The organism is Paenibacillus sp. FSL F4-0243 (assembly GCF_037963295.1).
GTDB lineage: Bacteria > Bacillota > Bacilli > Paenibacillales > Paenibacillaceae > Paenibacillus_AQ.
This window is the reverse complement of sequence record NZ_CP150151.1, coordinates 4,321,629-4,378,901: the sequence shown is the minus strand read 5'-3', so window position 1 is coordinate 4,378,901 and position 57,273 is coordinate 4,321,629. Positions and strand designations below refer to the sequence as shown.

Annotated in this window: 66 protein-coding genes (2 of these 66 running past the window's edge); 63 read left to right on the top strand and 3 right to left on the bottom strand. The window is 43.6% G+C overall.

The window, feature by feature from the left end:
* From NSS87_RS19520 to NSS87_RS19480, 9 genes are all read left to right on the top strand, one after another.
* Positions 1-75, top strand: the end of a protein-coding gene (locus tag NSS87_RS19520; RefSeq protein ID WP_339242159.1) for a carboxypeptidase M32. Its footprint begins 1,443 nt before the window's first position; the window shows 75 of its 1,518 coding nt (coding positions 1,444-1,518); its start codon lies off the left edge, out of view; it ends in the stop codon at positions 73-75.
* Between the two features lie 56 nt (positions 76-131).
* Entirely contained in the window at positions 132-779 is a 648-nt protein-coding gene (locus NSS87_RS19515; RefSeq protein ID WP_042189474.1) for a hemolysin III family protein, read from the top strand.
* A 149-nt stretch (positions 780-928) separates the two neighbouring features.
* Positions 929-1,285, top strand: a complete 357-nt coding sequence (gene ylxM / locus NSS87_RS19510) for a YlxM family DNA-binding protein (protein WP_036688609.1) — start codon at positions 929-931, stop codon at positions 1,283-1,285.
* Positions 1,286-1,305: 20 nt separating this feature from the next.
* Complete coding sequence (ffh, locus tag NSS87_RS19505; protein ID WP_042189471.1) at positions 1,306-2,691, top strand: signal recognition particle protein; 1,386 nt, start codon at positions 1,306-1,308, stop codon at positions 2,689-2,691.
* A gap of 47 nt (positions 2,692-2,738) precedes the next feature.
* Positions 2,739-3,011, top strand: a complete 273-nt coding sequence (gene rpsP / locus NSS87_RS19500) for a 30S ribosomal protein S16 (RefSeq protein WP_036688604.1) — start codon at positions 2,739-2,741, stop codon at positions 3,009-3,011.
* A 22-nt stretch (positions 3,012-3,033) separates the two neighbouring features.
* Positions 3,034-3,264 carry a KH domain-containing protein gene (locus NSS87_RS19495; RefSeq protein WP_042128982.1) on the top strand — a complete coding sequence of 77 codons (231 nt, stop codon included), beginning with the start codon at positions 3,034-3,036 and terminating at the stop codon, positions 3,262-3,264.
* A 92-nt stretch (positions 3,265-3,356) separates the two neighbouring features.
* The gene (gene rimM / locus NSS87_RS19490) at positions 3,357-3,881 is read left to right on the top strand and encodes a ribosome maturation factor RimM (RefSeq protein WP_076299254.1); all 525 of its coding nucleotides are present in this window, start codon (positions 3,357-3,359) and stop codon (positions 3,879-3,881) included.
* Positions 3,881-4,663, top strand: coding sequence for a tRNA (guanosine(37)-N1)-methyltransferase TrmD (trmD, locus tag NSS87_RS19485; RefSeq protein ID WP_042194150.1), 783 nt, complete (start codon positions 3,881-3,883; stop codon positions 4,661-4,663). The genes rimM and trmD overlap by 1 nt, the downstream gene beginning before the upstream one ends.
* 221 nt (positions 4,664-4,884) lie before the next feature.
* On the top strand, positions 4,885-5,019 hold the full coding sequence (locus tag NSS87_RS19480; RefSeq protein ID WP_256716277.1) for a hypothetical protein: 135 nt from the start codon (positions 4,885-4,887) through the stop codon (positions 5,017-5,019).
* Positions 5,020-5,340: 321 nt separating this feature from the next.
* Here NSS87_RS19480 and NSS87_RS19475 read toward each other — a convergent pair whose 3' ends face one another.
* Entirely contained in the window at positions 5,341-5,517 is a 177-nt protein-coding gene (locus tag NSS87_RS19475) for a hypothetical protein (protein WP_156113147.1), read from the bottom strand.
* A gap of 206 nt (positions 5,518-5,723) precedes the next feature.
* On the opposite strand from NSS87_RS19475, the gene NSS87_RS19470 reads away from it, so the two are divergent.
* Positions 5,724-5,951: a hypothetical protein gene (locus NSS87_RS19470; protein ID WP_042189469.1), complete on the top strand. Its 228-nt coding sequence runs from the start codon at positions 5,724-5,726 to the stop codon at positions 5,949-5,951.
* A 57-nt stretch (positions 5,952-6,008) separates the two neighbouring features.
* Here NSS87_RS19470 and NSS87_RS19465 read toward each other — a convergent pair whose 3' ends face one another.
* A complete protein-coding gene (locus tag NSS87_RS19465) occupies positions 6,009-6,959 on the bottom strand; it encodes a hypothetical protein (protein ID WP_042189468.1) in 951 nt (316 codons plus the stop codon).
* 414 nt (positions 6,960-7,373) lie between these two features.
* Between NSS87_RS19465 and NSS87_RS19460 the strand changes: the two genes are divergently transcribed.
* The 11 genes from NSS87_RS19460 (at position 7,374) to NSS87_RS19410 (ending at position 16,748) form a co-directional block, all read left to right on the top strand.
* Positions 7,374-7,664, top strand: a complete 291-nt coding sequence (locus NSS87_RS19460) for a hypothetical protein (protein WP_339242154.1) — start codon at positions 7,374-7,376, stop codon at positions 7,662-7,664.
* 147 nt (positions 7,665-7,811) lie between these two features.
* Entirely contained in the window at positions 7,812-8,156 is a 345-nt protein-coding gene (gene rplS / locus NSS87_RS19455; protein WP_042128973.1) for a 50S ribosomal protein L19, read from the top strand.
* Between the two features lie 296 nt (positions 8,157-8,452).
* A complete protein-coding gene (gene lepB, locus NSS87_RS19450) occupies positions 8,453-9,061 on the top strand; it encodes a signal peptidase I (RefSeq protein ID WP_042189466.1) in 609 nt (202 codons plus the stop codon).
* 29 nt (positions 9,062-9,090) lie between these two features.
* The gene (gene ylqF, locus NSS87_RS19445; RefSeq protein ID WP_042189465.1) at positions 9,091-9,951 is read left to right on the top strand and encodes a ribosome biogenesis GTPase YlqF; all 861 of its coding nucleotides are present in this window, start codon (positions 9,091-9,093) and stop codon (positions 9,949-9,951) included.
* A 265-nt stretch (positions 9,952-10,216) separates the two neighbouring features.
* Positions 10,217-10,828, top strand: a complete 612-nt coding sequence (locus tag NSS87_RS19440; protein ID WP_042189464.1) for a ribonuclease HII — start codon at positions 10,217-10,219, stop codon at positions 10,826-10,828.
* Between the two features lie 72 nt (positions 10,829-10,900).
* Positions 10,901-13,057 carry a DNA ligase gene (locus tag NSS87_RS19435; protein ID WP_339242151.1) on the top strand — a complete coding sequence of 719 codons (2,157 nt, stop codon included), beginning with the start codon at positions 10,901-10,903 and terminating at the stop codon, positions 13,055-13,057.
* On the top strand, positions 13,054-13,362 hold the full coding sequence (locus NSS87_RS19430) for an EscU/YscU/HrcU family type III secretion system export apparatus switch protein (protein WP_042128964.1): 309 nt from the start codon (positions 13,054-13,056) through the stop codon (positions 13,360-13,362). Before NSS87_RS19435 ends, NSS87_RS19430 begins: the two co-directional genes overlap by 4 nt.
* On the top strand, positions 13,359-13,745 hold the full coding sequence (locus NSS87_RS19425) for a YraN family protein (RefSeq protein WP_042189462.1): 387 nt from the start codon (positions 13,359-13,361) through the stop codon (positions 13,743-13,745). The genes NSS87_RS19430 and NSS87_RS19425 overlap by 4 nt, the downstream gene beginning before the upstream one ends.
* Before the next feature lie 153 nt (positions 13,746-13,898).
* Positions 13,899-14,312 (top strand): hypothetical protein, encoded by a 414-nt coding sequence (locus NSS87_RS19420; RefSeq protein WP_156113146.1) that lies wholly within the window; start codon positions 13,899-13,901, stop codon positions 14,310-14,312.
* 38 nt (positions 14,313-14,350) lie between these two features.
* Entirely contained in the window at positions 14,351-14,860 is a 510-nt protein-coding gene (locus NSS87_RS19415) for a phosphoesterase (protein ID WP_339242148.1), read from the top strand.
* A gap of 190 nt (positions 14,861-15,050) precedes the next feature.
* Entirely contained in the window at positions 15,051-16,748 is a 1,698-nt protein-coding gene (locus tag NSS87_RS19410; RefSeq protein ID WP_339242146.1) for a YifB family Mg chelatase-like AAA ATPase, read from the top strand.
* A gap of 230 nt (positions 16,749-16,978) precedes the next feature.
* Here NSS87_RS19410 and NSS87_RS19405 read toward each other — a convergent pair whose 3' ends face one another.
* Positions 16,979-17,407: an organic hydroperoxide resistance protein gene (locus NSS87_RS19405; protein ID WP_042189459.1), complete on the bottom strand. Its 429-nt coding sequence runs from the start codon at positions 17,405-17,407 to the stop codon at positions 16,979-16,981.
* A 143-nt stretch (positions 17,408-17,550) separates the two neighbouring features.
* On the opposite strand from NSS87_RS19405, the gene NSS87_RS19400 reads away from it, so the two are divergent.
* From NSS87_RS19400 to NSS87_RS19195, 42 genes are all read left to right on the top strand, one after another.
* Positions 17,551-18,039, top strand: coding sequence for a MarR family transcriptional regulator (locus tag NSS87_RS19400; protein WP_339242144.1), 489 nt, complete (start codon positions 17,551-17,553; stop codon positions 18,037-18,039).
* A gap of 351 nt (positions 18,040-18,390) precedes the next feature.
* Positions 18,391-19,551: an ADP-forming succinate--CoA ligase subunit beta gene (gene sucC / locus NSS87_RS19395; RefSeq protein WP_042128955.1), complete on the top strand. Its 1,161-nt coding sequence runs from the start codon at positions 18,391-18,393 to the stop codon at positions 19,549-19,551.
* A 62-nt stretch (positions 19,552-19,613) separates the two neighbouring features.
* Positions 19,614-20,543, top strand: coding sequence for a succinate--CoA ligase subunit alpha (gene sucD / locus NSS87_RS19390; RefSeq protein ID WP_042128953.1), 930 nt, complete (start codon positions 19,614-19,616; stop codon positions 20,541-20,543).
* A gap of 221 nt (positions 20,544-20,764) precedes the next feature.
* Complete coding sequence (gene dprA / locus NSS87_RS19385) at positions 20,765-21,883, top strand: DNA-processing protein DprA (RefSeq protein ID WP_339242141.1); 1,119 nt, start codon at positions 20,765-20,767, stop codon at positions 21,881-21,883.
* A 36-nt stretch (positions 21,884-21,919) separates the two neighbouring features.
* Positions 21,920-24,019 (top strand): type I DNA topoisomerase, encoded by a 2,100-nt coding sequence (gene topA / locus NSS87_RS19380; RefSeq protein WP_042189457.1) that lies wholly within the window; start codon positions 21,920-21,922, stop codon positions 24,017-24,019.
* Entirely contained in the window at positions 24,019-25,401 is a 1,383-nt protein-coding gene (gene trmFO, locus NSS87_RS19375) for an FADH(2)-oxidizing methylenetetrahydrofolate--tRNA-(uracil(54)-C(5))-methyltransferase TrmFO (RefSeq protein WP_156113145.1), read from the top strand. Before topA ends, trmFO begins: the two co-directional genes overlap by 1 nt.
* A 129-nt stretch (positions 25,402-25,530) precedes the next feature.
* Entirely contained in the window at positions 25,531-26,073 is a 543-nt protein-coding gene (gene hslV / locus NSS87_RS19370) for an ATP-dependent protease subunit HslV (protein WP_042189455.1), read from the top strand.
* Positions 26,074-26,106: 33 nt separating this feature from the next.
* Positions 26,107-27,507, top strand: coding sequence for an ATP-dependent protease ATPase subunit HslU (hslU, locus tag NSS87_RS19365; protein ID WP_076299246.1), 1,401 nt, complete (start codon positions 26,107-26,109; stop codon positions 27,505-27,507).
* Positions 27,508-27,886: 379 nt separating this feature from the next.
* Complete coding sequence (flgB, locus tag NSS87_RS19360; RefSeq protein WP_076299245.1) at positions 27,887-28,294, top strand: flagellar basal body rod protein FlgB; 408 nt, start codon at positions 27,887-27,889, stop codon at positions 28,292-28,294.
* 6 nt (positions 28,295-28,300) lie between these two features.
* Positions 28,301-28,750 (top strand): flagellar basal body rod protein FlgC, encoded by a 450-nt coding sequence (flgC, locus tag NSS87_RS19355; RefSeq protein WP_042189452.1) that lies wholly within the window; start codon positions 28,301-28,303, stop codon positions 28,748-28,750.
* 92 nt (positions 28,751-28,842) lie between these two features.
* The gene (gene fliE, locus NSS87_RS19350; protein ID WP_042189451.1) at positions 28,843-29,154 is read left to right on the top strand and encodes a flagellar hook-basal body complex protein FliE; all 312 of its coding nucleotides are present in this window, start codon (positions 28,843-28,845) and stop codon (positions 29,152-29,154) included.
* A gap of 35 nt (positions 29,155-29,189) precedes the next feature.
* The gene (fliF, locus tag NSS87_RS19345) at positions 29,190-30,776 is read left to right on the top strand and encodes a flagellar basal-body MS-ring/collar protein FliF (protein ID WP_042189450.1); all 1,587 of its coding nucleotides are present in this window, start codon (positions 29,190-29,192) and stop codon (positions 30,774-30,776) included.
* Between the two features lie 4 nt (positions 30,777-30,780).
* Positions 30,781-31,797 carry a flagellar motor switch protein FliG gene (fliG, locus tag NSS87_RS19340; RefSeq protein WP_042128934.1) on the top strand — a complete coding sequence of 339 codons (1,017 nt, stop codon included), beginning with the start codon at positions 30,781-30,783 and terminating at the stop codon, positions 31,795-31,797.
* A complete protein-coding gene (locus NSS87_RS19335) occupies positions 31,790-32,638 on the top strand; it encodes a FliH/SctL family protein (protein ID WP_339242134.1) in 849 nt (282 codons plus the stop codon). The genes fliG and NSS87_RS19335 overlap by 8 nt, the downstream gene beginning before the upstream one ends.
* Positions 32,619-33,944, top strand: coding sequence for a flagellar protein export ATPase FliI (gene fliI, locus NSS87_RS19330; protein WP_042128931.1), 1,326 nt, complete (start codon positions 32,619-32,621; stop codon positions 33,942-33,944). Before NSS87_RS19335 ends, fliI begins: the two co-directional genes overlap by 20 nt.
* Positions 33,945-33,953: 9 nt before the next feature.
* Positions 33,954-34,397: a flagellar export protein FliJ gene (gene fliJ / locus NSS87_RS19325; protein WP_339242131.1), complete on the top strand. Its 444-nt coding sequence runs from the start codon at positions 33,954-33,956 to the stop codon at positions 34,395-34,397.
* Positions 34,398-34,415: 18 nt separating this feature from the next.
* On the top strand, positions 34,416-35,357 hold the full coding sequence (locus NSS87_RS19320; protein WP_339242129.1) for a kinesin: 942 nt from the start codon (positions 34,416-34,418) through the stop codon (positions 35,355-35,357).
* 25 nt (positions 35,358-35,382) lie between these two features.
* Positions 35,383-36,858 carry a flagellar hook-length control protein FliK gene (locus tag NSS87_RS19315; RefSeq protein WP_339242127.1) on the top strand — a complete coding sequence of 492 codons (1,476 nt, stop codon included), beginning with the start codon at positions 35,383-35,385 and terminating at the stop codon, positions 36,856-36,858.
* Between the two features lie 32 nt (positions 36,859-36,890).
* Positions 36,891-37,388 carry a flagellar hook capping FlgD N-terminal domain-containing protein gene (locus NSS87_RS19310; RefSeq protein ID WP_339242126.1) on the top strand — a complete coding sequence of 166 codons (498 nt, stop codon included), beginning with the start codon at positions 36,891-36,893 and terminating at the stop codon, positions 37,386-37,388.
* Complete coding sequence (locus NSS87_RS19305) at positions 37,385-37,771, top strand: TIGR02530 family flagellar biosynthesis protein (protein WP_076119556.1); 387 nt, start codon at positions 37,385-37,387, stop codon at positions 37,769-37,771. Before NSS87_RS19310 ends, NSS87_RS19305 begins: the two co-directional genes overlap by 4 nt.
* Before the next feature lie 103 nt (positions 37,772-37,874).
* A complete protein-coding gene (flgG, locus tag NSS87_RS19300; RefSeq protein WP_042189446.1) occupies positions 37,875-38,693 on the top strand; it encodes a flagellar basal body rod protein FlgG in 819 nt (272 codons plus the stop codon).
* Between the two features lie 90 nt (positions 38,694-38,783).
* Positions 38,784-39,008 carry a flagellar FlbD family protein gene (locus NSS87_RS19295; protein WP_042128923.1) on the top strand — a complete coding sequence of 75 codons (225 nt, stop codon included), beginning with the start codon at positions 38,784-38,786 and terminating at the stop codon, positions 39,006-39,008.
* A complete protein-coding gene (locus tag NSS87_RS19290; protein WP_042189445.1) occupies positions 39,005-39,472 on the top strand; it encodes a flagellar basal body-associated FliL family protein in 468 nt (155 codons plus the stop codon). Before NSS87_RS19295 ends, NSS87_RS19290 begins: the two co-directional genes overlap by 4 nt.
* Before the next feature lie 39 nt (positions 39,473-39,511).
* A complete protein-coding gene (gene fliM / locus NSS87_RS19285) occupies positions 39,512-40,510 on the top strand; it encodes a flagellar motor switch protein FliM (protein ID WP_042189444.1) in 999 nt (332 codons plus the stop codon).
* Positions 40,500-41,801: a flagellar motor switch phosphatase FliY gene (gene fliY, locus NSS87_RS19280; RefSeq protein ID WP_042189443.1), complete on the top strand. Its 1,302-nt coding sequence runs from the start codon at positions 40,500-40,502 to the stop codon at positions 41,799-41,801. Before fliM ends, fliY begins: the two co-directional genes overlap by 11 nt.
* A gap of 26 nt (positions 41,802-41,827) precedes the next feature.
* Positions 41,828-42,193, top strand: coding sequence for a response regulator (locus tag NSS87_RS19275; protein WP_036688523.1), 366 nt, complete (start codon positions 41,828-41,830; stop codon positions 42,191-42,193).
* A gap of 9 nt (positions 42,194-42,202) precedes the next feature.
* Positions 42,203-42,730, top strand: a complete 528-nt coding sequence (locus NSS87_RS19270; protein WP_042189442.1) for a flagellar biosynthetic protein FliO — start codon at positions 42,203-42,205, stop codon at positions 42,728-42,730.
* On the top strand, positions 42,727-43,491 hold the full coding sequence (gene fliP / locus NSS87_RS19265) for a flagellar type III secretion system pore protein FliP (RefSeq protein WP_042189441.1): 765 nt from the start codon (positions 42,727-42,729) through the stop codon (positions 43,489-43,491). Before NSS87_RS19270 ends, fliP begins: the two co-directional genes overlap by 4 nt.
* Before the next feature lie 21 nt (positions 43,492-43,512).
* Entirely contained in the window at positions 43,513-43,782 is a 270-nt protein-coding gene (gene fliQ, locus NSS87_RS19260; protein ID WP_042189440.1) for a flagellar biosynthesis protein FliQ, read from the top strand.
* A 9-nt stretch (positions 43,783-43,791) separates the two neighbouring features.
* Entirely contained in the window at positions 43,792-44,577 is a 786-nt protein-coding gene (gene fliR / locus NSS87_RS19255) for a flagellar biosynthetic protein FliR (RefSeq protein ID WP_042194135.1), read from the top strand.
* A 22-nt stretch (positions 44,578-44,599) separates the two neighbouring features.
* A complete protein-coding gene (flhB, locus tag NSS87_RS19250) occupies positions 44,600-45,694 on the top strand; it encodes a flagellar biosynthesis protein FlhB (protein ID WP_042189439.1) in 1,095 nt (364 codons plus the stop codon).
* A 17-nt stretch (positions 45,695-45,711) separates the two neighbouring features.
* Positions 45,712-47,745 (top strand): flagellar biosynthesis protein FlhA, encoded by a 2,034-nt coding sequence (gene flhA, locus NSS87_RS19245; RefSeq protein ID WP_042189438.1) that lies wholly within the window; start codon positions 45,712-45,714, stop codon positions 47,743-47,745.
* The gene (flhF, locus tag NSS87_RS19240) at positions 47,742-49,103 is read left to right on the top strand and encodes a flagellar biosynthesis protein FlhF (protein WP_339242120.1); all 1,362 of its coding nucleotides are present in this window, start codon (positions 47,742-47,744) and stop codon (positions 49,101-49,103) included. The genes flhA and flhF overlap by 4 nt, the downstream gene beginning before the upstream one ends.
* Complete coding sequence (locus NSS87_RS19235) at positions 49,100-49,981, top strand: MinD/ParA family protein (RefSeq protein ID WP_076285422.1); 882 nt, start codon at positions 49,100-49,102, stop codon at positions 49,979-49,981. The genes flhF and NSS87_RS19235 overlap by 4 nt, the downstream gene beginning before the upstream one ends.
* A gap of 33 nt (positions 49,982-50,014) precedes the next feature.
* The gene (locus NSS87_RS19230; protein ID WP_339242118.1) at positions 50,015-51,346 is read left to right on the top strand and encodes a chemotaxis response regulator protein-glutamate methylesterase; all 1,332 of its coding nucleotides are present in this window, start codon (positions 50,015-50,017) and stop codon (positions 51,344-51,346) included.
* 34 nt (positions 51,347-51,380) lie between these two features.
* Positions 51,381-53,453, top strand: a complete 2,073-nt coding sequence (locus tag NSS87_RS19225; protein ID WP_042189434.1) for a chemotaxis protein CheA — start codon at positions 51,381-51,383, stop codon at positions 53,451-53,453.
* Positions 53,454-53,480: 27 nt separating this feature from the next.
* On the top strand, positions 53,481-53,942 hold the full coding sequence (locus tag NSS87_RS19220) for a chemotaxis protein CheW (RefSeq protein ID WP_042189433.1): 462 nt from the start codon (positions 53,481-53,483) through the stop codon (positions 53,940-53,942).
* Positions 53,943-53,945: 3 nt separating this feature from the next.
* Positions 53,946-54,572: a chemotaxis protein CheC gene (locus NSS87_RS19215; protein ID WP_042189432.1), complete on the top strand. Its 627-nt coding sequence runs from the start codon at positions 53,946-53,948 to the stop codon at positions 54,570-54,572.
* The gene (locus tag NSS87_RS19210; protein WP_042189431.1) at positions 54,565-55,062 is read left to right on the top strand and encodes a chemotaxis protein CheD; all 498 of its coding nucleotides are present in this window, start codon (positions 54,565-54,567) and stop codon (positions 55,060-55,062) included. The genes NSS87_RS19215 and NSS87_RS19210 overlap by 8 nt, the downstream gene beginning before the upstream one ends.
* Before the next feature lie 2 nt (positions 55,063-55,064).
* On the top strand, positions 55,065-55,475 hold the full coding sequence (locus NSS87_RS19205) for a hypothetical protein (protein ID WP_052404338.1): 411 nt from the start codon (positions 55,065-55,067) through the stop codon (positions 55,473-55,475).
* A 188-nt stretch (positions 55,476-55,663) separates the two neighbouring features.
* The gene (locus NSS87_RS19200) at positions 55,664-56,452 is read left to right on the top strand and encodes a FliA/WhiG family RNA polymerase sigma factor (protein WP_042189430.1); all 789 of its coding nucleotides are present in this window, start codon (positions 55,664-55,666) and stop codon (positions 56,450-56,452) included.
* 28 nt (positions 56,453-56,480) lie between these two features.
* Positions 56,481-57,273, top strand: the 5' portion of a protein-coding gene (locus tag NSS87_RS19195; protein ID WP_042189429.1) for a FapA family protein. The gene runs 611 nt beyond the window's last position; only the first 793 of its 1,404 coding nucleotides appear in the window; its start codon is at positions 56,481-56,483; its stop codon lies beyond the right edge, outside the window.

Sequence of the window (57,273 nt, the reverse complement as noted above, 5' to 3'; positions counted from 1 at the left end):
ACGGGGGAACCACTGAGTCCAGATTATTTAGCTGATTATTTAGAAGCGAAGTATACGGAGATTTACAAACTGTAATCCAGTAGGGTACGCGTGGTATAATAGAAAGAAAGCTTAGACGGAAGGATATGGATATGGCAAATACTCACACCTACAGCCGGAGAGAAGAAGTCGCGAATGCGATTACGCACGGGATTGGAACGGTATTAAGCGTGGCTGCACTTGTTCTGCTTGTTGTTTTTGCAAGTCTGAAAGGAACGACATGGCATGTGGTCAGCTTCTCCATCTATGGAACGACAATGCTGCTTCTGTATCTGAATTCAACACTAGTGCATAGTCTCAAAGAGGGTAAGGCGAAGGATTTGTTCGAATTTTTCGATCATTCCGCTATTTATCTGTTTATTGCTGGCACGTATACCCCCTTTTTGTTAGTCGCCATTCGGGGAACGCTTGGATGGAGTTTGTTCGGAGTTATTTGGGGAATCGCAGTGTTCGGTGTTTTCTTCAAGGCATTTTTTGTTAAAAAGTTTCTGTTCATGTCCACCATATTCTACATCGCAATGGGCTGGCTGATTGTAATCGCTTGGAACCCTCTTTCGGCTGTTGTAGCAGACGGAGGAATGATCCTGCTGATGGCTGGAGGTATACTCTATACATTAGGTACTGTTTTTTATGTATGGAGAGGGTTTCCATACCATCATGCGATTTGGCATGTATTTGTCCTTGCGGGTAGTGTCACACACTTCTTCGCCGTATTGATTTATGTACTGCCGATCCAATAATTTCAAGCGTATTTATTGCGTGAAAAAGGGATTTTTAATAAAGAAAGAGATGACAAGCAAAAATGCTTGACATCTCTCTTTCTTTTAGGTATCATAAGGGACGTTGTGAAGGTGTAAAGTGTTTTTCCTTGACGAAGGGAGTGCCCTTAATGAGTCAGGAGAATAGGCTCGAGAAAACGAATCGTATCAATCTGCTTTTTGCCTTTTATGAACGACTGCTTACAGATAAGCAGCAAACGTTTCTTAAATATTATTTTCACGACGATTTTTCCTTGGGAGAGATTGCCGCTGAATTTGAAATCAGCCGCCAAGCCGTTTATGAACATATTAAACGGGCGGAGCAAGTCCTAGAAAATTATGAAGAAAAACTTGGTTTATTAGTGAAGCATGAGAGTCGTACCAAATATTTAGAAGAACTGCGCAGACTGCCGGAGAATGGGATGCTGCCTGAGCAATATAAACTTCGGTTCGCGGAGATCGTGGATCGCTTGCAGAGGTTAGAGTAGCATGAAGGGAGAAACTGCATATGGCGTTTGAAGGTTTAACCGGAAGATTGCAGAATGTGTTCAGCAAGCTGCGCGGTAAAGGTAAAGTATCCGAAGATGACGTAAACGAAGCTATGCGCGAAGTACGGTTGGCCCTTCTGGAAGCCGACGTTAACTTCAAGGTAGTTAAAGAATTCGTGGCTAAGGTGAAAGAAAAGTCTATTGGAACAGAAGTGATGGACAGCTTTACACCTGGGATGGTCATTATCGACATCGTTAACAAGGAACTAACCGAGCTGATGGGTGGAAGCCAAGCGAAGCTGGCCAAGTCGAACAAGCCACCAACTGTCATTATGATGGCGGGTTTACAAGGGGCGGGTAAGACAACCACTTCGGGTAAGCTGGCGAAGCTGTTACAGAAGGGCAATCATCGTCCATTGCTTGTTGCGGCAGATATTTATCGCCCTGCTGCGATCAAACAACTTCAAGTACTTGGAGAACAAATTAAAGTTCCAGTATTTTCGCTAGGTGACCAGACTAGTCCGGTAGAGATTGCCAGACAAGCTGTGCAACATGCGAAGGATAACGGACTTGATTATGTAATTATTGATACTGCAGGCCGCCTGCACATTGATGAAGAATTGATGGAAGAACTGAAGCAGATTCACAACATTGTAAATCCTGATGAAGTTCTGTTAGTAGTAGATGCAATGACCGGTCAAGACGCCGTGAACGTAGCTGAGAGCTTTAATAAGCAGCTTGAGCTTACAGGGGTTGTATTGACGAAGCTTGACGGCGATAGCCGCGGTGGTGCTGCACTATCCGTCAAAGCCGTAACTGGTTGCCCGATCAAATTCGCTGCGCTAGGTGAGAAGATTGACGCATTGGAGCCGTTCCATCCGGAACGTATGGCTTCGCGGATTTTGGGTATGGGCGACATGTTGTCGCTGATTGAGAAAGCTCAAGCGAACATTGACACTGATAAAGCTAAGGAAATGGAACGTAAGATGCGCAATGCAGAATTTACGTTTGATGATTTCCTTGAGCAAATGGATCAGGTGAAGAAGCTTGGCCCGATCGATCAAATTCTTGACATGCTGCCTGGCATGAACAAAGCCAAGGGCATTAAGGATTTGAAGGTTGACGACAAGCAAATGGGCCGCGTTGAAGCCATAGTTCATTCTATGACTAAGACGGAAAAGCGTCAGCCCGAGATCATCAACCATAACCGCCGCAAGCGTATTGCTGCTGGTAGCGGAACTTCGGTTGCCGAGGTCAACCGCCTCATTAAGCAATTTGATGAGATGCGTAAGATGATGAAGCAATTCTCAGGCATGATGGGCGGAGGCGGCAAAGCCTCTAAGAAGAATGCGATGAAGCAGCTTAAAGGTCTAGGTGGAAAAGGTATGAAGTTCCCTTTTAAATGATCTTGCTGTACTAATATCTCGAAACTATTATAAGGAGGTGATTTTTCGTGGCAGTACGTATTCGTCTGAAAAGAATGGGAGCGCATAAAGCGCCTTTCTATCGTGTAGTGGTTTCCGATTCCCGGTCCCCTCGTGACGGTCGTTTTATCGAGGAAATCGGTTATTATAATCCGATTGAACAACCGGCAGTAGTTAAGATCGATGAGGAAAAAGCTCTTAAATGGCTTCAAACAGGTGCGCAAGCATCTGATACAGTACGCAACTTGCTTTCCAAAGCAGGCGTAATGAAGAAGTTTCATGAGCTTAAGCAACAGAAATAATGACTGATTGCGAGGGTCCTCTATGGAAGAATTAGTTGGAGTAATTGCTAAGGCTTTAGTGGATCATCCAGAAGATGTGACGGTACGAGCGGTGGAGAAGGATCACCTAATTGTCTATGAACTGTCCGTACATCCTGATGATGTTGGGAAGGTCATTGGCAAACAAGGAAGGATCGCTAAGGCGCTCCGTACAGTAGTCACATCTGCAGCAGTCAAGAGCGATAAACGCGTAACTGTAGATATTTTATCTTAAATGATGCGTACAATGAGGGGCTAGGGATAGTATATCCCGGCTCCTTTTTGTTCAAATATAGATTAGATGAAGCTCGTAAAGGAGAGGGTTGTATGACAGAAGAGTTAACCGTAGGCAGACTTGTGAATACGCATGGTATTCGTGGGGAGATTAAAGTGCTATCCCATACCGATTTCCCTGATGTTCGTTTTGCTGCAGGTAAGAAGCTGCAGGTGATCCCTGCAGATGGCAGTTCTAAATTCGAAGTAACTGTAGAGTCCGCTCGTGAGCACAAGGGTATGTTCATCGTTAAGCTCAAAGGGTATACGAACATCAATGAAGTGGAAAAATATAAAGGAAGCCTCCTGAAGGTTCCGAGTAATGATCTGGTGGATCTCCCTGAGAACGAATACTACTTCCACCAAATCGTCGGTTGTGAGGTATACACGGATGAAGATGAAAACAAACCTCTCGGTACGATTACAGAAATCTTACAGCCTGGTGCGAATGACGTATGGGTTGTTAAGCCTGCAAAAGGACAAGACATCCTAATTCCTGTAATCAACGATGTAGTCCTGAATGTGGATATAGAAGCCAAACGAATTGTTGTCCATTTGATGGAAGGGTTATTGCCATGATGAGAATTGATGTGCTTACGCTCTTTCCGGAAATGTGCGAAGGCGTATTCAGCACAAGCATTCTTGGTAAAGCACGTGAAAAAGGAATCGTCTCCTTAAATGCTGTGAACTTCCGTGATTTCTCGGGAAATAAGCATAATAGTGTGGATGATACACCGTATGGCGGTGGCGGGGGTATGGTGCTCAAGCCTGATCCGATTTTTAATGCAGTCGAGCATGTGCTTGGTATTACACCGAACGAGGAAGATCACAATCGATCTGATGAAGTGGGCTCTGTGAAGCCGCGTATCATCCTTATGTGCCCACAAGGAAAAACTTACAATCAGAAGATTGCAGAGGAACTGGCGCAAGAGCAGCACCTAATCTTCATATGTGGGCATTATGAGGGATATGATGAGCGGATTCGTGAGCATCTGGTAACTGATGAACTTTCAATGGGTGATTACGTGCTAACAGGTGGAGAGCTGCCTGCGTTGACGGTTATAGATTCCATAGTCCGGCTTCAGCCAGGAGCACTTGGAAATGAAACCTCTGCGATATCTGACTCGTTCAGCACTGGACTGCTAGAATATCCACACTACACACGTCCTGCCGAGTTTCGCGGCTGGAAGGTACCGGATATTTTGCTGAGTGGTCATCATGCTAACATCGACATATGGCGGAGAGAGCAGGCACTGCTGCGCACGTTGGAACGCAGACCGGACCTGCTTGAGACTGCAGAACTTACATTGAAAGACAAAAAGACACTGGAACGTCTAAGGAATGTGGACAAACCGGAGTGATAATTTAATGAAACAGGTATATTTGACGTCTTTTTAACGTATCTTACGTTGAGGAGGCGTTTTTGTTATGTGTACCTGAGAACAAATAAAATAATAGTTTTCAAAATAATATGAGTATTGGTGCGTTAAAAGCTTCTTTTTAGGGTAATGAATAGAGGTGCCGCACTAATATATGCAGCTGATAACGCAGCAAGCTTAACTATTGAAGGGAATGAACTGAAGTGACTACGAAGACGCATGAAGAATTCAAGCCTAACGTGGACACAATCCACAAGGAAGCGGAGCCGCTCCGCACCGTGAATGATATTATCGATTTTTATACAAATCGCAATGCCCATTCGCCATTTAAAGAGTGAACATATAAGATTGAATGTTAGGGATTGATTGTTAGGCTTAATAAAACCATTAGATACAGTGAATTTTGTGTTCGCTGTCGCTAATGGTTTTATTCTTTTAGAAGGTAACAAAGCTTGAATCCTATTACTCCGGTTAAACTGTAAATAACCACTTTCCAATGAGATCTAGCATCTCAGCGAGAAGTGGTTATTTTTGAAATTATAAGAAAGTATAAGTTTCACGATATACTTTATTCTTATAATTCTCGCACAAACGCTTACCGTCCTTAAAAGGACGCCGTAGGCGTTTTAGCTTGCTATAAAAGTTCGTGGAGGCACATGTTATTCTTTGCGTAAGATTTTGTGTACTCCTGTAAGGAGTGAGTACAGCGCAACACATACGAGAACAGTAACAGCCCATGCGTAGTTGCGAACGGTGTAAGTAAGTGAAGCTAAAATAACGAAAATGGTGATACGCAGTACGCCTTCTTTAATAAACTGTTTTCTTTCAACATTCATGAGATTGGCCTCCTCGAATGGATTGGATATTGCGGACTGCAAGTCGTAGATAGGTCTTACATTATCTATAGCCTTGAGGAATACGAAAGATACAAGGATCGAAAAAAGTAAATATTGACCCAAAGTCCGACCTATGTAAGTTCGCCGTTACCGACCTGTACCCCTACACATAGATTATATCATTACGAACAAGGAGGAGTACACTAGTGGAAGCTTATTATAATTGTTTGCGTTGTAAGGATAGAAGGGTGCGGATTCTGACTAGAGACGGTAGACAGCATGAAGGCGTTATTACAGATGTAGACAGATACAATGTTTACTTAAGAACTGACAATGGTTCTGTGCATACTTCTGCTTTTTGGGGAAATTCTTTTGCCGGAAATCAGATCTTAACTTTAAGTTTATTCACTCTGCTAGCCATCGCATTAATCTAATCATTAGGAACCAAAAACAGACCGCCCGATTATCCCGGACGGTCTGTTTACTGCTGATTACTGTACTGTAATTGCGCCTATATTTGAGCTTAGGGACAATAAGGGACCGCCTCCATTGATATCGGTCTTTCCACCTTCTACACCTTTGATTTGCCCGAGATCACTATTGGCTTCTAAGCTGCATTTCATACCGTCGGCTAAGACAGCACTGAGGCTGCCGACCTCTGTTTTGGCTTTTAGGCTGCTATCATTCTTCATCCCTGCTATATCCATTCGTATGCTGCCAGTATCGGATTCTACAGTGGATTTGCCAGTGATTTTAGCTCTTTCAATATTGATCGCTCCAACGTTGCTGACGATTTGATAATTTCCCTCTAGATTGTGAAGACGAATTTGACCTACGTTATTTGTGATTTTATATTTATTCATGCTGGCGGGGAGCTCTATATTATAGCTTATGCTAAAATCTGAATATCCGTATTTGTCTTGCGCCCATGTCCATAAGTCCTTCTTAGGACTTGATTTGGAATGCGTGGACACCTTCAACGTATCACCACTGACCTCTACTAAAACTTCAGCATCATCCATAATCTTTTGACGGTCAGACGCATGGAGAGAGCTGTTGTGGGCTGAGATCGTTGCATTTACATGGATCAGATCTCCTGTAACAGCTGTAACTTCTATTTCTCCTACTGCATTGTCCATGCTAAGTACGGATGCTGAACCGATCGCTTGCGATACGGAGAGTTCTTTGCTAATGCTGTCTGCTTTAACTTCGTCAACTACCTTAGTTGCTGTTTCCTCAACGGCTTGCTGCACAGTTGCAGCTGCTTTTCCTAGCTCTTGCTTGACAACTTCACCAATGTTCTGGTGCACATCCTCAGAAATACTCTTTTCAACCTCATTTTTGGCAGATTGTCTGCCTGGTAATTCAGTGCAACCCGCCAAAAGTACGATAGATAATACGGCTACTGCTGCTAATACACTATTATTATTCCTTTTCCTCATTGAAAAAACTCCTCCTCATATATGGGTGTATGTGATCTGACATATGTGATTTCGTTATGTACTTCTGTAAGTATAGCTTATGGAATTTATCTGTAAAAACGGCTGGAGGCGGGTTATTATACTGGACCAAAGACTAGGTCTCAAAAGTGTTCACTACACTTCGATTTTTAATTGTGCTAAAATAAATGAAAGATCACTCGCTGAATAAATACGATACGGGTACATATTTAAAAGGACGCGGAAATCCTCATATAGAACCTTCAGCAGCTACTGGAAATCGCTTTTTTCGGATAGAAGTGCATAGGTGTGCTAAGGCTACATTGTATACAGATATAGACCGTTACCTCACTTGCAGAACAGGGCGGTCTTTTTACTTTCTTTCTTTAATAAATCCTGAAGGGTGGAGGGAGCCAAATGAAATATATAGCCATTTTGCTTGCCTTAGTAGTTTTGACAGGCGTATATTTTTTAGTCTGGAAACGGAAAATAAATACTACAAAAAATTATCCGCGTACCACTCAGAGCAATGTAATCTCAATGGATAGTCATCGTAAAGCCAAACAGAGCCCAGGGGAGCAGCCTTGCTCTTCTTGTAAGAAGAAGAATGGAAAGCTAGTCTTCTATGCACAAGATAATGGAACTGTGGTTGGTCTATGTAAAGATTGCCAATCGAAGGCGAAAAAAAGAGATATGCTACCGCTTTAAATAGAAAAAATAAGTTGTATTAGCCCGTCCTTTATGGTATTATTATCTCTGTTGTGTGGAATACGGTGGTCCGCTGCGGATAATGAGGGAGAGCAAAGATCTCTCCGGAAGAGGCAAGAACACCTGTACGGAAGGAGGAAGTCCTTAATGAATATCCTACAAGCTATTACGCAAGAGCAACTTCGTAAAGATATCCCGAGTTTTCGCCCGGGTGACACTTTGAAGGTGCATGTAAAAGTAATCGAGGGAACTCGTGAGCGTATCCAGTTGTTCGAAGGCGTTGTAATCAAACGTCGTGGCGGTGGAATCAGTGAGACTTTTACGGTTCGTAAAATTTCTTACGGTGTTGGTGTGGAAAGAACATTCCCAATCAACTCGCCTAAAATCGAGAAAATCGAAGTGGCTCGTCGTGGTAAAGTGCGTCGTGCTAAACTTTATTATCTTCGTGAACTACGTGGTAAAGCAGCGAGAATTAAAGAAATTCGTCGCTAGAATAGTGACAAAGGAAAGGGGCTTGAATTCAAGCCCCTTTCGTTTTATTATTTTATGAAAATATAAGAAAGCATCAGTTTCACGTTATACATTATTCTTATATTTCTCGTATAAACGTTTACCCGCCTTAAAGGACGCTGAGGGCGTTTTAGCTTGGCATACAATGCGTGCGACATATACGCTTGGGGATCAGCTTCTCCGAAAAGGCCTCCTGAAGGAGTATCTGTGGAGGGGTTTTTGGCAGGAGCTTTTTTGTGTTGTATAGTAAGAGTAGTATTAAGAGAGGACGGTGAACTATGCAGCAGGAACAAAGTGAAACTTTGGAATCAAGCGCGCAGAACCCACGTAAACCTAAAAATGAAGTCTTGGAATGGGTCAAGGCCATTGCGATTGCTTTAGTGTTGGTTTTTCTGATTCGCTGGCTTTTGTTCAAGCCTTTTATTGTAGATGGACCTTCCATGCAGCCTAATTTCCATACTGGTGAACGTGTTATCGTAAATGAGATTTTGTACGATATTAGATCTCCGCAGCGGGGCGAGGTTATAGTATTCCACGTGCCATCTGAGGGTAGAGATTTTATTAAACGTGTAATCGGTGTCGCTGGAGATACTGTGAAAGTAGAAGGGGATGTAGTTACAGTTAACGGGGAAGTTGTTAATGAGACCTATATCCAAGATGCAATTGATGCAAAGCATAGTATCAACGCTCTGTATAATAATAAAGATTTCCCTAATGAAGAGTTCCCAGATGGTACTGTACCTGAAGGACATGTGTTCGTTATGGGGGATAATCGCTCGGATAGTACGGATAGCCGAATGATCGGTTATGTACCTCTGGGGGATATTGTAGGCCGTGCAGATTTAATCTTCTGGCCGATAAAGGATATTTCACTGATTAACCATTAAGTTGACAGAAGTCAAAGGAGGTGACGGCAATGGCCATTCAATGGTTTCCTGGTCATATGACGAAGGCTAGGCGGCAAATCGAGGATAAGCTGAAGCTGATTGATGTTGTAATAGAATTGCTCGATTCCCGTCTGCCGCTTTCCAGCCGCAATCCGATGATTGACGATATTTTGCGGGACAAGCCAAGATTGATTATTTTGAACAAAGCGGATCTGGCAGATCCAGAAATTACACGGAAGTGGCTGGCGTACTTCAAGGCACAAGGGCATGTTGCTTATCCTGTTGATGCATCTACTGGAACAGGTGTAAAGGATATTCCAGAGCAAGTCAAGCTGCTGCTAAAAGAGAAGATTGACCGGCAGATTGCAAAAGGAATGAATCCGCGAGCGATGCGTGCATTGATCGTTGGTATTCCTAACGTCGGTAAATCAACACTCATTAACCGGATGGCTGGTAAGAGTATTGCTGCTACTGGTGACCGACCAGGGGTAACCAAGGGTCAACAGTGGATTAAGACAGGCGGCAACTTGGAGCTTCTGGATACCCCAGGTATTTTATGGCCGAGATTTGAGGACCAAGAAGTAGGTTATCGCCTAGCGGTAACGGGTGCAATAAAGGAAGAAATCCTGAATATTGAGGACATCGCCTTTTATGCAGTGAAATATTTGGTGAAGGACTACGGCTCTAGATTTCAAGAACGCTTTGGCATTGAGAAGCTTCCTGAGGATCTGGAGAATCCAGATGAGATCGTGGCTGTTATGGAAGCCGTGGGTCGTAAACGCGGTTGTCTAATCAGCGGTGGACGTGTAGATCTGGAAAAAGCTTCACGGGCCTTGTTGCATGAGCTACGGGCAGGTAAGCTTGGACGCTTTACGCTGGAAACGCCTTAAATAGTGTGAATTCTGCGTTTAATGGACTAGGTATGGAAGAGCCATCCGAAATTTCGGAGGCTCTTTTTTTATGTTTTGGGTCCTCGACAAAGTGCCTGAGTACACCTCAAGCTAAGCCCCACTTGTTAGGGATATTTTATGGGAATGGATTAAATTGGAACGTCTATTTTAAGATGACCATGTAAGCTTTACTATGATAAGCTGACTTATATAGATCATAGAATAATTCATAATTGGCGGTGACAAATTAGTGAGTTCGTTAGATATGTTGGCCTATGAAAAAGAAGGCTGGGAACAGTCTTATCGCCGAATAGCAGGCGTAGATGAAGTAGGAAGAGGTTGCTTGTTTGGGGACGTCGTCGCAGCAGCGGTGATTTTGCCAGAGGGGCTTATTATTGATGGAGTGAATGATTCCAAAAAACTTACAGCTAAAAAGAGAGATGCTTTATACGAGATTATAATGGAGCAAGCGCTGGCCGTGGGTGTGGGGTATGTAGACTCTACTGTCATTGATGAGATTAATATTAAGCAAGCTTCACGCCTGGCCATGAAAAAGGCGGTTGAGAGTCTAGAGCACACTCCTGACTATATGCTGATCGATGCTGAAAAGGTAGACCTCCCTTTGCCACAACAGGCAATTATTAAAGGAGATGCTAATAGTCAGTCCATTGCAGCAGCTTCAATTATCGCTAAAGTGACACGAGACAGGTTGTGTGAAGGTCTGTGGGAGGAATTATACCCTGATTATGGGATTGCGATACATAAAGGTTACGCGACCAAGCTTCACCGGGAACAAATTACGGCTCTAGGTCCAACACCTATGCATCGGCGCAGTTTTATTGGGCGGATTCTCGCGGAGCAGCAAACGTTATTCTAGAAGCAATGCTTAAAAAAGTAGGATGAATACCGATATAGTAAGAAGAGAGAAAATGGAGGGAGGAGAAACGGTATGAATATCGGAACATTGATCCGTGGATTGCTTGGAGATCAAAAACCGGGTGCGGCGAAGTCTTTAGAGTTAAAAGAAGGGCAAGTTGTTCGTGGTGTTGTCCTCTCTGTATCGGATTCAGGCAAAGAAGCGGTTGTGCAAATCCAAGGTACACCTGTTCGTGCAGAATTAGAAACACCACTACTGCCTGGAGAAACCTTGAATTTACAGGTTGGATCACCCGGAGAAGGCGGATTACCCGTATTGAAGCCGGTCTCCCTCGGTGAAACGGCGTTAGTCACTCCCCAAAGCATGGGTGAGGCTTTGGAGTCGCTAGGATTAGCTGATTCCAAAGCAGGTCGAGAAATCGTACTAGCGATGCAAGCAGGAGGCGTTCCACTTACAAAAGAGACAGCGGCTTTGCTGGATGCGGTAATGAGTGCAAAACCAGCTGGTGTGCCTGCTTCAGAGTGGCTTGATGCAGCTGTCATTTCTGTAAAGCGGGGACTACCCGTTACAGCTGAGAGTGTGAAAGGATTGCAGCAGGCTGTATTTGGCCCACAGCTGCATCAGCTTTTATCAGCACTGGAAGATCAAATTACAATATGGGCAGGACAAATTGCTAATGAAGAAACAATAACCGCAGAATCTAAAGCTGGAATGGGTACAATTACTGGAAAACTCGAACCTTCGGTAACTGCAGGTGCTGGAAGTGGAAATAATATGGGTGTTGTAGAGGGTGACGCTACAGAAGCTGACTCTGTACAATTGGCAGCTAAAGGAAATGGACAAGCTACAACTAAAACTGCTGAAGGCACTATCGCTAGCGGAAGTACCGCTCTTTCGGAAGGAGCAGCTGAAGGTGCTCTGAAACCGGTTGAACAAGGTACGCCAGTCAAGGTGACTCTTAATATAGCTTCTGATAATGAAACGGGGATTGAAACTGGCAAGCCAGTTGTAGTTGATGAGACAGGTGAAGGAGCTCAGATCTCGAAGAGTGGTATTGTTACAGAGCCTATGGCTGGTAAATCAACACCTGCCATGACATCCGGCGCTCTAAATATTGCGTTAAGCGCTCAAGCTGATAGTGCGGTGAATAATCCTATCCGTTCCAGTGAAGTTGAGATTCAAGGTAATGCCTTGAATTTGAATAAGGATGGGGCATTGGATAGTGCTATACAGGCAGATAAGAGTCGGGCTGCCTCGATGGATAAGAGCGGGGCTATGCCGGGTGGCGCGAGTGTGAGCGCCGAAGGAACTGCTGCTGGTGCGGCGCCCCACGCAGCAAGTGGTGCCGCCCTGCTTGCGAAGCTGCAGGGCGTGCTCAACGAGCTGCGCGGCAGCTTGCCGCAGCTCGCCATGCTCCCGCCCGCTGACACGGCGGGAGAAAGTCCTGCCCCCGCGGCTGCTGCGCCGCGCGGGGAGGCCCCGGCTGCGCCGGCTTCGCCGGTGCAGCCGGACACCGCCCCACCCGCGGACGCGGAGTCGTGGGTGGGGCGGGTGCTGAAGCTGCTCGGTGCGGAGCACGAGCAGCAGGCGGTGCGCGGCGGCGCAGTAGCCGCCGCTGAGACGGCCCGCGCGGCGGCAGGTACGGCCGCGCTTGGCAGTGCGGGTGTCGGAGGCGAACAAGCCACCGACACCTTGAAGGGCGTGCTGCTGCAGATCATGAGCAGCAGCGAGGTGCCGCCCGCGGTAAAAGAAGCCGCGAGCGGACTAGTGCAGCAGCTGACAGGACAACAGCTGCTGCTCAATACAGATCGAACGGCTCCTTTCGCGCAAGTAACTTTGTTCTTGCCGCTGCAAGGTCCAGATGGGCAGGAGACAGCTTCCGTTCATATTCAGTCGCGTCGGGGACGCAAGGGTGAATTAGATGCTGCCAATTGCAGGCTCTGGTTTGATTTGGATATGAAGCAGCTCGGCCAGACGCTGGTTGATGTGCAGGTTGTTGATCGAATCGTTAGTCTTAAGCTGCATAATGATCATCCTTGGGTGCTTGAGCTGCTGGAACAACGGCGTGATGACATTAAAACGGCAGTAGAATCTATTGGTTATCAGTTGTCGGGATTAAGAACTGAACCTTTACCAGAACTAAAGCTATCTACAGAACTTGCCAATCCCCATAGTAAGCTTGTTGATTATGTTCCTGATGCTTATAAAGGAGTGGATTACCGTATATGAACGAGAATGAGCCTGTACCTCCAATTTCACAAGGGCTCAAAAAAGCGGTCGCTCTCAAATATAGCCCAGGACAAAGCGAGGCACCTGTCGTTGTTGCCAAAGGACAAGGGGCGATAGCGGATCTGATTCTGCAAAAAGCTAAAGAGAGTGGGGTTGCTGTCCAAGAGGACGCAGCTCTCGTAGAAGTTCTTTCAAAGCTCGATCTAGATCAACAGATTCCATCTGAACTTTATCAGCTAGTGGCTGAAATCCTCAGCTTTGTGTATCAGAGCGACCGTTCCGCCGGTGAACGGAGACCGGAATGAAAGAGCCATACACAAGAGAACGCTACAACCGCAAACAGAAGGGAGCCGCTGCTGAAGACGGGGCTGTGCAGTACTTATCTACTTGTGGGTACAAGATCTTAGAACGAAATTGGCGTTGTCGAACCGGAGAACTTGATATTATTGCGGAGAACGAAGGCTGTATTATTATTGTTGAAGTTCGCAGTCGTAGTGGAGAGCTATATCAAGGGACTCCAGAGGAATCTGTGAATACACGAAAAATACATCAAGTGCGAAATACAGCACAGGTTTATTTGCATATGAAAGGTTATGATGATCGAAGAGTAACTTTTGACGTCATTAGCATTTTACTGAATGAAGATTTAAGCATTGCTTCTTTGGGGCATATACGTGAGGCTTTTTAAGCTGCACCCCATATTCTCACGCCATTCATTATGGGCACTAGCATTCTTATGAAAAAAGTCTTTACATAGCCTCCGCACAGTGGGTCATTTCTCAAAAGAAATGGGTAAACATTAGAGTAACTTTTTAATGTCATCATGAGGAGGGCTGTTTAAGTGAAGAATAAACCTTTTGAAATGCAGGTTAGTTTTGCTTGCCAATATTGCCAGCAGAAGATTGAAGTGAAATTTACCGCAGAGCCAGTATCCGTTGTCTGTTGTGCAAATTGCAATAAGAACTTCACGGTTATGCGGCCCACTATAGCTGAGGAAATATTAATCGATTGGAAAAATGAGGCGCTATTTCAAAAAATCCGTGCTGATAAATCACAAAACAGCAATAGCAGTCTCTTAGCGCTTGTTATAAAAGTCATAGAGCTTCTTACATGGCGTGATAAAGGAAATGGACAGGTGGAAGCGATTAAAGAGATGCGTGGCTGGCTCATTGAGAATGAAGAGACTCCCCCTCTAGCTGAACTGATCCAGAGCGATAATAAAAAACGACCACATAAGCGGCGTGACTGGAGATAATCATACAAACTATGATCAAAAAAGAAAGAAGGGTGAACATGGCTAACGTTTTTTTTACATCCGACCATCATTTTGGACATAAGTTGATTATTGATTTTGAATCCAGACCCTTTATAGATGTGGGGCAAATGAATGAAGCCATGATTGAAAGTTGGAATTCGGTCGTAAATCCGGATGATAAAGTGTTTCATTTGGGAGACTTTTCGTTTCTTAATAAGGAAGCGACACATGCTATTGTGGAGAGGTTACATGGCTATAAGATTCTAATTCTCGGCAATCATGATCGGGGACGGGGTCGGGATTGGTGGCTTGAAGCAGGCTTTGACGAGGTTAGTGAATATCCGCTCATTTATAAGGATTTCTTTTTTCTCTCTCATGAGCCTATGTATATGAATAAACATATGCCTTACGTAAATGTGCATGGTCATATTCACGGCCAAAAATATGAAGGGAACAATTATTTTAACATTTGTGTAGAGCATTGGAACTATAAACCGTTGACTTTTGAACAGATTAGGGACTCTGTCATAGTTAGTGAAGAAGGTTAATGTGGGTCTATGGAATTATTTATGCGTATTTATGCAATTTGATGTTTATTAATAATTCTTGATTACGCAAAGATTCCCTATATATAATGAGATATAATAGCAAATTTATTACCGGAAAATAAGGAAGCACCTTTTTTCTTGAAGATGTGACACCCAAACAGGGGTGTATTTCAGGAGATGAGGTGTTTTTATGTATGGAAAAATGCATAGTGCATGTCTGTATGGAATTGAAGGGGTAATGATAGGTGTAGAAATTGATCTTGCGAATGGATTGCCACAGACGAATATCATTGGTCTGCCTGATTCTGCGATTCGTGAGGCAGTAGAACGAGTAAGAGCCGCTATTAAGAACTGTGGTTATCGTTATCCCCAGCAGCGCATTACGATAAATCTAGCACCAGCCGACTTACGAAAAGAAGGCTCTGCCTTTGACCTTGCGATTGCTCTGGGGATACTGATAACTAGTGGTCAACTGATAATGCCCTCAGCCAATGAGGTGCTTTTTATTGGAGAGCTTGCGCTTGATGGTAGTCTGCGTCCAGTATCAGGTGTTCTACCAATGGTGGAAGCAGCGCGCAAAAATGGATTTAAGGCTGTACTGCTTCCTGAAGGGAATGCTGCTGAGGCAGCTTTGATCAGTGGTATAAATATATACGCAATCGACCATTTATGCACATTACCGAACCCGGAAGAATCACCGTCCAATTCAGCAAAAGGTGAAGACGCACTGAACCAAAGGAATGGGGGAGTTTCCGAAGATATGCCTTCTTTATCATCTCTTCCTTTTCCTGTAACTGTGACCAAGGGGATAGATGCTAATGACCGACCTCCGGTTCTAGTCTTATCTTTGGAACATCTTAAATATACCCCAGTTTACCGTACTTCTGACGACTCCTCATATGGAATGAACGAGATGATGGATGATTACAGTGATGTGCTAGGGCAACAACATGTAAAAAGAGCCCTAACCATTGCGGCAGCGGGCATGCATAATATACTACTCATCGGTCCACCTGGTACAGGGAAGACAATGCTGATTAAACGCCTTCCAAGCATCCTTCCGAAATTGTCTGAGAGTGAGGCACTAGAGGTGACCAAAATTTTTAGCGCAGCAGGAACTTTAAAAGATGCCCACAACGGCTTACTGCGTAGTCGTCCTTTTCGCTCTCCGCATCATACCATATCGGCCGCAGGCCTTATTGGGGGTGGAGGCATTCCAAAGCCGGGAGAAGTTAGTCTTGCGCATCGAGGGATTCTTTTTTTAGATGAGTTGCCCGAATTCTCTCGGAATGTACTTGAAGTGTTACGCCAGCCGCTCGAAGACGGGGTTGTTACCATAAGTCGTGCTCGAGCTTCTTTTACCTATCCTGCAAAATTCATGCTGGCCGCATCGATGAATCCCTGTAGCTGCGGTTATTTTGGGAGTAATCTTTCTCAACAACATTGTACATGCAGCCCCGCCAGGATTGCTCAATATCGCGCAAAGATATCAGGACCCTTATTGGATCGTATTGATTTACAGGTGGATGTTCCTCGCCCGAAGGAATGGGATCGTCAAGGGCATGTTCTATCTTCGGCTGAGATGTATGCAGAGGTGATGGCGGCACAGACGATACAAGCTAAACGGTTTAAGCGTTTGCCTATTTCTTGGAATAGTGAACTTTCCGGCGCTTCCCTTCGGAGATATGCAAGTCTTAGCCGTGAAGGTGCCCAATTGCTGTATGACATTCTGGAAAATTTAGGTTTGAGCATGCGAGCGCATGATCGAATTATTAAGCTATCCCGTACAATAGCTGATCTGGAAGGCGCACCGGATATTACTTCCGCGCATCTTGCGGAGGCTGTGCAATACCGTAATTTAGACCGGCAGGCGATGACAGAAGAATAAGCTAAATAGAGCAGCGATTCCCGTTATTGGCGAATTGCTGCTCTATTTTTGGGTTATTAGTTTCACTCCGCAAAATTGTTAACGTCTCTGGAACCTTATGGACCCGAAAGACATGATATGGCCATTTTTAGCTTTTGGAGCGTGTTTTCGGACTTCAGAGACACTAATTGAATTTAAAATCATCTGTGTCCGTTAGGGCTTCGTTTGAGAAAATATTTCTCTGTATTTCCTTACAGTACATTCAATTCTACAGCGATATTGCCGCGGGTTGCGCGGGAGTATGGACAAGCGCCATGAGCAGCCTCTACTAAAGAGGTTGCGGTTTCTCTGTCAACGCCTTTAACTAGCACATCAAGCTTAACCGCTATGCCAAAACCTCCATCTTCAACTTTACCAAAGCTGACTGTGGCCGTTACTTCGCTACCTTCAATTTTCACTTTTCCGAGTCGGGCAACCATGTTCAGTGCACTATCGAAACAAGCGGAATAACCAGCTGCAAATAATTGCTCAGGATTTGTACCTTCGCCACCGGCACCTCCCATTTCGCGTGGTGTGCTGATTGTAAGATTGAGCTTAGGGCTTTCTGATTCGATAAAACCGTTTCTTCCTCCTACGGCTTTAACAGTGGTTTCATACATTTTTTGCTGGATCGTCATCATTGTGTATCTCTCCAATTCCTAATTAGTTTGTGTACAATCTAATTTATCACAATTAACTATAATGTCAAATTAATTTTTTGCTATTAACATGATGTTATGAGTGAATTATGATAAAATAAGGGTATAAGGCAGGTGAATAAGATATGAAAATGAATGAAGAAGATATGCAAAAGATGACGACTACACCTGAGCTGCTGATTGAGAATCAACTCTGTTTTACGATTTATGCTTGCTCTCGTGAGATGACAAAGCTGTATCAACCTTATTTGGATAAGATCGGTTTAACATACTCGCAATATTTGGTAATGCTTGTGTTATGGGAACGGCAGCAATGTACGGTTAAAGAAATTGGTGAGGCGCTATTTTTGGATTCGGGTACGCTGACACCTCTTTTAAAACGCCTACAAGCTGCAGGGTTGATCGTGCGTGAACGTTCGACACAAGATGAGCGAAAAGTTCTGATTTCACTAACGGAACAGGGCTGGGCACTTCAAAGCAACGCAGCTTGTATTCCCGGGAAAATGATGGAAGAAACGACTATGTCCGGCGATGAGACTGTAGAGCTGCTCGAGCAGTTCAAAAGCTTGTTAAATCGTGTTCATGAGGCGAACACTCAAGATAGTAAAAAGTAAGTATAATCAGGAGTCTGTGCGATCGTTCGCATTCCGGCATGAAATCAAGCGAAAAAATGTGTACAAATCATGAATATATTTAAGGAAAGCGTTTTAAAAACATGTTACACTATTCTGGGTTCCTTTATATGGCATATAGGTAAGTATAAGCTTAGTCTTATAGATTTACTCAATGTCTCTCACAGAAATAAGGCCATTCTTTTACGAGTGGTAGAGCAGTTTCTGTTGGTTCCGGAATAGTGCTGCATGTTTAGCATCAGCCTATCCCTAACCCCGCGGCAATCAAAACGGAAAGCGAGATGACAACAGGCTGCCTGTTAAGTCACCACGCTACTTTAGGAGGCTACCGCTATGAATATCCACGAGTATCAGGGAAAAGAAGTGCTTAAGAAGTACGGTGTGGCCGTACCGAATGGAAAAGTAGCTTATACAGTGGAGGAAGCGGTAGAAGCCGCAGAGTCACTGAGTACACCGGTTGTTGTAGTTAAAGCTCAGATTCATGCAGGTGGACGAGGTAAAGCTGGAGGTGTAAAGGTTGCTAAGAATATCGATGAAGTGCGTACTTACGCAACCGAAATTCTCGGTAAGACTTTAGTTACTCACCAGACTGGTCCGGAGGGTAAGGTAGTAAAACGGCTGCTCATTGAAGAGGGCTGTCAAATTGTTAAAGAGTATTACATTGGTATCGTTGTTGATAGAGGAACTGGCCGAGTGGTTATGATGGCATCTGAAGAAGGTGGCACAGAGATTGAAGAGGTTGCAGCTACACATCCGGAGAAGATTTTCAAAGAAATCATTGATCCGGCAGTAGGTTTGCAGACTTTCCAAGCTCGTAAATTAGCTTACAGCATCTCTATTCCTAATGAACTGGTAGGCAAGACTGTTAAATTCATGCAAGCGCTATATCTAGCTTTTGTGGATAAAGATTGCTCTATTGCCGAAATTAACCCATTGGTAGTTACTGCGGATGGGAATGTGATGGCTCTAGATGCTAAATTGAATTTTGACCCCAATGCCTTGTTCCGCCACAAAGATATTCAAGAGCTTCGGGATCTAGATGAAGAAGATTTGAAAGAAATCGAAGCCTCTAAGTATGACCTGAGCTATATTGCACTTGATGGCAATATTGGTTGTATGGTGAACGGTGCAGGCCTAGCGATGGCAACAATGGATATAATTAAATATTACGGAGGCGAACCCGCCAACTTCCTTGATGTAGGGGGCGGTGCAACTACCGAGAAAGTTACAGAAGCCTTTAAAATCATTCTATCGGATGAAAAGGTAAATGGAATTTTCGTTAATATTTTCGGCGGTATTATGCGCTGTGACGTTATTGCTAACGGTGTTGTGGAAGCGGCAAGTCAATTGGGATTGACTAAACCGCTTGTTGTTCGTCTTGAAGGAACAAATGTTGGATTGGGTAAGCAAATCTTGGCAGGATCGGGACTTAACATTGTAGCTGCTGATTCTATGGCGGACGGTGCCCGTAAGATTGTATCTCTTGTGCAATAATGGCTCGCAAGTTGAAGCCAGTTATCGTATTTGACAATATAAGTAGGGATGTGACTTAAGGCATGAGCATTCTTGTAGATAAAAATACGAAAGTTATCACGCAAGGTATTACGGGAGCAACGGGCTTGTTCCATACTAAGGGTGCGCTTGATTATGGAACTCAGATGGTTGGAGGGGTAACGCCGGGTAAAGGTGGAACGACAGTTAATATCACCCTTGAAAATGGCAGTGAAGTTAGTCTTCCGGTATTTGATACAGTCGCAGCTGCTAAGGCAGCTACTGGTGCAACTGCTAGTGTGATTTATGTACCGCCAGCATTCGCAGCAGACTCCATCATGGAGGCTGTAGATGCAGAGTTGGATTTGGTTATCTGTATTACCGAAGGTATTCCAGTGCTTGATATGGTAAAAGTCTCACGTTATATGGAAGGTCGTTCTACAGTGTTGATCGGTCCAAACTGTCCGGGTGTTATCACTCCTGGAGAGTGTAAGATTGGAATCATGCCTGGCTATATTCATATGCCTGGTTATGTAGGAGTGGTCTCGCGTAGCGGAACGCTAACCTATGAGGCGGTTCATCAGCTGACCACGCGTGGAATTGGGCAATCTTCGGCTGTAGGTATTGGCGGAGACCCGGTTAAAGGCTCTGAGTTTATTGATATTTTGAAGCTGTTTAATGAAGATCCAGGTACGAAGGCAGTTATTATGATCGGAGAGATCGGTGGAACTGCAGAGGAAGAAGCAGCAGAGTGGATTCGTGAACACATGACCAAGCCAGTTGTAGGCTTCATTGGAGGCGCAACTGCACCTCCAGGCAAGCGTATGGGGCATGCTGGTGCTATCATTTCTGGAGGGAAAGGTACAGCAAGCGAAAAAATTGCCGTACTGGAAGCTTGCGGAATCAAGGTAGCCCCTACACCTGCTGAAATGGGTTCAACACTCGTAAGTGTGCTTGAAGAGCGCGGTATTCTCAATGCTTTTACATCGCACTAATTAGTGTAGTTAAGACAGAGAAATCACTCCACGTAGTGAGGTTATTTCGTGTATAATTAATTAAAGAGGTAAGCAACCTTTTGTTCCTATTTAGGGATGAAAGGTTGCTTTTTTTATTTTAAATAGAAATTTATTGAATTTAAAGAAATACTTGCGTTTTCATGATGTGTAACACAAAATAGGGAAGGCTAGGCCTTCCATGTTAAGGAGCGAAAAATGATATGGAAGAACGGGAACTACTATTCGGCTTTAATGAAGTGGAAGGCATTGGCTGGAAAACTATCGACAAAATTCGCAGAGCTGGGCTTTTGTCAGAAAAAGCATTTTCTTGTAGCTCAGAAGACTGGGAAAAGGTTGGATTGAGCGAGAAAGTGTCGATTCAACTTGCTTCTATATATACGTTGGAGTGGATAGCAAACCGCCGCTTACTAATGGAAGAAAGTGCTGTGAACATGGTTACGATTTTTGATGCAGACTATCCCCATTTATTGAAGGAGACAGCTCAGCCACCATGGATTCTTTATTATCGTGGGCGTTTGGATCTGTTATCGACACCCAGTGTAGCGATGGTCGGTACTCGTGTGCCAACAGCTTATGGACGGAAGGTAGGAGAGATCCTCACGAAAGAGCTTAGTGAAGCAGGTCTAACAGTGGTTAGCGGATTAGCTAGGGGGATTGATAGCGTTTGCCATGAAGCTGCGCTAAGAAGCGGTGGAGGCACAATAGCGGTAGTGGCTACAGGACTTGATCGGGTCTACCCGCCTGAGAATAAGGAGCTTGAACGATTGATTTCCCGTGATGGGTTAGTGCTAACAGAGTATCCCCTTGGAACCAAAAGTCATCCAGGGTTATTTCCGCAGCGCAATCGAATTATTGCAGGTCTCACATACGGGACAGTGGTCGTAGAGGCGGATAGTAAAAGTGGATCACTCATTACTGCAGATGCTGCCTTGGAGGCAGGACGGGATGTTTTTGCTGTCCCTGGACCTATTACATCTCCAAAAAGTAGAGGTGCTCTTGATCTGATTAAACAGGGGGCAAAGCTGGTAACCGGTGCACTAGATATTTTAGAAGAATACACTTCTTTTCTCCCGACAAACCTCTCAAAAACGGGTGAAAGCGGTCCCTCTAAACAGGTGGCTGATGATTTGTTAATTGAAAAGAAATTGACAAATGAGGAGTTACACCTATACCATATACTGCATCAAGGCCCCTTTATTTTGGACGATCTGCTTGTGAGGACAGGATGGGATTTTGGACATTTGCATTCAGTTCTGTTATCTTTAATCATAAAAAAAGCGGTAGCACAATTACCAGGAGCTATTTATAAGGTAATTTAATATAGAGGTACGAGTGTTAACGAGGAGGAAGAGTCTATGGCAGATGCATTGGTTATTGTCGAATCGCCCGCGAAAGCGAAGACAATTGGCAAATATCTAGGTAGTAAGTATATTGTAAAGGCATCTATGGGACACATCAGAGATCTACCGAAGAGTCAAATTGGTGTTGAGGTGGAGAATGATTTCAATCCCAAATATATTACGATTCGTGGTAAAGGTTCTATATTGAAGGAATTGAAAGACGCTAGTAAAAAAGTGAAAAAAGTCTATCTCGCAGCTGACCCCGATCGCGAAGGAGAAGCAATTGCTTGGCACTTGGCACATGCCCTGGATTTAGATAATACACAGGAATGCCGAGTTGTATTTAATGAGATCACCAAACAAGCGGTGAAGGATGCTTTTAAGACGCCACGCAAGATTAACATGGATCTTGTGAATGCACAGCAGGCAAGACGTATACTGGATCGGCTAGTAGGTTACAAGATTAGCCCTCTATTATGGAAGAAAGTCAAAAAAGGGTTATCTGCTGGACGTGTTCAATCTGTAGCTGTAAAGATCATAATGGATCGTGAGAATGAAATCTCCGCTTTTGTACCTACTGAATATTGGAGTATTACAGCTAAACTTGGGATTCGAGATTCTGTCTTTGAAGCTAAGTTTCATAAGCTGAATGGTGTGAAGAAGGAACTTAATCAGGAAAGCGATGTTCAAGAGGTCCTTGAGGCAATCAAGAACGCAGCTTTTAAGGTTAGTAATGTGAAGGAGAAGGAAAGACAACGGCATCCTTCGGCTCCTTTTACAACAAGTTCCCTTCAACAGGAAGCAGCTCGTAAGCTTGGATTCCGTGCAGCTAAGACAATGTCTGTTGCCCAGCAATTATACGAAGGTGTGGAACTAGGCAAAGAGGGAACCGTAGGTTTGATCACCTATATGCGTACGGACTCGACACGTTTATCTGTCACTGCACAGGATGAGGCTAAAGAGCTGATTACTGCTAAGTATGGTGAAAAGTTCTTACCTGAAGCCCCTCGCCAGTATTCAAAGAAAGCGGCTGGAGCGCAAGAAGCGCATGAAGCGATCCGACCAACTTCAGCACTTCGTGAACCGGAAATGGTCAAAGAGTTCTTAAGCCGGGATCAATTCCGTCTTTACAAGCTGGTGTGGGAGCGGTTCGTATCCAGTCAAATGGCGTCTGCTCTTCTTGATACACTCTCGGTTGATATAGAAGCAGGTACAGCCACATTCAGAGCGGTGGGTTCGAAGGTTTCATTCCCAGGGTTCATGAAGGTTTACGTGGAAGGTAACGATGATGGAACTACAGATGAAGATAAGTATTTACCGCCTCTTGAAGCGGGAGATGCTTTAAATAAGCAAGAGATCGAGCCGAAGCAGCATTTTACACAGCCACCACCGCGATATACAGAAGCAAGGCTTGTAAAGACACTTGAGGAATTAGGGATAGGACGCCCAAGTACGTATGCACCAACGCTTGAAACGATTCAGAAGCGTGGTTATGTAGCGATTGAAGAGAAAAAATTCATGCCTACAGAGCTTGGAGAACTTGTCATCGAGCAGATGGAACAATTTTTCCCGGAAATATTGAACGTAGAGTTTACGGCTAATATGGAAGGCGATCTTGACCATGTGGAAGAAGGCTCAGAAGATTGGGTGAAGGTTCTTGCCGAATTTTACGAGTCTTTCGAGAAGCGCTTAGTGTTTGCCGAAGAAGAAATGAAAGAAATTGAGATTGAAGATGAAGTCTCTGATGAGATCTGCGAGAAATGTGGTAAACCACTTGTATATAAATTAGGACGCTTTGGGAAGTTTCTAGCATGTTCTGGCTTTCCAGATTGCCGAAATACGAAGCCGATTATCAAAGATATTGGTGTAACTTGCCCTAAATGTAATGAAGGAAAAGTTGTAGAGCGTCGAAGCAAAAAAGGGCGTGTCTTTTATGGCTGCGATCAATATCCAGGGTGTGATTTCGTCTCTTGGGATAGACCATCCACTAAACCATGTCCATCTTGCGGGGCTTGGATGATTGAGAAACGCAATAAGCAAGGCACCAAACTGCAATGTACGTCTTGTGACCATACAGAGGCAGTTTTAGACAACGAAGAAGAGTTAGCAGAATAATAGTCTCTACAGGAGGAAATAAGACAGTGACAGATACAGCAAAGGTAACAGTAATTGGAGCAGGTCTCGCAGGAAGTGAAGCAGCCTGGCAAATAGCCTCTCAAGGCGTACCGGTAAGATTGTATGAAATGAGACCAGTGGTGAAGACGCCAGCACACCACACCAATCAATTCGCAGAACTAGTATGCAGCAACTCCTTGCGTGCAAATGGTTTAGGCAATGCGGTGGGTGTATTAAAGGAAGAAATGCGACGTTTAAACTCTCTTGTATTAGGTGCGGCTGATCGCCACGCTGTACCTGCTGGCGGTGCACTTGCCGTGGATCGGGATGGTTTCTCGGGAGAAATTACGAGTACATTGCATAATCATCCGCTTGTGGAAGTCATAAATGAAGAACTTACGCATATACCGGAGGAAGGGATTGTGGTTATTGCAACGGGTCCACTAACTTCCCCTGCATTATCTGCTGAAATTAAGGGTCTATTAGGTGAAGAGTATTTCTATTTTTATGATGCTGCAGCACCGATTGTTGAGAAGGACAGTATTGATATGAATAAAGTGTATCTGGCTTCCCGTTATGACAAAGGGGAAGCAGCATATTTGAACTGTCCTATGACTGAAGAGGAGTTTGACGTGTTTTATGACGCGTTGATTTCTGCAGAGACGGCGGCACTCAAGGATTTTGAGAAAGAGATATACTTTGAGGGCTGTATGCCTATCGAAATCATGATGAAGCGCGGTAAGCAAACTGCATTGTTTGGTCCGATGAAGCCTGTTGGGCTTATCAATCCGCACACAGGTAAGCTACCTTACGCGGTAGTGCAGCTTCGTCAGGATAACGCTGCTGGAACGCTTTACAATCTGGTGGGCTTTCAAACGCACTTGAAATGGGGCGAACAGAAGCGGGTATTCTCGCTGATTCCAGGTCTTGAGAACGCTGAATACGTTCGGTATGGGGTAATGCACAGAAATACCTTTATTAATTCTCCTAAACTCTTGCATCCTACTTATCAAATGAAGGGTAAAGAAAGGCTGTACTTTGCTGGACAGATGACTGGCGTGGAAGGTTATGTGGAATCAGCAGCTTCAGGTCTGATTGCCGGCATTAACGCTGCTAGAGCCGCACTTGGTCAAGAAGGACTGATCTTCCCACAAGACACGGTGCTTGGTAGTATGCCTGCTTATATCACTTCCGCTGATCCGGAGCATTTTCAGCCTATGAATGCCAATTTTGGTCTTCTGCCGAAGGTGGAGAAGAAAATCCGTAATAAGAAAGAAAAGAATGAGATTTTAGCGCATCGTGCACTAGACAGTCTTGCCGAGTACGCCAATCGTACGGGCCTTGCTTATAAAGAGCCGGAGGCTATCGATAACCAAGAATAAGCGCCTTGGGCGTCCTTATAAGGATGATAAGCGTTAGCGTTTAAGTGAGAAATATAAGGATAATGTATAACGTGAAACGTATACTTCTTATTTTTGAACAAAGCCCATCTTAAGGAGGTAACTACAATCATGGTACCCAGCTTTCATGCGACTACAATTTGTGCTGTAAGACATAACGGACAGGCAGCTATAGCAGGTGATGGTCAGGTTACATTCGGAGAGAGTGTAATTATGAAGACGACGGCCAGAAAAGTTCGTCGCTTATACAGAGGACAAGTAATAGCAGGGTTTGCAGGATCTGTGGCCGATGCTATCACTTTGTTCGAAAAATTCGAAGGCAAGTTGGAGGAGCATCATGGAAACCTGCAACGGGCAGCCGTAGAATTGGCGAAAGACTGGCGTCAAGATCGTATTCTTCGAAAACTTGAGGCATTGATGATTGTTATGGACAAGGAAGGAATGCTCTTGATCTCCGGAAATGGTGAAATTATCGAGCCAGATGATGATGTGCTCGCTATTGGTTCCGGTGGTAACTTTGCACTTGCTTCCGGTCGCGCGCTCAAACGTCATGCTCCAAATCTTGCTGCTGCGGATATCGCTCGTGAAGCTCTTCAGATTGCATCAGAAATATGTGTGTATACTAACTCCAATATTATTGTTGAGCAATTATAGGCTCAGTGCCATAGAGACAAGGAGGAATTCACGATGGTGAATCAATCGCTAACACCCCGTCAAATCGTAGCTGAATTGGATAAATATATTGTAGGTCAGAAACAAGCTAAGAAATCGGTAGCTGTTGCCCTTCGTAATCGTTATCGGCGCAGTCTGCTGGCTGAGGAACTGCGTGATGAAGTTGTTCCTAAGAACATCTTGATGATCGGACCTACTGGTGTAGGGAAAACTGAGATTGCTCGGCGTCTAGCTAAGCTCGTTAATGCTCCGTTCATCAAAGTGGAGGCAACCAAATTCACTGAGGTGGGTTATGTAGGGCGAGATGTGGAGTCTATGGTGCGTGATTTAGTTGAGACCTCTATTCGTATGGTGAAGCTAGAGCGTACGGAAAAAGTGAAAGACCGTGCAGAAGAACTGGCTAATGAGCGGATTGTCTCTATATTAGTGCCTTCGTCTTCAAAAAATAAATCTCAGAAGAATCCTTTTGAGATGATTTTTGGCGGGAACTCTTCACAAGAGGATTCTAAAGAAGATTCCGAACCAGATGGAAGCTTAAGCGAACGCCGTCGCGGGGTTAGATTTAAGCTGCTTGCTGGTCAATTGGAAGAAGATATCATTGAAATAGATGTTGAGGATACAGCGCCATCTATGCTGGATATGTTTGCAGGGCAAGGGAACGACCAGATGGGGATGAATATGCAAGAAATGTTTGGTAGCTTGCTTCCGAAGCGGACGAAGAAGCGCAAGCTTCCTATCCGTGAGGCTCGTAAAGTGCTAATTCAAGATGAAGCAACCAAACTGATTGATATGGATGATGTCATTCAGGAATCTGTGACACGCGCTGAACAATCGGGTATTATTTTTATCGATGAGATTGATAAGGTTGCAAGTCAAGGAAAGGGTTCGGGCCCTGATGTATCACGTGAAGGTGTGCAAAGAGATATCCTTCCAATTGTAGAGGGTTCTACAATCATGACAAAATACGGTCCTGTGAAGACGGACTACGTGCTCTTCATGGCTGCCGGGGCTTTTCATGTTGCTAAACCTTCTGATCTGATTCCAGAGCTTCAGGGGCGTTTTCCGATTCGCGTAGAACTAAGCAGTCTGACACTGGAGGATTTTGTTTCCATCTTAACAGAGCCAGAGAACGCTTTGACGAAACAATATGTTAATTTGTTAAAAACCGAGGACATTGAAGTGGAGTTCCAGAAAGATGCTATTTATGAAATTGCCAAAATAGCTGCTTCAGTGAATCAAAATATGGAGAACATAGGTGCTCGACGTCTTCATACGATTTTGGAGAAGTTATTGGAGGATCTTTCTTTTGAAGCACCTGAGCTGACGCTGGACACTATGGTTATTACACCAGAGTATGTGCGTGAGAAATTGGCAAGTATTGCGCAGGATCGTGATCTAAGTCAGTATATTCTTTAATGCGACAAATTCTTATTCTTTTGGATTTGGGCATATTGAATTAGAAAATTACAATTTAGTGTCATTAATAGGTAAAAAAATGTAAAAAGATGCAATTAAAAAGATAATTTTGAGTTAAAAAAGGAATAAAATAGCAATAAAGTGCTAAAAGCCCTGTCTTTTCTAAAAAGATAGGGCTTATTTCTTATTGTAATAATATACAAATTAAATGAAAATCAATGTATGTGAAAATACTAATTAGTTATACTTTGCGACAAGGTTCGACGTAGAAACTGATAAATAGAGGACTTTTATACTTTATTTGTCGAAATCAAGCAGGTTTTTTAAGGAAAGTTGTGGAATTCATTTCATTATGATAGCTTTGAAAGGAGGAATTATCTTGGGATTGCTGAATAGTGTCAGTTTTCAACGATTGCAGGGAGGCATTGATGCTGCCTACAAACGACAAAATGTTCTAGCGAATAATGTGGCTAACGAAGATACGCCAAATTTCAAACGTTCTGATGTTTCATTCGAAAGTTTCCTTCAGCAACAAGAAAGTGGAATAAAACCTACACTTAACGCGAAGGTAACGGACTCCCGACATTTTCAATTTGGTAGTAATAGAATTGTACCAGCAGCTGTCGTTAGTACGGATGAAACTACCTCGATGAATAATAACGACAACAATGTGGATGTAGAACGAGAAATGGCGTTAAGTGCTGAGAACCAACTCAGGTATAGTTCTTATGTCGAGCAGATCAACAGTCAAATTTCGATGATGCGAGCTGTAATTCAAGGAGGATAAGATTGCATGAACTTTGGGAGTAGTTTTGGGATAAGTGCATCAGCATTAACAGCTCAACGATTGCGGATGGACGTGATTTCCTCCAACGTGGCCAATGCGGAAACTACAAGAGCATCGGTCGTTGATGGCAAAGCCGTTCCTTACCGTCGAAAACTTGTTGTTATGGAAGCTACCGAAAGCAATAAGTTCTCGAATATACTAAATTCGAAATTGAACGGTAGTAGTAGTGAAGGTGTAAAGGTGCAGTCCATTATAGAAGATACTTCACCGTTAAAGCCAGTTTACAACCCAAGCCATCCTGATGCGGATGCCGAAGGTTATGTCTATATGCCAAACGTAGATATTACCAAAGAAATGGTAGATATGTTATCTGCATCACGTTCTTATGAAGCCAATGTCACGATGCTGAATGCATCTAAAGCTATGGTAAGTAAAGCACTCGAAATTGGGCGCTAAACGTAATTAACACAAGGAACGCTTCCACAGTGAGTTTTGTACGAAGTGAATCTAGGAAGCATATGCTTACAAAACTTTTAGGAGGGAAACAGTTGATACAGAATATCACTAATGGGGTTCAAGCTGTACAGCAGCTTGCCATGAAACCAACATCTACCGAAGTTTCATCCACTCCTGCTAATGCCATGGAGAGCTTTGGTTCTTATCTTGAGAATGCACTCACTAAAGTAGCAGATCAGGAACAACAAGCAAAGGATATGAGTAATAAATTTGTATTGGGAGAAGTGAACATAGACGAGGTGATGATTTCTTCCCAACAGGCTTTACTGAGTTTGCAGTTGACTACACAAGTCCGGAACAAAGTGATAGAAGCCTATCAAGAAATTATGAGAACTCAAATTTAATTAATTCCTAGCTTAGTTCCGGATGGGGTGACACTGTGAATGAAAGATTTGCCCAATATCGGGAGAAGGTGACCCTGTATTGGAACAGATTTAGTGGTAAACAGAAGATTTTATTCTTTTCTACATTGTTTATCATTCTAATAATAATCGTAGTATTAACCATGCAGCTTTCAAAGACAGAATATGAAGTAGCGTTTCAAGATTTGGACAGCACAGATTCAGCTGGAGTAATGAACTACTTGGATACAGCAGGTGTTTCATACCGATTAAGCCAAGATGGAAAGAGCATCTCCGTGCCAAGCACAGAAGCGGCTCGTATAAAGGTGGATATCGGTTCTCAGGGGATTGTTCAGGGGGGCTCTATCGGTTATAAGGTCTTTAATGAAAATTCGTCAATGATAGGGACGACAGATAGTGAGTTTAATGTGAAGTATAATAATGCATTAAACGGTGAAGTAGAACAGTTAATGAGACGTATGCAAGGAATTAAGGATGCTAAAGTGCTGATTAATCTGCCTAAAGAAACAGTTTTTGCTTCCCAGGCTGACCAAGAGCAAGCATCTGCATCCGTTGTGCTTTCATTTAATCCGGGATTCAGACCCACTCAAGATAATATTGATGGGTACTTTAACCTTGTAAAGACGGCTGTTCCAAATCTACCAATCGATAACATTACGATTGCTAATAATGAAGTCGAGTTAATGCCTACGGCCAAAGGTGGACAAGCTGGAGTTTCCAGCCAAGTCGAAGAGAACTTCGCTCTTCAGAAGAAATTCGAAGAAGAAGTAAAGAAAGATGTGAAACAATTCCTTAGCACTCTTACGGGTCCAGATAAAGTTGATGTTCTTGTATTTTCGAAGCTGAACTTTGACAAGGAAAACCGGAAGGAGAATCTCGTAACCCCTGTGGATACAGAGAACATGAAGGGGATTGAGATCAGTTCACAAATCATTAGTAATTCGTATTCGGGTCAAGGAAATACAACTGGTGGAGTGGCAGGCACTGGTTCACAAGATGTAGCGGGCTATCCTTCACAAGCCGGTACGGATACTTCTACTTCGGAAGAATCTTCTGAAACGAGGAACTATGAAGTAAACCGAATTACAAAGGATGTTATCGCAAGTCCCTTTACTGTTAAAGATTTAACCATAAATGTTGCAGTTGAACCACCTACAGGACAAAATACTTTGGACGCTGCTACATCAGCAGCAATTCAAAACATTTTGGTAAATATTGTTCGTGCTTCGCTCGCAGATTCAGGTACTACATATACAGACGCTGATTTAACCAAAAAGGTTTCGGTGTATTCTCAACAATTTGGCGGAACCGCTGCTAATACAACACCAGGTGGTCTTGCCACATGGATGTTATGGGCTATCGGAGCAGCTGCATTGCTGGTTGGAGCAGGTGGAGGATATCTAATCTATCGGAGTCGTAAGAAGACTGTGGAAGAGGAAGATGAAGACATTCCATTGCAGGTTCCTACCGAATTTCCATCTATTAATTTGGAAAGTGTGACGAATGACAGTCAAGTTCGTAAGCAATTGGAAAGTTTGGCTAAGAAAAAGCCAGACGAATTCGTAAATCTGCTGCGTACATGGCTTGCAGACGAACAGAGGTGAACTAATGGCAAAGGCTAGTCAGCAGGGGCTTAGTGGCCGTCAAAAGGCCGCGATCCTGCTTATCACACTAGGGCCCGAGGTATCGGCGCAAATATTCAAACATTTAAGAGACGAGGAGATTGAACAATTAACTCTTGAAATTGCCAATGTCCGTAAAGTGGACAGCAGTGAAAAAGAGTCGATCATGTCTGAGTTCCATCAGATATGCCTCGCCCAGGAATATATATCACAAGGCGGTATTAACTACGCCAAAGAGATTCTGGAGAAAGCACTTGGTTCCGCAAAAGCAATGGAGGTCATTAACCGTCTGACTGCGACTTTGCAGGTAAGACCTTTCGATTTTGCACGCAAGGCTGATCCAAACCAGATTTTGAACTTTATTCAGAATGAGAATGTCCAGACTATCGCACTTGTATTGTCTTATCTGCAATTCGAACAAGCCGCAGCTATTCTCTCCTCATTACCTCAAGAGAAGCAGGCGGAGGTGGCTAGAAGAATTGCTGTAATGGACAGCACCTCTCCGGAGGTCATTACACAAATTGAACGAGTGCTAGAGCAGAAGCTTTCTGCTACAGTAACTCAGGATTATACAAATGCTGGCGGTATCGAATCAATCGTACAAATCTTGAATGGTGTTGACCGTGGGACAGAGCGCACAATTCTGGATTCTCTCGAAATTCAAGATCCAGAGCTCGCCGAGGAAATCAAGAAGCGGATGTTCGTATTCGAGGATATTGTCAATGTGGATAACCGTTCGATTCAGCGTATTATTCGTGATATTGATAATGCGGACCTGCAGCTTGCCCTTAAGGTTGCAAGCGAAGAAGTACGAGATGTTATTTTCCGGAATATGTCAAAACGTATGGCAGAGACATTCCGAGAAGAAATGGAGTACATGGGTCCTGTGCGGTTGCGTGATGTAGAAGAAGCGCAAACGCGTATTGTAGGTACGATCCGCAGACTCGAAGAGTCTGGAGAAATTATCATCGCTCGTGGCGGAGGAGATGACATCATTGTCTAAGCTGATTAAGCATTCTCAGTATGTTCCAGTTGATGTACTGAAAAGATTGGAGCAGGCCCGGCACTATGCGGGCCTAACTGAGGAGCCCGTTCCAGAGGAGACTGTAAGCGAGACTCACTATCATGATCCCGCTCGTGAAGAGGCTGAAGTGGCACGTAAGCAAATGCTTAAAGACGCCCAAGAATTTGCTGAAGAGCAAGTACGGAATGCCTCTCTTGAAGCGGAACAGATTGTTGAATCCTCAAAAGCGGAGGCTGAAGAGTGGTGGAAAGAGCGGCGTGAGCAGGATGAACATCTAGTTGAGGCCGTCAAAGCCGAGGCTTATCAGCTAGGGTATCAAGAAGGTGTTTCTCAAGCTGAGCAAGAGATGAAGCTCAAAATTGCAGCGATGATGGAAGAAGCTCGTGCTGTTTTAACTGAAGCCTATAAGGCAAGGGATGTCATTATTCAGGAAGCTGAACCTTTCTTGGTTGAGCTAAGCTGTGATATTGCGGAGAAAATTGTGGACAGACAGTTAACGGTTGAGCCGCAGTTTGCAATGGATTTGATTCGGAAGAATCTAGCTCGTAAACGTGAGCAGGGGCTGATTTCACTGTGTGTATCACCTGCGCAGTTCGCTTTCGTAAACGCAGCAAGGGAAGAATTGTCATTAGCGGTTGACTCGCAGGCTGAACTACAGATCTTGCCTGACTCGACTGTGAAAGATCAAGGTTGTGTAATCCGCTCCTCCTTTGGCAGCATAGATGCCCGAATTGATACTCAGCTTGCAGAAATCAAGAAAGAGCTGGTTAGAATCGCGCTGGACACCGATGAGCAGAGAAATGGGGAAGAAGATGCTTGATAGTAACCGTTATAAGGAGCAACTTCGTAATCTCGATCCGGTGAGGATCAATGGGAAAGTGACGCAGGTTATCGGTCTTATGGTTGAATCGGAAGGACCTGATGCTAGCATTGGTGATGTGTGCTATATCTATCCTTCTAAAGGAAATAAGCCGCTGCAAGCTGAAGTCGTTGGTTTCCGTGACAACAAGGTGCTATTAATGCCACTTGGAGAACTGCAGGCCATTGGACCTGGTTGTGATGTAGTGGGAACAGGTAAGCCGCTTAGTGTTCAGGTGGGTTCAGAATTGCTCGGTAAGGTACTGGATGGTCTAGGGCAACCGCTTGATGGTTCCCTGATCCCAGCTCGAATGCCACATAGTTCGACCTTTAACATTCCGTCCAATCCACTCAATAGACCACGAGTGCAAGAACCTATTAGCATCGGTGTAAGAGCGATAGATGGTTTGCTAACAATTGGTAAAGGTCAGCGGGTGGGGATTTTCGCTGGTTCAGGGGTTGGCAAAAGTACGCTCATGGGAATGATTGCACGTAATACATCAGCAGATGTTAATGTTATCGCTCTGATTGGGGAACGTGGCAGGGAAGTACTGGATTTCATCGAACGCGATTTGGGACCTGAGGGTTTGCAGAGGTCAGTTGTTATTGTCGCTACATCTGATCAGCCTGCATTAATTCGAATTAAGGGAGCACTTATTGCTACTACGATTGCTGAGTATTTTCGGGATCGTGGACTTAATGTGATGCTGATGATGGATTCGGTCACTCGTTATGCTATGGCTCAACGTGAAGTTGGACTTGCAGTCGGAGAACCACCAGCTATGAGAGGTTACACACCATCTGTATTTGCAAGCTTACCTAAACTACTAGAACGCGCCGGAACTGGTCCTACAGGCTCTATCACAGCTTTTTACACTGTATTGGTTGATGGTGATGACATGAATGAGCCGATCGCTGATGCAGTGAGAGGAATACTCGATGGACATATCGTCCTTAACCGAAGTATTGCGAATAAAGGACATTTTCCAGCAATAGATGTGCTTTCCAGCATTAGTCGTGTAATGAAGGATATTGCGCCAGAAGAACAGATCGCTGCTGCAGAGAATGTTAAGCGACTAATGGCCGTGTACAAGGATTCAGAAGATTTAATTAATATCGGAGCGTATCAGAGAGGCTCCAATGCTCAAATCGATGAGTCGATGGAGTATATAGACAGTATATGGGAATTCACCAAACAAAGAGTGAATGAAAAAGTTACGCTGGCTGAAGTTCAACAGTCTTTAATTTCACACTTCTCGAGGAGTTGATTCAGTATCATGAGATTTCATTATACTTTTCAAAAAGTCGTTGACTTGAAGGGCAATGAGAAGACACAGGCAGAATGGATGCTCTCAAGCGCGCTTGGAGAATTGCAGGCACAAGAAAGAAGCCTGGATGAACTCACCTTTCAGCGGAGCGCTATTATGTTATCTTTACAAAATGCCGCAGAACAAAAGGCACCTATGGCGAAGATTCGTGAAATGCAAGAATATGTAGAATACCTGGATATATGCATTGCCCGTAAACATACGGACGTTAGGAGTGCACATCAGGAAGTCTTGAAGAAGCAAGATCAGTTAAGCACAAAGGTATTAGATGAAAAAGTATGGTTAAAGGCAAAAGATAAGGCTGAGACACAGTTTCAGCAAAGTATGATTTTACGGGAACAAAACGAACTGGATGAGATGGCAACCGTCCGCTTCGCGATGAAATCCCTCTAACCCGGGAGGTTTCCGCTAGTGGCTAAAATTGATAATGACATGGAACTTGAAAATGAAGGGTCAGCGGGGAAATTTGAGCGGTTCTTATTTCTAATGATACCGATTATCTTCACGCTAGTACTGCTTGGAGTACTGTTGACGCTTTTTAATATGGACATTCGTAATAACGTGCTTGAAGTTGCGAATAAAATTCCGATTCTGGAAAAATGGGTTCCTGATCCGCCAACAGATCCTTCTAAACCGAAGGAAGAAAGCAAAAAGCAGGAAGTGAGCTCAAACTCAACGATTAAGGAGCTCAAAGCTCAGCTTGCCCAGCAGGCAGATGAGTTGAAGAAGGTCACAGATGAAAAAACAGCCCAGGATACCAAGGTTCAGGCGCTAGAGTCGCAAATTGAGGGAATGAAGACGGAAGCTGCTGCAGCTGCTGAAGTAAACAGTGAGGAAACAGAAGATCCTTATCAGAAGCAGGTTACTGATCTGGCGAAGCTGTACGCGGGCATGAAAGCTTCCAAAGCTGCACCGATTATGGAGAATTTGACTACAGAAGAGATGGTGCAGATATTCAGCGTAATGAATAAAGCGAGTAAAACTGCGATTCTGGAAAAAATGGATCCACAAAAAGCGGCAGATGTGACGATTAAGTTGAAAGAAACTACCTCTTCGGGTGATATGGCAATTGCTGCTCTTCAATCTAGATTGAAAAAAGAAGCTGGCACTACTCAAACGACTAAAACTAGTACAAATCTGGATAAGGAAAAGTTGAACCAAACCTTTAGTTCAATGACGCCTGCCAATGCAGCTTCTCTACTAGGAGAAATGTACAAGATTAGCCCTGATAAAGTAGTAACGATTATGAATACCGTAAGTGATAGTGTTCGCTCTTCGATTTTGGGGGAAATGACTAAAAATGATAGTGCGCAAACCGCGAAGATTGTTAACCGTTTGATGGGTGCTAAATAAATATTGAAAGGAGGTGAAAAATAATATGAGTTTAGTGGTTCAATCGCTAGTGAGCGCAAATGCTACAGCCGCAAGTGGTAGCTCATCAACTTCTACTGGCACAACAGCTGCTGTACCTTTCGCGCAGACTTTAGTGCAAACTATGGGAGGAAACACAGCTAACACCACATCGGTACCTACTGATCCGCTTCTGGGAAATCTAGCCTATTTATTGCAAGGTCTTTTAAAGGAAGTACAGACAACTGGAGAAGATCAAGGGGGACAAGATACGCAGAATTCTGATCTTATCGAGAAGCTAACTGCTGATGTTGAAAATCTAGATGAAAGCATCAATAGCGATCCTGCTGTGCTGGTAGCTTTGCAAGCTTGGCTTCTTCAGGTATCAGCTCTTCTATCGGGAAGTCAAGCGACTGAGGGTGATGCTACATCTGATACGGAGTCGGCAGGAAGCTTGTCGCCGTTAGCTAAGCATGCGGATACACTGCGATTTGCTGTTCAAGATGATTTGCAAAGTTTAGTTACTATGATTCAGGAAGCTGCTGTCAGTGGGAACGAAGAAGCTGCTAGTAAAGGAATAAGCCTGTTAAATAATTTCACAGCAATACTAGAACAGTCCTCCGCTAACACTATTAAGGGGAAGGGAAAGAACTCCAGTATAAATGAAAATTCTGGTGTATCTGTACAACAACCTATAGTGACTGAAAGCAAAGGTAATACGACGGACAAAACCATTCAAAACCTTAGTAATCGTGCTGGAGAAGCAGCTGCAATTAAGAATGAAGCAGTCCTAACTTCGCCTGTGACCTCAGGAGCTGTTCAAGATCCTGAAGCAGAGCTTACCGCTCCATTGATTAAAAGCAGTGCAACTGGAGAGACAAAGCAGGCAGAATCAGCTCAAGATTCCACATCAGGAACTACTATCATAGAAGGAGATCATGAGGTTGTAACTGCTGGTCAACTAGCTCTTAGGGGAGGAATTACTGCTCCGTTGAAGGCTGAGGTTCCAGTAGCTCCTGTACCCGTTCATCAGTTTGCACAGGAAATGACCGGTTTTATTACAGGTAAATTGGAGATTGTGCAAAAAGGCGGAGTAGCTGAGGCTACGATATCACTCTTTCCAGAAAATCTCGGACAAGTAGATGTTAAGATTACTATGCAAAACGGCCATCTGGTTGCACAGTTTATGACTGAACATTCCGGAGCAAAGGATATGTTGGAACAGCAGATGAACCAGCTTCGAGCGGCATTGCAGTCTCAAGGCCTCCAAGTAGAAAAATTGGAAGTCACACAAAATAATACCCCCCTCAATTCAGGGTGGGGTCAAGAAGGACGCCAACCTGGTTCTGGAAGTGGTCAGCAGGGAAGACGCTCCAAAGAAAGTCGTGAGGAAGCTAATGATGCCATTCTTGCCGCAGAGCTAAATGGTGAATGGAAAGATTGGGTTTCAAACGCAGGGCAAGAAGATGATAATCAAGGGAACTCCTTCTCTGCCAAAGCTTAAACTTATCACAAGTGAAAGAGAGGTGAACGGTTATGACGACAACAACAACTCCTCCTGTTTCTACCAAAGACCAGTGGAATTATACAACTCCTGAATCTACTAAAACGACAGGGAATTCTGTATTGGGTAAGGATCAGTTTTTGAAGATATTGATCACCCAGCTGCAGAATCAAGATCCGATGCAGCCGATGCAAGATAAAGAATTTATTGCTCAAATGGCACAGTTTACATCTGTTGAGCAGCTGATGAATATCTCTACACAGCTTACATCAATGAATCAGTCTCTTGGATCAGTATCCGGCTTGATTGGTAAAGATATCACATGGACGGATACCGCCACAAATCTACCTAAGACAGGGAACGTTGAATCAATCGTTGTCAGCAAAGGTATTCAATATGCGGTTGTGGGGAAAGACAGAATTGCTTTAACCGATATTACACAAATTCAGAATCCCGCAACAACAGAGAATGGTTCTGATACAGATAGTAATACTCCGGAGAATAACGGAGGAAGCGAGGCGACAATATGAGTGACAGGCTGACCATAGGCCAACTGTATCCTGCGTCGTCCCTACACTCCTCAACGTTACAGCGATCTTCGATACCGAAGCAGACTGTGACTGGAGAAGCCACCTTTGAGAGCGTACTGCAACAGAAGCTACTAAAATTCAGCAATCATGCTGCTAAGCGTCTTGAACAAAGAGGAATTGAACTTGGAAGCAGACAACTGGATCAGATTTCTTCTGCTGTGGATAAAGCTGCTGCCAAAGGCAGTAAAGAATCCTTGATATTAATGAAGGACTTGGCATTTATCGTAAGTGTCCCGAATCGTACGGTTGTAACCGCTATGGATGGAAATTCGATTAAAGATAACGTGTTTACGCAAATTGATAGTGCAATTGTGATTTCATAACCGGCTGGTCCTAACGGAAAGCCGAGGCGGCCGCTGACCGACTGACGCGGTCCCATTCACTTAGTAAGTTATTAGGACTCTATAATCTGGGAGGACAACACAAATGTTAAGATCTATGTATTCAGGGGTTTCGGGGATGAGAGGCTTTCAGACTAAGCTTGATGTAATCGGTAATAACATTGCCAATGTCAATACAATTGGTTTTAAATCAGGACGGGTTATGTTCAAGGATATTATGAGTCAAACTGTTTCTGGTGTAACTGCTCCTAGTGATGATGGTGCAGGTGGTATGAATGCTAAACAAATCGGACTAGGCGTAAGTATCGCTTCTATCGATACACTCCATTTACCCGGTAGTGCTCAAACTACTAATAACCCGACAGATTTACGCATTGACGGAGATGGTTTTTTCCTAGTAAAGCTATCAGAAGATCAAGAAACACCTTTCTTGACTCGTGCAGGAGATTTTCATGTAGATGCTGCACGTAATCTTGTAACATCTGACGGACTTCATGTGCTAGATTCAGATGGTGGACCCATTCAACTGGGTGATGATGTAACAGCGTTCTCCATTTCCAATGATGGAACGATTGTTCAGACCATGTCTGATGGAACGACTGAAGCAGGTGTGAAGATCGGTGTAGCTAAGGTTACTAATCCATCTGGATTAGAGAAGATTGGTGGCAATCTATACCGTATGTCGCTTAATGCGAATGCAGAAGGTGAGCTTGTTCCGACTACAGCGAATAATACAGAAGATGGCACTGGGGCGATCATATCTGGTCAACTCGAAATGTCCAATGTGGATCTTACGAATGAATTTACAGAAATGATCGTATCGCAACGTGGATTCCAGGCGAACTCCCGTATCATTACGACTTCTGATGAAGTGCTGCAGGAAGTAGTTAACCTGAAGCGTTAATTTTATCAATAATTTAATATCTTTTTTTAAAGATTAACGCGGAGTCGTGGGGGAGATACCCCTCCCCCTATTTTTGTTAGGAGGCCTGTTATGATATCGGTAACGAGATTAAATGGAACACCGATGTGGATCAATGCCCTACTGGTAGAAATGGTAGAAGAAAGCCCGGATACATATATTACGCTAGTAACCGGAAAAAGACTGATCGTGCTTGAAAAAGCTGATGAAGTTATTACGAAGATCCGGGATTATAACAGGGACATAGGCACATATGCTGCCACCATTAAAGTCCAGTCAATGGAGGAGCTAACATGAAGAAGATGCTGCCATGGTTACTTACGATTTTACTTGCGATTACACTTATCGTGATCGCCGCATTTTTATTAATGGACAAGATCTTTCCGAAAGATTCGAATGATGTAAATGCTGCGGTTCAAAGTGTGGAAACCAAGTATTTAACTGCAGATGAAATCGTCGAATTAACGGCAGAGATCAAAGATATCAAAACAAATCTTGCTGATCCCGATTATATCGTTCAAATAGATTTCGCCTTCCAACTGAATTCTGCGAAATCAAAGGAAGCATTCGAAAAAATAAAAGAGATCAAAATCAAACCGATTATTATCAAAACGCTTGCAGATACCAAACCTGAGGAGCTTAATGGAGCAAATGGCAAAGACCAGCTTAGCAGCAAGCTTGTTAATCTGATCAATAAGACATTGACCGAAGGCAAAATCACTCAGATCGAAGTCACCAAATACCTTTTGGCTTCTATGTAGCTTCAGGCATGATAATTCTTTGATAGGGGGGTGATTGAATTGGTTGATGTACTATCACAAAACGAAATAGATGCTCTACTTGCTGCACTTTCTTCAGGTGAGATGGATGCCGATGAACTTAAAAAGGAAGAAACTCAGAAGAAGATCCGATCTTATGACTTTAAACGGGCTGTTCGATTTTCTAAAGATCATATTCGTAGTCTTACAAGGATTCATGACAATTTCGCACGCTATCTTACAACGTACTTTTCAGCCCAATTACGCACCTTTGTGCAGATTAATGTCGTTCAAGTAGAGCAGCTCCCTTATGATGAATTCATTCGTTCCATTCCGAAAATGACAATACTGAACATTTTTGAAGCCGAACCTTTAGAAGGTCGAATGGTAATGGAAGTTCATCCAAACATCGCTTTCGCTATGCTGGACAGATTGCTGGGCGGTTTTGGGACTGCACCATCTAAGATTAATGCTTTAACTGAAATCGAAACAACGATTATGGAGCGTATCTTCAGCAGATGTTTTGAGAGTTTGCAGGAGGCTTGGAAGACTGTGCTGGATATCCATCCGCGCATGGAAGCGCTCGAAACGAACCCACAGTTCATGCAAATTGTATCGCCCAATGAGACCATTGCATTGATCTCGTTAAGCACCAAAATTGGCGATACAACAGGTATGATCAATCTGTGCATACCGCACGTCGTTCTGGAACCAATAATGTCTAGATTATCTGTTCACCAATGGTTTGTAACAGAGAAGAAGACCCGGGATGCAGATGAACTTGAAGCTATTAAAGCTAGAGTTCATAAGGCGAAACTGCCGATTGTCGCTGAACTTGGAGAATCGAGCTTATCTATATCTGAGTTTCTTGGGCTTAGCGTCGGTGACGTGATCTCACTAAACAGGAATGTAGATTCTGGACTCTCGATTAAGGTAGGGGAGAAGCTTAAGTTCATCGGAAGTCCTGGAATGGTGAAAGACAGGGTAGCCGTGCAAATAGACGAGATTGTCAGTGAAGGAGTTGAAGAATTTGACGAGTAAAGATTATTTATCCCAAGAAGAAATCGACGCCCTTCTGAGACAATCTGCGGAAGGCTCATTGGCTCCTTCAGAGAAAACGGTAAATGACTATTTAACACCGTTTGAACAGGATGCTTTGGGTGAAATCGGTAATATAACGTTTGGTAGTGCAGCGACAGCTCTTTCCACATTACTAGGGAAAAAGGTTGATATTACAACCCCTCAAGTTTCCATCATTACACGCGGGGAATTTGAAGTGGCTTTTCCTAAACCACATGTAGCTGTACACGTGGAATATGTAGATGGATTTCAGGGTATTAACTCTCTTGTTATTAAGATTAGGGATGCACAGGTCATCGCAGATTTAATGCTTGGTGGAGAAGGCGAACCTAAAGATGAAGAATTGAATGAAATTCACATTAGTGCTGTGCAGGAAGCAATGAACCAAATGATGGGTTCTTCTGCCACATCAATGTCTACGATCTTCAATCGGTTTGTTAATATTTCACCTCCGGGTATCGACATTCTGAACATGTCCAGCGGTGAAGGTGTCGGCAGCTTACCCAATGACGAAACCTTAATTCGAATTTCGTTCCGACTTAAGATAGGAGATTTAATCGACTCTACTATTATGCAGCTCTTGCCTGTCCAGTTTGCTAAGGATATGGTAACGATGCTTCTGGGTGATGTAAGCCCTGCAGCGCAGGAGGCTGCAGTTACGTCGACAGAGACTCCTGCTAAGCCGGCTCAAGAGACGCCTCCTGTAGCTCCTCCAGTGCAACAGGCGCCTTCACAGCCCGTAGGAGAAACACCTCCGCCGTACCCGCCGCAGGGGATGCCTGGTTATCCAGGAATGCCAGAAGGCGGATATTATTACCCTCCAGCAGGAATGCCGGCGTATGGCATGCCAGGGATGCCACCCTACGGAATGCCGCCTCAAGGCATGCCTTATGGGCAGACACCACCGCTTAGTCCTGAAGCGAATCGCAATGTAAATGTACAGCCTGTACAGTTTGCTAACCTTAACGGTGGAGCTTTTGGTCATATTGATGAAAACAATTTAAATTTATTGATGGACATACCGCTTAGAGTAACCGTAGAATTAGGAAGGACCCAGAAGCAGATTAAAGATATTTTAGAAATGTCTCAAGGCTCGATCATTGAGCTGGACAAGCTCGCCGGTGAGCCTGTAGATATTTTGGTTAACAACAAGCTTATTGCCAAAGGTGAAGTCGTAGTTATCGATGAAAACTTCGGCGTACGCGTTACGGATATCGTCAGCCAGTGGGACCGAATTCAGAAATTACAATAAGCATACTTAGGGAGGATTTTGTAAAAATGGCTAACCGAATTCTAATCGTGGACGATGCAGCATTTATGAGAATGATGATCCGTGACATTTTGTCGAAAAACGGATTTGAAGTAGTGGGCGAAGCTCAGGACGGTTCTCAAGCTATAGAGAAATTTAAAGAACTGCGTCCAGACCTTATCACGATGGATATAACTATGCCTGAGATGGACGGAATCGCCGCCCTGAAAGAAATCAAGAAGGTAGATCCGGCTGCTAAGGTCATTATGTGTTCAGCCATGGGCCAGCAGGCTATGGTTATCGATGCTATTCAAGCAGGAGCAAAAGACTTTATTGTGAAGCCTTTCCAAGCTGACCGAGTTATCGAAGCTATCAACAAAACGTTGGGTGTGTAGGAAAAAGACATGCCCCTCAATTCAGAACCGCTCGGGAGCAATAACACCCTGCTGAATTTGCTTAACGTTATTATTGTCCTTGCGGTAATCATTGTACTTATTGTGCTGTTGATCCGTTTTCTTGGACGTCGTAATCAGACCTTTATGAGCGGGCGCTCCATTCGAACGCTTGGTGCTGTAGGGCTGGGACCTAACAAGTCGATGCAGGTTATTGAACTGGGAAGCAGCCTTTACTTAATCGGGATTGGTGAGAACATATCCATCTTGGATAAAGTCACTGATCCGGATGAGGTGGCTTTGATCATTGCAGCATTTGAGGATCAGTCCTCCAACCAGAATAATTTTCTCGCACCGCTTATTGCCAAGGTTAAGGTTAAGCTGCGTGGGGAGGTTCCATCAGAAGAAATCGAGCTTAGTGAAACATCATCTTTTTACGAGACACTGCAATCCAAGCTTCGTTCTGCACCAGAGCGAAAAGAGAAAATGGAAGAGCTGTTACGGGATGATGTTACTAAGGATGAGTCGAGGAATTTATGAAAAAGAAGCTAATTCTTGCTATTCTGCTGTTCGGGTTCATTAGTATAGTTATGATGCGACCGATACATGCTGATCCTATACCTAATGTTAATATTCAGGTCGGTAATGAAGATGGTTCAAGCGGTGGTACCAGTTCCATATCAATTCTTCTTCTCGTTACGGTTCTGAGTATTGCTCCGGCGTTTCTAGTTCTTATGACCAGTTTTACTAGAATTGTAATCGTGCTCGGTTTTGTTAGAACCTCACTTGGTACTCAGGCCATGCCTCCGAATCAGGTGCTGGTAGGGCTTGCTCTGTTTCTGACCCTGTTCATTATGTCGCCAACTTTGGCGCAAGTGAATGAAACGGCATTACAGCCGTATATGAAGGGGACGATTACCCAGACTGAGGCTTTTGATAAAGCTGCTGATCCGATGAAAGAGTTTATGTTTAAACAGACCAATTCCAAAGACCTTTTGTTATTTATGAAATATACCGGTTATACGGGATCGGCTAAACCGGCTACATACAGTGATATTCCACTGACGGTGATGGTGCCAGCTTTCGCAATTGGAGAATTGAAAAAAGCTTTTACAATGGGCTTCTTAATTTTCATTCCATTTCTGATTATTGATATTGTTGTGGCGAGTACGCTGATGGCCATGGGGATGATGATGCTTCCCCCGGTCATGATTTCATTACCTTTTAAAATTATGCTCTTTGTACTGGTAGACGGCTGGTACTTAGTCATTAAATCACTACTTCTTAGTTTTAACACCTGACCTTAAGAGGAGGCATGAGGATTGAGTACGGAGTTTATTATCGGTCTAGCAAGCCAAGCCGTATATTTAGTGCTGGAAGTCAGCGCTCCCATGCTGATTCTTGGTCTGGTGGTAGGGCTAATAATCAGTATCTTTCAAGCTACGACACAGATTCAGGAACAGACGCTAGCGTTTGTTCCAAAAATCGTCGCAGTACTGCTGGCTTTATTGCTATTTGGACCGTGGATCATCACGAAGCTAATTGACTTTACTAGCCAAATTCTAGGCAGTCTCTATATGTATATTGGTTAACCAATGAACATGGATACCTTATTGCAAAGTTTACCCGTCTTTTTGCTTATTTTTTGTCGAATTACAGCCTTTTTTGTTGTCGTTCCTGTATTTTCTTCTCAAGGGGTACCGACAACTTTTAAGATTGGCATATCTTTTTTTGTAGCATTGGTAGTCTTTAGTGCTAATGGAACAGGGATTACGATTCCGCAGGATTTTAGTTATATTTTGCTGATTATGAGAGAAGTATTAATAGGCTTATTGCTAGGTTTCATTGGATATTTGATGTTTATGGCAATTCAGACAGCAGGTTCTTTCATTGATATTCAGATTGGCTTCGGTATTGCCAACGTCATTGATCCTATGACAGGAACGTCAGCACCTATTCTCGGTAATTTCAAATATATGATAGCCCTGCTAATGTTTTTGAGTATGAATGGACATCACCATTTACTAGATGCCATTGTGTACAGCTATAAATGGATTCCTATGAATAATGATTTATTTCTACGCATGGTTGATGGTAGTTTGTCAGAGTTTCTGGTCCGAACATTTGCGCAGTCGTTTGTATTAGCTTTTCAAATGTCGGCTCCATTAGTAACTGCACTGTTTCTGACCGATGTTGGTCTTGCTTTTTTAGCGAGAACGGCTCCGCAATATAATGTATTTGTTATAGGGGTTCCTCTAAAAATCATCATAGGTATTGCACTTCTTTTAGTGCTGATGCCAGGTCTGGCTGTGTTGTTTCAGAATCTCTTCGAAATCATGTTCGAATCCATGGAGAATTTACTGGGTCTCATGGGGAAGAAGCCGTAGGTGACCGTAAGGGGAGAGTATTATGCCTAAGACGAAGCGTTATAGACTAGATCTTCAACTCTTCGCCGGTGAAAAGACGGAAAAAGCAACCCCGAAGAAACGGCAGGATGCTCGTAAAAAAGGCCAAGTAGCCAAAAGTGCTGAGCTGTCTGGTGCGGTTGTATTGCTAGCTGCGGTAGTTAGCTTGATGATGTTTGGTGGTTTTATGAAAGAGCGTTTTATGAAGCTATACACGGACGTATTTCAGAATCGAATGATGCTGGACGTTACGCCTGAGAATATAACGCTGCTATTTAATCAGTATGGCTTGCAAATCTTGATTTTGCTAGCTCCATTACTTGGAATTACGTTTGTTATGGCACTTGTTTCCAACTTGGCGCAGGTGGGCTTTATGGCTACAGGAGAGGGGATTACTCCTAAATTCAGTAAGATTAATCCGATAAAAGGATTCAAAAATATTTTCTCAATGCGTTCGTTTGTAGAATTCCTGAAATCAATATTTAAGCTTCTAATTATTTCTTATCTGGTATATAGCACATTATGGGGAGAAAAGAAGAACTTTGCATCCCTGTCGCATATCAGTGCGGAGGGAATTTTTAAGTTTGCGGCCAAGCTGACGATGAGTCTTGGTTTGAAAATCGGGGTTGCCCTGCTAATTATGGCTTTTCTAGATTTTATGTATCAGAAGTACGAGCATGAAAAAAGCCTGAAAATGTCTAAGCAGGATATCAAGGATGAATACAAAAAAATGGAGGGTGACCCTCTAATTAAAGGTAAGATCAGGGAACGCCAACGCAGAATGGCCATGCAGCGTATGATGCAGGAAGTTCCTAACGCGGATGTAATTATTACAAATCCAACTCACTTTGCTGTTGCGCTAAAATATGATGGTTCCAAAATGGAGGCGCCACAGATTATTGCAAAAGGGCAGGATTATGTAGCACTTCGTATACGGGAGCTGGCTAAAGAACATGGCGTCGTGACTATGGAAAACAAACCGCTGGCACGGGCATTATTCCAAAGAGCAGAAATTGGAGATGTCGTTCCAAATGATCTGTTTCAGGCTGTAGCTGAAGTGCTGGCATATGTATATAAACTTAAAGGTAAGAGGAAATAAGGCGGGGGGTTAGGACATTGAAAGCTAAAGATTTAACAGTTTTGCTAGGCATCATCGGTATTGTGCTTATGATGATTCTGCCTATCCCGTCCTGGCTTTTGGACGTTTTGCTAGTTATTAATATTTCTATAGCATTAATTATCATATTAGTTGCTATGAACACGAAGAATGCGCTCGAATTTTCAATTTTTCCTTCATTATTGCTTGTTACGACATTGTTTCGTCTGTCACTAAACATTTCGACAACGAAATTGATCCTGACTTACGCAGATGCCGGTTCCGTGGTATCTACTTTCGGAAGCTGGATCGCCGGTGGACAAATTGCCGTTGGATTTATCGTGTTTCTGATTTTGGTAGTGGTTCAGTTTATTGTTATTACTAAAGGTTCAGAGCGTGTAGCTGAGGTAGGGGCGAGATTTACCTTGGATGCGATGCCCGGCAAGCAGATGAGTATTGATGCCGATCTTAACGCAGGCATGATTAATGAAACACAGGCACGTGAGCGTCGCCGCAATGTTGAACGGGAAGCGGATTTTTTCGGAGCCATGGATGGTGCGAGTAAATTCGTTAAAGGAGACGCGATTGCGAGTATCATTATCCTGTTGATCAATCTTATTGGTGGATTTATTATCGGTATGGTTGTGCATGGAATGGATTTCTCCACTGCGTTATCTACTTATTCTGTATTGACGATCGGGGACGGTCTAGTCAGCCAGATTCCTGCTTTGCTCATTTCGACTGCAGCAGGTCTTATCGTTACTAGAGCTTCATCGGAAGGTAATCTGGCAGAAGAATTAACAGGTCAGTTACTCTCCTATCCAAAGTTGTTATATATTGTTGCAGTTACTGTTGCTTTTCTAGGTCTCTTTACACCTATACATATGATTACTACGCTCCCGCTAGCTGGTTTGCTGGCTTTTGCAGCCTATAGTATGGGACAAAATTTAAATCGAAAACAGATTGCCGAAGAGCAGCTTGTTGAAGAGAAACAGATTGAAGAGGTACGAAGTCCGGAAAGTGTAATTAATTTACTCTCTGTAGATCCTATTGAATTCGAGTTCGGCTACGGTCTTATACCTTTGGCAGATACAGGTCAGGGTGGAGATTTACTAGATCGTATCATCATGATTCGACGGCAATGTGCCCTTGAAATGGGTCTTGTAGTGCCTGTTATTCGCATTCGCGACAATATTCAACTAAAACCGAATGAATATGTCATAAAAATTAAAGGAAATACTGTCGGCGGCGGTGAATTATTACTTAATCACTACTTAGCCATGAGTCCAGGCTATGATGATGAATCTATAAACGGTATTGAGACCATTGAACCATCCTTTGGACTTCCAGCGTTGTGGATTGACGAATCGGTTAAAGAGCGGGCTGAATTGTCAGGTTATACCGTGGTAGATCCGCCATCCGTTGTTGCAACACATTTGACGGAGCTGATTAAGCGTTATGGACATGAGTTGTTAGGACGACAAGAAACTAAGATGTTGGTGGATAACCTAAGAGACAATTATCCTGTGCTTGTTGATGATCTTATTCCTTCGGTATTAGCGATTGGGGATGTGCAAAAGGTACTTGCCAAGCTGCTGCGCGAGAAAATATCGATCAGGGATTTGGTTACTATTTTTGAGACGTTGGCGGATTACGGGACGTACACCAAGGATCCTGATATTCTTACCGAATATGTTCGTCAATCCTTGTCCAGACAGATTACTCAGCAATTCTCGCAAGTTGGAGAGACTCTGAAAGTTATTACGGTAGGACCTAACCTAGAGAAGAAAATTTCTGAGAGTGTGCAGCAATCTGAACAGGGCAGTTATTTGGCATTGGATCCAGCATCGACTCAAACGATCTATCAGCGGTTAAGTGAACAGATCAATCGACTGCTGCAGTCAGGACAACAGCCCATTGTACTCACATCACCAACCATTCGTATGTATTTGCGGCAGGTGATTGAACGGACAATGCAGGATATTCCTGTACTGTCTTATAGCGAACTAGAGCCTAACATTGAAATACAAAGCGTCGGAGTGGTGAATTTATGAGAGTGAAGCGTTATGTGGTCGATACGATGCCTGACGCCATGCATTCCATTCGTAGTGAGCTTGGAAGCGAGGCTGTAATTTTAAGTACTAAAGAAATTAAGATTGGCGGATTTTTAGGATTGTTTAAAAAGAAAAAAATAGAGGTAGTAGCGGCTGTTGAAAAAGCTCAAAAGGAGAGTGCTCCTGAAAAGCCTGTGAAGCCTGCGATGAACATTCCGCGCAGCGCTGTCCCGCAAGCTTACCAAAAAGCTTCATCTTCATCATCTGCTTCTACTGTAACGTTGGAAAAGCCGGAAGAGCCTCGGTCCTTTGCGGAAATCGCCGCTGCCTTGTCGGAAGCTATTGATGTAAAAGAATCGATAACCAAACATCCAGAGCCTGATCAGAAATCGCTTGAATCCAATCCAGATGAAACTACCTCTGTATCAGCCTTATATGAATCTTTAGGGTTAGATCAAACGCCAGAGGTTGCCTCGGCGCTGGAGAATGATGTTCTTCGAGAAATTAGAGATATGAAGCTTTGGATGGAACGAATCGCGAGGCAGTCTTCAGGGGCAAGAGAATTACCGGATAGTCTCCAGCAGCTTAGAGATCTTTTGATTGAGCAGGAGATGGATACTGTACTTGTTGAGGAGTGGATCAGTAATATCTCCGAACGTTGGGCGGATGAAGGGCGTACTTGGGGACCTGAGAAATTTCAGGAGTCCTTAAAAGAACAGCTCGATGGATTCCTGTCAGGGCGAATCGCTGATGGAATTGCACCTGATACCCAAATCGTATATATTGCAGGGCCCACAGGAGTAGGAAAAACTACTACCATAGCCAAGCTTGCGGCTGAACAGCTATTCAAAAACGGACGCAAGGTTGGTTTTATCACCTCTGATACGTATCGAATTTCAGCTGTGGAGCAGTTGCGTACATACGCAGCTATCCTGAATGTTCCGCTAGAGGTTGTACAATCTCCCGGAGATTTACAAAGAGCACTCTTTCGATTGGAGAGTTGTGATCTTGTAATTATGGATACAGCTGGACGGAATTATCGTAATGATATGCTTGTAGCAGAACTGCAAAGCTTGCTAGCGAAGGAATTAAGAAGTGAGACCTATCTTGTACTCAGCTTAACTTCGAAAAGCCGTGATATGAAATTGATTGCAGAGCATTTCGGCAGGTACAAGCTGGATAAAGTTATTTTTACCAAGCTAGATGAGACGGGAAGTTATGGACCACTCTTTAACGTCCTGAATGATTTCCCTCTCACATTATCTTATATGACCAATGGTCAAAATGTACCTGACGATTTATTGATGGCTTCCAAAGAACAACTTAGTGAGATGCTTCTTGGAACAGGTGAATCATGATGGATCAGGCACAATCCTTGAGACAGCTTGTATCCAGTCAGGAGCCTAAACTAGCTGAAAAAGGGGAAACATCCGCCCGTATCATTACTGTTTGTAGTGGTAAAGGTGGCGTAGGGAAATCGAATTTCACACTTAATTTCGCTTTAACTTTAAAAGCAATGGGAAAGAGAGTATTGCTGTTCGATGCGGATATTGGCATGGCTAACATAGACGTGTTAATGGGCGTGTCGGCGAAGTATAACCTATATCATCTGTTAAAAAGAGAAGCGGATATTGAGCAGATTATTCAGTTAGGACCGAACGGGCTTCCTTTTATAGCTGGTGGATCGGGCATGGATGAGTTATTTTCTCTTTCGGAATCGGACCTTAATTATTTCACAGCCCAGATAGCCCTTATTGCGGACAGCATGGATTATATTTTGTTCGATACAGGTGCTGGATTATCTAAGGAAACGATGAAGTTTATAACCTCTGCGGACGATTGCCTAGTAGTTACAACACCAGAGCCAACTGCTATAACAGACGCTTACGCATTAATGAAGGTTGTGAATCGGACGTATCCGGAGATTTCTTTTAAACTGATTGTGAATCAAGCGGGTGATGAGAGAGAAGCATCAGTGACAAGTGATAAGATCCGTATGGCGGCCAGTCGTTTTTTGCAATTAGATGTTTCCTATCTTGGTCATATAAGCTCAGATGCCCATGTAGTGCAGGCTGTCAAAAGGCAGACGCCATTTTCATTGGCTTTTCCAAACAGTGTTGCTGCAAAAGATATACATCGGCTAGCCCTAAGTTATTTGACCATAGATGGTAAAAAAGAAACAAAAGTTCAAGGCATTAAAGGTTTTATCCATAAATGGTTAAAGCGAAGTAAATAATTGTTCTGAATCTGGAACAGAGGTGGAAATGATATGAAGCCATATAAAGTTTTGGTTGTTGATGATTCTGCATTTATGCGCAAGATCATTTCCGATTTAATTGAAAATGACGCTGACTTTCAGGTGACGGCAACAGCCACAAATGGTCGCGAGGCTATCGAGAAAATAAATAAACTTCGGCCGGATCTAGTTACTATGGATGTGGAAATGCCGGAGATGAACGGCCTGGAAGCGCTGAAAATAATAATGGCGTCAGATCCGCTGCCAGTGATTATGCTGTCAGGCATCAATGAAGAGGGCATGAAGGAAACCATTCTTGCACTGGAATGGGGCGCTTTTGATTTCATTCGTAAACCTTCAATATCAAATTCCCAGGATATAACGGGCGTAGGGGAATCCCTAAGGGAGCAAATGAAAGAAGCTATGTTGGCTCGAGAGCAACGTGAAGCGCGAGCATCTGCTTTTAGGATGCCTGACATCACGCCTTTAGAGCCATTACTGCCGACTGCACCGAGATTGTTACCGGACAAATCCAAGGCAGCACTTAAATCTTCTCTCAAAGATGAAGAAATGAGAAAACCTCGGGGGAAACAGCCAGTAGATAGTACTATCCCTAAAAAAGCAACCAAACCAATCATCTCTGCTAAAACACCGTTAATCGAAAAGTCTAAACCAAAGACTAAAGTAGAGAATAAACCAATTCCGCCCAAACCGGTGATAGAGTCTTTAGTGGAGGTATCTACTGAGTCTCCGGGACTTTCTCCAGATCGAATGGTTGGTAGCAAGAATTTGCACAAATTAGTTGCTGTCGGTTGTTCTACAGGCGGACCTCGTGCACTGAAGGTACTCCTGGAGAAAATTCCAGCGGATTTTCCAGCTCCTATTGTCATTGTGCAGCATATGCCGCCTAACTTTACGAAATCACTAGCCCAGCGTCTGAATACATTCAGTCCGCTAGAAGTGTTAGAAGCAGAGCAGGGGATGATATTACGAAAAGGAGCAGCCTACATTGCGCCTGGAGGCTATCATTTACAAGTTACACCCACATCTAAAGGGCAATATGCAGTTGTACTCACGAAGGAGGAGGCGCGAAATGGCCACCGACCTTCAGTGGATGTTTTATTCGAATCATTGCTTCCACTCACATCTCTAGATCGGCACGTGTTGCTGATGACAGGGATGGGGAGTGATGGTGCTAGGATGATGAAATCTCTCTATGACTCAGGGGTTACCTCAACATTTGCTGAAAGTGAAGAGACCTGTGTCGTTTACGGGATGCCGCGATCTGCGGTGGAATTGCAGTGCGTCAAATATGTACTGCCTTTGCAAGAAATTGCTCCAAGGCTAGTGCAAGCCGTTAAATAACGGAAAAGCGAACTCGAAGGGGAGGTGCTCTACTATGGACATGAACCAATATTTATCCATGTTTATTGATGAGTCGAATGATCATCTGCAGTCATTGAACGAGAGCATGATGGGATTGGAAGCGAATCCTGAGGATCTTAGTATCGTCCAGGTAATATTCCGCTCTGCGCACACTTTAAAAGGTATGGCAGCGACTATGGGCTTTGAAGATTTGGCCTCACTTACACACCAAATGGAGAATGTGTTAGATCTTGTACGTAATAACAAGCTGCGCATGCAGGATTTCATTTTTGATACGTTATTCAAAAGTTTGGATGCCTTAGAGTCTATGGTTGAGGATATTACTAGAGGTGGCGAAGGTAAAGCAGATGTATCAGCCATTGTCTCATCCCTGCAGGCTATCGTCCGGGGTGAGATTCCAGTTGAAGGCGGAGCAGCCTCTGCTGCTAATACGTCTGATGCACAAGCAGCTGAAACTCCGATTCATTTAGATGAGTTCCAATTTTCTGTTCTAGAACAATCGATTCAGGAAGGGCATCATGCATTGTATGTAGATGTAACGATCCGCAAGGATTGCCAACTTAAGGCTGTACGTGCATACATGGTGTTTGATCTGCTCGAACGTTCGGGTGAAGTAGTTAAATCCTTCCCATCTGTTCAAGATATAGAACAAGAGAAATTTGACCAAAGCTTCTCACTCTATTACATAACCCAAAAAAACGCTGATCAGATTCAGGCAATGATTATGAATTTGTCTGAAATTGATAAAGTAACAGCAGTAGCACTAGATCAAGAATCCTTGAAAATGCTTGGTCAAGAATCGGCAGCTGCCGTGTCAGAGGTTGCCGCAACAGCCACTATAGAGGAAACAGCTCCTGCTGCTCCAGTAGCATCTAAACCGTTGCCTACCAAAGATGAAGGTAATAAGCCGGGAGCAACCAAAACTGGAGGAGCGCCTTCACGTACGATCCGCGTAGATATCGAACGCTTAGACGTGCTCATGAATCTATTTAGTGAACTTCTGATCGACAGAGTTCGTTTAGAGCAGCTGGCTTCAGAGGTTCAGAATGGTGATCTTACGGAAACCGTCGAGCATATGGGCAGAGTAAGCGGAGATCTCCAGAATATTGTGATGAAGCTTCGGATGGTTCCAGTAGATACCGTATTTAACCGTTTCCCGCGTATGGTTCGTGATCTAGCTAAGTCGCTGGATAAGAAAGTAGATCTAATTGTAACGGGTGCCGAAACCGAGCTTGACCGGACGGTAATTGATGAAATTGGTGATCCACTTGTGCATTTATTGCGTAATGCGGTTGATCACGGTATTGAATCTATTGCTGATCGTATTGCTGCTGGTAAACCAGAGACTGGGACAGTTCATCTACGTGCTTTCCACAGCGGAAATCATGTCTTCATTGAAATTGAGGAAGATGGAACAGGTATTTACCCAGAGAAGGTTTTGAAGTCTGCTGTGAAAAAAGGCGTGATCACGCAAGAGCAGGCGGCAAATATGACGGATGATGAAGCTTATCAACTACTATTTGCACCAGGGTTCAGCACGGCAGAAGTTATTTCTGATGTCTCAGGTCGTGGCGTAGGACTGGATGTTGTTAAAGCTAAGATTTCTTCACTGGGTGGTAATGTAACAATCTATTCTTCACCAGGTAAAGGAACGAATTTCTCAGTACAGCTGCCACTTACGCTATCCATTATTGCGGCCATGCTTATTCGATTGGGCTCTGAGAAGTACGCCATTCCATTATCCTCTATTGTGGAAACTGGAATCGTGAAGAACACTCAAATCCGTACGATTCATGGCAACAAAATGTTAGAGTTCCGGAATTCTCATATTCCACTAGTCTCTCTTAGTCGTCTATTTTCGGTGCCTGATTATGATGAGAGTACTGAAGAAGAGACAGAGATCGTAGTTGTACGTAAGGGAGAACGTCTTGTGGCCTTGGCTGTACAGGATTTTATTGGTCAGAACGAGATTGTTATCAAGAATCTGGGTAAATATTTACCTGAAATTCAAGGGATATCTGGCGCAACGATACTTGGAGATGGCCAAGTCGCACTTATTATTGATCCGAACGCTTTTATTAAATAACTAGGATAGAACAGGGAGGTTCGTTCCATGGCTGAAGATATTAAAGTGATAGTGTTCAAATTAGGCTCAGAGGAATACGGTATCGAAGTTGAGAAGGTACAAACCATTGAGCGCATGATGCCAATAACTCGTGTACCTAAAACGTATTCTTTTATCAAGGGTGTAATTAATTTACGTGGTGTTGTTATCCCTGTGATTGACCTTCGAGGTCGCTTTGGGATCGAAGAGGCGGAGCAAACAGATCAGTCTCGTGTAATTATCGTATCTGTTAATGAAATGGAAGTAGGTTTCATTGTAGATTCAGCAAATGATGTAATAGATTTGAACAGGGATTCTATCGATACACCTCCAGATGTTGTTGGCGGCATCAAAGCGAAGTATTTAGATGGGGTGGCCAAGATAGGTGAAGAGCGCTTGCTGATCATGCTTAATCTGTCAGAAGTGCTTAACAAAAACGAAATCGTTCAATTAGAAAGCCTAGAGGGCTAACCTGTGGAATTATTTAAGCACTATAAGGATTTTAAAATGGATGTGCTTAAGGAAGTCGGGAATATTGGAGCTGGGAATGCAGCCACCGCATTATCACAGCTCTTGAATAAGCCGATTGATATGGCTGTTCCCAAGGTACAGCTTCTCAACTTTGAAGAGATAACGGACAAAGTTGGTGGAGCTGAAGAACTAGTATATGCAGTTTTCTTACGTGTGGAGGGAGAAGCTCCGGGCAACCTATTTTTCATTCTTTCCCCGGAAGCCGCTTTGAACTTACTCAGTCGCATTGCAGGTATCGAGATTTTGAGTGACCAAGAACTTGGAGAAATGGAACTTTCCGCGCTGAGTGAAATTGGAAATATATTAGCAGGATCGTACTTATCTTCTCTTGCAGACTTTACCTCACTTTCTATGTATCCAACAGTTCCTGCACTTGCTATGGATATGGCTGGAGCCATCCTAAGCTACGGTTTGCTGCAATTTGGGCAAATGGGTGACGATGCATTGTTGATCGATACTACCTTTTTTGAGGGGAAAAACGAAATTGAAGGGCAATTTTTCCTTATTCCCGATCCGGAATCATTCCCGAAAATCTTCAAATCGCTAGGAGTTCCGTTTGAAAATGATTGAAGAACAAAGCATCATTAAAGTAGGGATGGCAGATCTTAACATTGGAAGCCAGGATAGTTTGATTCGTACAACGGGTCTTGGCTCCTGCGTGGGATTGACATTGTTTGACCCTGGAAAAAAACTCGCGGGAATGGCGCATGTGATGCTCCCTACTTCTGAGATTGCTAGGGAAGGGCAATTAAACATCGCTAAGTTTGCAGATACTGCAGTGCCGGAGCTCTTATCCCGTTTGCTGGAGCTTGGTGCGGTTCGGAGTCGGATCGTAGCCAAGATGGCAGGAGGATCACAAATGTTTGCCTTTGCCGGGGGGAGCGACACCATGAGGATCGGGCCTCGTAATGTTGAATCTTGTAAACTTGCTCTTGAGAATTTGAAAATTCCGTTAATTGCGGAAGACACGGGCGGTAATTATGGCCGTACGATAGAAATTGCCTGCAACACTGGTGTATTGTTCATCCGCAGTGTGCAAAAAGGCGCTAAGGAAATATAAATATGAAAATGATAGGAAACATTTTTATAAACTTGCTGTTTGGTTTGATAGGTTTTGTATTCACATTTTTTGTAACCTACAGTAATAATGTTCTCGGTACTAGTTTATTACGAAGCCTATTAGGATTTATCATCTGGTTTCTGCTTGCTTTCCTCCTAAGATGGGTATTGGGTTTTATCGTGTATCAATCATCGCCTCCGGATGAACAGGATGTTGAGGGAGAAGAACTTGGTGCAAAGCTAGACATCAGTACCCCTAATGAGGATGAAGAGTTAATTAATCTACTCAAACCGAAGCCAGGACAAGGGAGTGGGAACAGTGAGGGGTTCAAGCCTCTTACACCCCCAAAACTAGTCTCTATGAAAGATCCTGAAGAATTGGCCAAGGCCGTTCGTCACCTGAAAGAAGAATAAGCGAGCGCTGTGGCGGAATCGGTTATCTTAAATATAAGAAAGTATAAGTTTCACTTTATACATTATCCTTATATTTCTCGCATAAACGCTACCGTCCTCATAAGGATGCCGAAGGCGTTTATGCTTGTGACTAGGCAGGTTTCGCCGCGACAAGCTCTCTGACTAAACTTTGGGAAGGGTGAAAGCTATTGAACGAGCGTAAAGCTTCTCAATTGGAAACTGACGAGCTATGGGAACAGTGGAAAGAACACAGTGACCCTGAAGCCAAAAAGAAGCTGATAGAGAGTTATCTCCATATTGTTGATTATGTATCCAGCCGTTTGGCTGTGGGATTGCCCAAAAATGTATCTAAAGATGATCTAGCCAGCAATGGAGTAATGGGATTAATTGATGCGATTGAAAAATTCGACTACAAACGGGGATTGCAGTTTCAGACCTATGCTTCCTGGCGCGTACGTGGTGCGATTTTAGATTCCTTACGTCAAAGTGATTGGGTCCCTAGATCTGTGCGAGAAAAAGCTAAAAAAATCGAGGACGCTTATCAGCAGTTGGAACAGAAGTATTTGAGATCCGTTAGTGATGAGGAAATGAGTCTATACCTGAATATTAGTGTAACTGAATTTCAAAATATGTTGCAGGATGTGGCTGTAATGTCACTATGTTCACTGGAAGACCCGATTCGTGAAGAGGAATCAGAGACCCGAATGTCCATACTGGTGGACGATAAAGCTAAGAATCCGGATAGCAAGGTAAATGAGTTCTACTTACGCGAAGCCCTCACCAAAGGTATTGAGAAATTAACGGTGAAAGAACGGACCGTTGTGTCCCTTTTATATTATGAAGATTTATCATTGAGCGAAATCGCAGAGGTCATGTCACTATCTCCTTCACGGATTTCGCAGCTTCATTCCAAGGCTATTTTGCGGCTGAGGGGAACGCTTGAGAAGAATCGCGATCTACTTATGCAGAACGATTAACCGTTAGTGGTGACAAGGGGGAGCAAAATTGATCGGTCAAAATGCTTTGGATCAGTACTTAAGTATTACTTTTTCGGATGACAAAGGGATCGCGTATTTGCAGTTCTCCAAAAAGGATGAGAATTTTTCCTGCACTCCTACAGAATTGGAAAGCTTCCTGCACAGTCACAATATTCGCTACGGGGTCCAGCGTGATATTGTTGGACGTATTTGTAGTCATCCGGAGGAGTTTTTTTGGAGTAAAGTCGCTATTGCTACAGGTGAACCTGCAGTAAATGGAGTCGACGGAAGTATTATGCTTACTGTTGATCTGGAAGAGGATCGCAAGCCGCTTGAAAAAGCGGATGGTAAGGTGGATTATAAGGATTTAGTTCGGCTTCGTAACGTCCTCAAAGGAAAGCTGATAGCTAGAATTATCCCTGCTCAGCCTGGTAAGCATGGTAAGACTGTAACTGGTGATGAGCTTGCTTTCAGAGCTGGAAGGGAAGCTCATTTTAAAGTGGGTAAGAACGTACTCGTTGATAACAATGGAACCTCGATGTATGCCGCAATTGACGGTCTTGTTACTTTAACTGATAGCGGTAAAATCAATGTATTTCCTGTGTATGAAGTGAATGGTGATGTGGACTACAGTACTGGGAACATTGATTTTGTAGGTACCGTTGTTATTCGAGGAAACGTACTTTCAGGATTTTCTGTAAAATCCGCCGGTGATATTCGTGTGGTTGGTGGAGTTGAAGGAGCGGAATTAATCTCTGGAGGATCGATCGAAATTACGGGTGGAATTATCGGCTATAACAAAGGACATGTAACTGCTGGGA

What these genes read in the sequence shown, in the direction of transcription:
- rimM (WP_076299254.1), top strand. Translation starts at nt 3,357, where the DNA reads ATGACAGAAGAGTTAACCGTAGGCAGACTTGTGAATACGCATGGTATT.
- flgG (WP_042189446.1), top strand. Translation starts at nt 37,875, where the DNA reads ATGTTAAGATCTATGTATTCAGGGGTTTCGGGGATGAGAGGCTTTCAG.
- NSS87_RS19475 (WP_156113147.1), bottom strand. Translation starts at nt 5,517, where the DNA reads ATGAATGTTGAAAGAAAACAGTTTATTAAAGAAGGCGTACTGCGTATC.
- NSS87_RS19305 (WP_076119556.1), top strand. Translation starts at nt 37,385, where the DNA reads ATGAGTGACAGGCTGACCATAGGCCAACTGTATCCTGCGTCGTCCCTA.
- hslV (WP_042189455.1), top strand. Translation starts at nt 25,531, where the DNA reads ATGGTACCCAGCTTTCATGCGACTACAATTTGTGCTGTAAGACATAAC.
- flhF (WP_339242120.1), top strand. Translation starts at nt 47,742, where the DNA reads ATGAGAGTGAAGCGTTATGTGGTCGATACGATGCCTGACGCCATGCAT.
- NSS87_RS19460 (WP_339242154.1), top strand. Translation starts at nt 7,374, where the DNA reads ATGAAATATATAGCCATTTTGCTTGCCTTAGTAGTTTTGACAGGCGTA.
- NSS87_RS19270 (WP_042189442.1), top strand. Translation starts at nt 42,203, where the DNA reads ATGCCCCTCAATTCAGAACCGCTCGGGAGCAATAACACCCTGCTGAAT.
- ffh (WP_042189471.1), top strand. Translation starts at nt 1,306, where the DNA reads ATGGCGTTTGAAGGTTTAACCGGAAGATTGCAGAATGTGTTCAGCAAG.
- lepB (WP_042189466.1), top strand. Translation starts at nt 8,453, where the DNA reads ATGCAGCAGGAACAAAGTGAAACTTTGGAATCAAGCGCGCAGAACCCA.
- fliG (WP_042128934.1), top strand. Translation starts at nt 30,781, where the DNA reads ATGGCAAAGGCTAGTCAGCAGGGGCTTAGTGGCCGTCAAAAGGCCGCG.
- trmD (WP_042194150.1), top strand. Translation starts at nt 3,881, where the DNA reads ATGAGAATTGATGTGCTTACGCTCTTTCCGGAAATGTGCGAAGGCGTA.
- ylqF (WP_042189465.1), top strand. Translation starts at nt 9,091, where the DNA reads ATGGCCATTCAATGGTTTCCTGGTCATATGACGAAGGCTAGGCGGCAA.
- NSS87_RS19205 (WP_052404338.1), top strand. Translation starts at nt 55,065, where the DNA reads ATGAAAATGATAGGAAACATTTTTATAAACTTGCTGTTTGGTTTGATA.
- flhB (WP_042189439.1), top strand. Translation starts at nt 44,600, where the DNA reads ATGCCTAAGACGAAGCGTTATAGACTAGATCTTCAACTCTTCGCCGGT.
- NSS87_RS19400 (WP_339242144.1), top strand. Translation starts at nt 17,551, where the DNA reads ATGAAAATGAATGAAGAAGATATGCAAAAGATGACGACTACACCTGAG.
- NSS87_RS19430 (WP_042128964.1), top strand. Translation starts at nt 13,054, where the DNA reads ATGAACGAGAATGAGCCTGTACCTCCAATTTCACAAGGGCTCAAAAAA.
- NSS87_RS19290 (WP_042189445.1), top strand. Translation starts at nt 39,005, where the DNA reads ATGAAGAAGATGCTGCCATGGTTACTTACGATTTTACTTGCGATTACA.
- NSS87_RS19235 (WP_076285422.1), top strand. Translation starts at nt 49,100, where the DNA reads ATGATGGATCAGGCACAATCCTTGAGACAGCTTGTATCCAGTCAGGAG.
- NSS87_RS19225 (WP_042189434.1), top strand. Translation starts at nt 51,381, where the DNA reads ATGGACATGAACCAATATTTATCCATGTTTATTGATGAGTCGAATGAT.
- NSS87_RS19315 (WP_339242127.1), top strand. Translation starts at nt 35,383, where the DNA reads ATGAGTTTAGTGGTTCAATCGCTAGTGAGCGCAAATGCTACAGCCGCA.
- sucD (WP_042128953.1), top strand. Translation starts at nt 19,614, where the DNA reads ATGAGCATTCTTGTAGATAAAAATACGAAAGTTATCACGCAAGGTATT.
- NSS87_RS19310 (WP_339242126.1), top strand. Translation starts at nt 36,891, where the DNA reads ATGACGACAACAACAACTCCTCCTGTTTCTACCAAAGACCAGTGGAAT.
- NSS87_RS19495 (WP_042128982.1), top strand. Translation starts at nt 3,034, where the DNA reads ATGGAAGAATTAGTTGGAGTAATTGCTAAGGCTTTAGTGGATCATCCA.
- ylxM (WP_036688609.1), top strand. Translation starts at nt 929, where the DNA reads ATGAGTCAGGAGAATAGGCTCGAGAAAACGAATCGTATCAATCTGCTT.
- fliP (WP_042189441.1), top strand. Translation starts at nt 42,727, where the DNA reads ATGAAAAAGAAGCTAATTCTTGCTATTCTGCTGTTCGGGTTCATTAGT.
- topA (WP_042189457.1), top strand. Translation starts at nt 21,920, where the DNA reads ATGGCAGATGCATTGGTTATTGTCGAATCGCCCGCGAAAGCGAAGACA.
- NSS87_RS19230 (WP_339242118.1), top strand. Translation starts at nt 50,015, where the DNA reads ATGAAGCCATATAAAGTTTTGGTTGTTGATGATTCTGCATTTATGCGC.
- NSS87_RS19295 (WP_042128923.1), top strand. Translation starts at nt 38,784, where the DNA reads ATGATATCGGTAACGAGATTAAATGGAACACCGATGTGGATCAATGCC.
- rplS (WP_042128973.1), top strand. Translation starts at nt 7,812, where the DNA reads ATGAATATCCTACAAGCTATTACGCAAGAGCAACTTCGTAAAGATATC.
- NSS87_RS19515 (WP_042189474.1), top strand. Translation starts at nt 132, where the DNA reads ATGGCAAATACTCACACCTACAGCCGGAGAGAAGAAGTCGCGAATGCG.
- sucC (WP_042128955.1), top strand. Translation starts at nt 18,391, where the DNA reads ATGAATATCCACGAGTATCAGGGAAAAGAAGTGCTTAAGAAGTACGGT.
- NSS87_RS19275 (WP_036688523.1), top strand. Translation starts at nt 41,828, where the DNA reads ATGGCTAACCGAATTCTAATCGTGGACGATGCAGCATTTATGAGAATG.
- NSS87_RS19405 (WP_042189459.1), bottom strand. Translation starts at nt 17,407, where the DNA reads ATGATGACGATCCAGCAAAAAATGTATGAAACCACTGTTAAAGCCGTA.
- flgC (WP_042189452.1), top strand. Translation starts at nt 28,301, where the DNA reads ATGAACTTTGGGAGTAGTTTTGGGATAAGTGCATCAGCATTAACAGCT.
- fliJ (WP_339242131.1), top strand. Translation starts at nt 33,954, where the DNA reads ATGAGATTTCATTATACTTTTCAAAAAGTCGTTGACTTGAAGGGCAAT.
- NSS87_RS19210 (WP_042189431.1), top strand. Translation starts at nt 54,565, where the DNA reads ATGATTGAAGAACAAAGCATCATTAAAGTAGGGATGGCAGATCTTAAC.
- NSS87_RS19410 (WP_339242146.1), top strand. Translation starts at nt 15,051, where the DNA reads ATGTATGGAAAAATGCATAGTGCATGTCTGTATGGAATTGAAGGGGTA.
- hslU (WP_076299246.1), top strand. Translation starts at nt 26,107, where the DNA reads ATGGTGAATCAATCGCTAACACCCCGTCAAATCGTAGCTGAATTGGAT.
- NSS87_RS19465 (WP_042189468.1), bottom strand. Translation starts at nt 6,959, where the DNA reads ATGAGGAAAAGGAATAATAATAGTGTATTAGCAGCAGTAGCCGTATTA.
- NSS87_RS19435 (WP_339242151.1), top strand. Translation starts at nt 10,901, where the DNA reads ATGAATATCGGAACATTGATCCGTGGATTGCTTGGAGATCAAAAACCG.
- NSS87_RS19415 (WP_339242148.1), top strand. Translation starts at nt 14,351, where the DNA reads ATGGCTAACGTTTTTTTTACATCCGACCATCATTTTGGACATAAGTTG.
- NSS87_RS19425 (WP_042189462.1), top strand. Translation starts at nt 13,359, where the DNA reads ATGAAAGAGCCATACACAAGAGAACGCTACAACCGCAAACAGAAGGGA.
- NSS87_RS19220 (WP_042189433.1), top strand. Translation starts at nt 53,481, where the DNA reads ATGGCTGAAGATATTAAAGTGATAGTGTTCAAATTAGGCTCAGAGGAA.
- dprA (WP_339242141.1), top strand. Translation starts at nt 20,765, where the DNA reads ATGGAAGAACGGGAACTACTATTCGGCTTTAATGAAGTGGAAGGCATT.
- fliI (WP_042128931.1), top strand. Translation starts at nt 32,619, where the DNA reads ATGGGGAAGAAGATGCTTGATAGTAACCGTTATAAGGAGCAACTTCGT.
- fliR (WP_042194135.1), top strand. Translation starts at nt 43,792, where the DNA reads ATGGATACCTTATTGCAAAGTTTACCCGTCTTTTTGCTTATTTTTTGT.
- NSS87_RS19440 (WP_042189464.1), top strand. Translation starts at nt 10,217, where the DNA reads ATGTTGGCCTATGAAAAAGAAGGCTGGGAACAGTCTTATCGCCGAATA.